The 55,697-nt window shown below is 69.6% G+C and carries 55 protein-coding genes (1 of these 55 running past the window's edge); 38 read left to right on the plus strand and 17 right to left on the minus strand.

From position 1 onward, the window contains the following. The 9 genes from GTO19_RS16425 to GTO19_RS16465 form a co-directional block, all read left to right on the plus strand. Positions 1-329 (plus strand): helix-turn-helix transcriptional regulator (locus tag GTO19_RS16425; protein ID WP_291018708.1); only part of this gene is annotated, 329 nt, incomplete at its 5' end. Between the two features lie 166 nt (positions 330-495). Next, complete coding sequence (locus GTO19_RS16430; RefSeq protein WP_291018711.1) at positions 496-960, plus strand: (2Fe-2S)-binding protein; 465 nt, start codon at positions 496-498, stop codon at positions 958-960. Between the two features lie 10 nt (positions 961-970). Beyond that, the gene (locus GTO19_RS16435; RefSeq protein WP_291018713.1) at positions 971-3,346 is read left to right on the plus strand and encodes a xanthine dehydrogenase family protein molybdopterin-binding subunit; all 2,376 of its coding nucleotides are present in this window, start codon (positions 971-973) and stop codon (positions 3,344-3,346) included. A 21-nt stretch (positions 3,347-3,367) separates the two neighbouring features. Then, positions 3,368-4,159, plus strand: coding sequence for a xanthine dehydrogenase family protein subunit M (locus GTO19_RS16440; RefSeq protein WP_291018716.1), 792 nt, complete (start codon positions 3,368-3,370; stop codon positions 4,157-4,159). Then, entirely contained in the window at positions 4,159-5,070 is a 912-nt protein-coding gene (locus GTO19_RS16445) for a MoxR family ATPase (protein ID WP_291018718.1), read from the plus strand. The genes GTO19_RS16440 and GTO19_RS16445 overlap by 1 nt, the downstream gene beginning before the upstream one ends. A gap of 8 nt (positions 5,071-5,078) precedes the next feature. Further along, positions 5,079-6,254, plus strand: coding sequence for a VWA domain-containing protein (locus GTO19_RS16450; RefSeq protein ID WP_291018721.1), 1,176 nt, complete (start codon positions 5,079-5,081; stop codon positions 6,252-6,254). 26 nt (positions 6,255-6,280) lie between these two features. Then, positions 6,281-6,886, plus strand: coding sequence for a CoxG family protein (locus GTO19_RS16455; RefSeq protein ID WP_291018724.1), 606 nt, complete (start codon positions 6,281-6,283; stop codon positions 6,884-6,886). An 8-nt stretch (positions 6,887-6,894) separates the two neighbouring features. After that, a complete protein-coding gene (locus GTO19_RS16460) occupies positions 6,895-7,932 on the plus strand; it encodes an XdhC family protein (protein ID WP_291018727.1) in 1,038 nt (345 codons plus the stop codon). Continuing rightward, on the plus strand, positions 7,929-8,570 hold the full coding sequence (locus tag GTO19_RS16465; protein ID WP_291018729.1) for an NTP transferase domain-containing protein: 642 nt from the start codon (positions 7,929-7,931) through the stop codon (positions 8,568-8,570). The genes GTO19_RS16460 and GTO19_RS16465 overlap by 4 nt, the downstream gene beginning before the upstream one ends. 118 nt (positions 8,571-8,688) lie before the next feature. Here GTO19_RS16465 and GTO19_RS16470 read toward each other — a convergent pair whose 3' ends face one another. Both GTO19_RS16470 and GTO19_RS16475 read right to left on the minus strand, forming a co-directional pair. Further along, positions 8,689-10,791: a hypothetical protein gene (locus GTO19_RS16470; RefSeq protein ID WP_291018731.1), complete on the minus strand. Its 2,103-nt coding sequence runs from the start codon at positions 10,789-10,791 to the stop codon at positions 8,689-8,691. A 41-nt stretch (positions 10,792-10,832) separates the two neighbouring features. Further along, positions 10,833-11,303, minus strand: coding sequence for a type III secretion system chaperone (locus GTO19_RS16475; RefSeq protein ID WP_291018733.1), 471 nt, complete (start codon positions 11,301-11,303; stop codon positions 10,833-10,835). 146 nt (positions 11,304-11,449) lie between these two features. Here GTO19_RS16475 and GTO19_RS16480 point away from each other — a divergent pair, with 146 nt between their 5' ends. Continuing rightward, positions 11,450-12,544 carry a helix-turn-helix domain-containing protein gene (locus tag GTO19_RS16480; RefSeq protein ID WP_291018735.1) on the plus strand — a complete coding sequence of 365 codons (1,095 nt, stop codon included), beginning with the start codon at positions 11,450-11,452 and terminating at the stop codon, positions 12,542-12,544. 22 nt (positions 12,545-12,566) lie between these two features. On the opposite strand, the gene GTO19_RS16485 is transcribed toward GTO19_RS16480, so the two are convergent. Then, the gene (locus GTO19_RS16485; RefSeq protein ID WP_291018737.1) at positions 12,567-14,996 is read right to left on the minus strand and encodes a hypothetical protein; all 2,430 of its coding nucleotides are present in this window, start codon (positions 14,994-14,996) and stop codon (positions 12,567-12,569) included. Between the two features lie 201 nt (positions 14,997-15,197). On the opposite strand from GTO19_RS16485, the gene kdpF reads away from it, so the two are divergent. Genes kdpF through kdpE form a run of 6 tightly spaced genes read left to right on the plus strand, consistent with a single transcriptional unit; the run spans position 15,198 to position 23,124 of the window. Further along, entirely contained in the window at positions 15,198-15,287 is a 90-nt protein-coding gene (gene kdpF / locus GTO19_RS16490; RefSeq protein ID WP_291018739.1) for a K(+)-transporting ATPase subunit F, read from the plus strand. Then, positions 15,284-16,996 carry a potassium-transporting ATPase subunit KdpA gene (gene kdpA, locus GTO19_RS16495; RefSeq protein WP_291018741.1) on the plus strand — a complete coding sequence of 571 codons (1,713 nt, stop codon included), beginning with the start codon at positions 15,284-15,286 and terminating at the stop codon, positions 16,994-16,996. Before kdpF ends, kdpA begins: the two co-directional genes overlap by 4 nt. An 11-nt stretch (positions 16,997-17,007) precedes the next feature. Further along, on the plus strand, positions 17,008-19,074 hold the full coding sequence (gene kdpB / locus GTO19_RS16500) for a potassium-transporting ATPase subunit KdpB (protein WP_291018744.1): 2,067 nt from the start codon (positions 17,008-17,010) through the stop codon (positions 19,072-19,074). Between the two features lie 15 nt (positions 19,075-19,089). Continuing rightward, complete coding sequence (kdpC, locus tag GTO19_RS16505; RefSeq protein ID WP_291018748.1) at positions 19,090-19,710, plus strand: potassium-transporting ATPase subunit KdpC; 621 nt, start codon at positions 19,090-19,092, stop codon at positions 19,708-19,710. 10 nt (positions 19,711-19,720) lie between these two features. Beyond that, positions 19,721-22,435 (plus strand): DUF4118 domain-containing protein, encoded by a 2,715-nt coding sequence (locus GTO19_RS16510; protein ID WP_291018751.1) that lies wholly within the window; start codon positions 19,721-19,723, stop codon positions 22,433-22,435. Next, positions 22,432-23,124, plus strand: coding sequence for a two-component system response regulator KdpE (kdpE, locus tag GTO19_RS16515; protein ID WP_291018754.1), 693 nt, complete (start codon positions 22,432-22,434; stop codon positions 23,122-23,124). Before GTO19_RS16510 ends, kdpE begins: the two co-directional genes overlap by 4 nt. Positions 23,125-23,147: 23 nt before the next feature. On the opposite strand, the gene GTO19_RS16520 is transcribed toward kdpE, so the two are convergent. Beyond that, positions 23,148-23,888, minus strand: coding sequence for an AraC family transcriptional regulator (locus tag GTO19_RS16520; protein WP_291018757.1), 741 nt, complete (start codon positions 23,886-23,888; stop codon positions 23,148-23,150). A 77-nt stretch (positions 23,889-23,965) separates the two neighbouring features. On the opposite strand from GTO19_RS16520, the gene GTO19_RS16525 reads away from it, so the two are divergent. Further along, complete coding sequence (locus GTO19_RS16525) at positions 23,966-24,922, plus strand: alpha/beta fold hydrolase (RefSeq protein ID WP_291018760.1); 957 nt, start codon at positions 23,966-23,968, stop codon at positions 24,920-24,922. Beyond that, positions 24,901-25,599 carry a hypothetical protein gene (locus GTO19_RS16530; protein ID WP_291031229.1) on the plus strand — a complete coding sequence of 233 codons (699 nt, stop codon included), beginning with the start codon at positions 24,901-24,903 and terminating at the stop codon, positions 25,597-25,599. The genes GTO19_RS16525 and GTO19_RS16530 overlap by 22 nt, the downstream gene beginning before the upstream one ends. Here the strand turns inward: GTO19_RS16530 and GTO19_RS16535 are convergent. After that, on the minus strand, positions 25,596-26,342 hold the full coding sequence (locus GTO19_RS16535; RefSeq protein ID WP_291018765.1) for a tRNA-uridine aminocarboxypropyltransferase: 747 nt from the start codon (positions 26,340-26,342) through the stop codon (positions 25,596-25,598). The genes GTO19_RS16530 and GTO19_RS16535 overlap by 4 nt on opposite strands. Positions 26,343-26,381: 39 nt before the next feature. Then, entirely contained in the window at positions 26,382-28,499 is a 2,118-nt protein-coding gene (locus tag GTO19_RS16540; protein ID WP_291018767.1) for an Ig-like domain-containing protein, read from the minus strand. A gap of 210 nt (positions 28,500-28,709) precedes the next feature. Between GTO19_RS16540 and GTO19_RS16545 the strand changes: the two genes are divergently transcribed. From GTO19_RS16545 to GTO19_RS16565, 5 genes are all read left to right on the plus strand, one after another. Then, the gene (locus tag GTO19_RS16545; RefSeq protein ID WP_291018769.1) at positions 28,710-29,198 is read left to right on the plus strand and encodes a TerB family tellurite resistance protein; all 489 of its coding nucleotides are present in this window, start codon (positions 28,710-28,712) and stop codon (positions 29,196-29,198) included. A 109-nt stretch (positions 29,199-29,307) separates the two neighbouring features. Further along, entirely contained in the window at positions 29,308-29,730 is a 423-nt protein-coding gene (locus GTO19_RS16550; RefSeq protein ID WP_291018771.1) for an RcnB family protein, read from the plus strand. A 29-nt stretch (positions 29,731-29,759) separates the two neighbouring features. Next, a complete protein-coding gene (locus tag GTO19_RS16555) occupies positions 29,760-30,347 on the plus strand; it encodes a thioredoxin fold domain-containing protein (RefSeq protein ID WP_291026782.1) in 588 nt (195 codons plus the stop codon). 233 nt (positions 30,348-30,580) lie between these two features. Then, the gene (locus tag GTO19_RS16560) at positions 30,581-31,945 is read left to right on the plus strand and encodes a hypothetical protein (RefSeq protein ID WP_291018774.1); all 1,365 of its coding nucleotides are present in this window, start codon (positions 30,581-30,583) and stop codon (positions 31,943-31,945) included. Between the two features lies 1 nt (position 31,946). Beyond that, positions 31,947-34,658, plus strand: coding sequence for an Ig-like domain-containing protein (locus GTO19_RS16565; protein WP_291018775.1), 2,712 nt, complete (start codon positions 31,947-31,949; stop codon positions 34,656-34,658). An 84-nt stretch (positions 34,659-34,742) separates the two neighbouring features. Here the strand turns inward: GTO19_RS16565 and ylqF are convergent, their stop codons facing one another. Then, positions 34,743-35,681, minus strand: a complete 939-nt coding sequence (ylqF, locus tag GTO19_RS16570; RefSeq protein ID WP_291018778.1) for a ribosome biogenesis GTPase YlqF — start codon at positions 35,679-35,681, stop codon at positions 34,743-34,745. Positions 35,682-35,814: 133 nt separating this feature from the next. Between ylqF and GTO19_RS16575 the strand changes: the two genes are divergently transcribed. Next, positions 35,815-36,297, plus strand: coding sequence for an SRPBCC family protein (locus GTO19_RS16575; protein ID WP_291018780.1), 483 nt, complete (start codon positions 35,815-35,817; stop codon positions 36,295-36,297). Between the two features lie 198 nt (positions 36,298-36,495). Further along, a complete protein-coding gene (locus GTO19_RS16580; RefSeq protein ID WP_291018782.1) occupies positions 36,496-36,717 on the plus strand; it encodes a hypothetical protein in 222 nt (73 codons plus the stop codon). 18 nt (positions 36,718-36,735) lie between these two features. Here GTO19_RS16580 and gshA read toward each other — a convergent pair whose 3' ends face one another. Further along, positions 36,736-38,307, minus strand: a complete 1,572-nt coding sequence (gene gshA, locus GTO19_RS16585) for a glutamate--cysteine ligase (protein WP_291018783.1) — start codon at positions 38,305-38,307, stop codon at positions 36,736-36,738. A 31-nt stretch (positions 38,308-38,338) separates the two neighbouring features. Further along, positions 38,339-39,325 (minus strand): tRNA-dihydrouridine synthase, encoded by a 987-nt coding sequence (locus GTO19_RS16590; protein ID WP_291018784.1) that lies wholly within the window; start codon positions 39,323-39,325, stop codon positions 38,339-38,341. Between the two features lie 56 nt (positions 39,326-39,381). Between GTO19_RS16590 and GTO19_RS16595 the strand changes: the two genes are divergently transcribed. The 5 genes from GTO19_RS16595 to GTO19_RS16615 are packed head-to-tail and all read left to right on the plus strand — an operon-like array spanning position 39,382 to position 43,885. Further along, on the plus strand, positions 39,382-40,050 hold the full coding sequence (locus GTO19_RS16595; RefSeq protein WP_291018786.1) for an RluA family pseudouridine synthase: 669 nt from the start codon (positions 39,382-39,384) through the stop codon (positions 40,048-40,050). Positions 40,051-40,082: 32 nt separating this feature from the next. Then, positions 40,083-40,859: an SDR family NAD(P)-dependent oxidoreductase gene (locus tag GTO19_RS16600; protein WP_291018787.1), complete on the plus strand. Its 777-nt coding sequence runs from the start codon at positions 40,083-40,085 to the stop codon at positions 40,857-40,859. Between the two features lie 21 nt (positions 40,860-40,880). Beyond that, positions 40,881-41,435: a histidine phosphatase family protein gene (locus GTO19_RS16605; RefSeq protein WP_291018788.1), complete on the plus strand. Its 555-nt coding sequence runs from the start codon at positions 40,881-40,883 to the stop codon at positions 41,433-41,435. 58 nt (positions 41,436-41,493) lie between these two features. After that, entirely contained in the window at positions 41,494-42,678 is a 1,185-nt protein-coding gene (gene bktB, locus GTO19_RS16610) for a beta-ketothiolase BktB (protein ID WP_291018789.1), read from the plus strand. 19 nt (positions 42,679-42,697) lie between these two features. Next, entirely contained in the window at positions 42,698-43,885 is a 1,188-nt protein-coding gene (locus GTO19_RS16615; RefSeq protein WP_291018790.1) for a serine hydrolase, read from the plus strand. Between the two features lie 21 nt (positions 43,886-43,906). Here the strand turns inward: GTO19_RS16615 and GTO19_RS16620 are convergent, their stop codons facing one another. Next, the gene (locus GTO19_RS16620; protein ID WP_291018792.1) at positions 43,907-44,809 is read right to left on the minus strand and encodes a cytochrome c; all 903 of its coding nucleotides are present in this window, start codon (positions 44,807-44,809) and stop codon (positions 43,907-43,909) included. 240 nt (positions 44,810-45,049) lie between these two features. Here GTO19_RS16620 and GTO19_RS16625 point away from each other — a divergent pair, with 240 nt between their 5' ends. Then, complete coding sequence (locus GTO19_RS16625; protein ID WP_291018793.1) at positions 45,050-46,453, plus strand: class I adenylate-forming enzyme family protein; 1,404 nt, start codon at positions 45,050-45,052, stop codon at positions 46,451-46,453. Here GTO19_RS16625 and GTO19_RS16630 read toward each other — a convergent pair. Genes GTO19_RS16630 through GTO19_RS16640 form a run of 3 tightly spaced genes read right to left on the minus strand, consistent with a single transcriptional unit; the run spans position 46,404 to position 47,705 of the window. Beyond that, on the minus strand, positions 46,404-46,910 hold the full coding sequence (locus tag GTO19_RS16630; protein WP_291018794.1) for a hypothetical protein: 507 nt from the start codon (positions 46,908-46,910) through the stop codon (positions 46,404-46,406). The two genes, GTO19_RS16625 and GTO19_RS16630, sit on opposite strands and share 50 nt — an antisense overlap. Before the next feature lie 44 nt (positions 46,911-46,954). After that, a complete protein-coding gene (locus GTO19_RS16635) occupies positions 46,955-47,116 on the minus strand; it encodes a hypothetical protein (protein ID WP_291018795.1) in 162 nt (53 codons plus the stop codon). 25 nt (positions 47,117-47,141) lie between these two features. Continuing rightward, complete coding sequence (locus GTO19_RS16640) at positions 47,142-47,705, minus strand: DUF2889 domain-containing protein (protein ID WP_291018796.1); 564 nt, start codon at positions 47,703-47,705, stop codon at positions 47,142-47,144. A 93-nt stretch (positions 47,706-47,798) separates the two neighbouring features. Here GTO19_RS16640 and GTO19_RS16645 point away from each other — a divergent pair, with 93 nt between their 5' ends. Genes GTO19_RS16645 through GTO19_RS16660 form a run of 4 tightly spaced genes read left to right on the plus strand, consistent with a single transcriptional unit; the run spans position 47,799 to position 49,477 of the window. Then, the gene (locus GTO19_RS16645; RefSeq protein ID WP_291018797.1) at positions 47,799-48,329 is read left to right on the plus strand and encodes a cupin domain-containing protein; all 531 of its coding nucleotides are present in this window, start codon (positions 47,799-47,801) and stop codon (positions 48,327-48,329) included. A gap of 4 nt (positions 48,330-48,333) precedes the next feature. After that, a complete protein-coding gene (locus GTO19_RS16650) occupies positions 48,334-48,867 on the plus strand; it encodes an MOSC domain-containing protein (RefSeq protein ID WP_291018799.1) in 534 nt (177 codons plus the stop codon). Positions 48,868-48,876: 9 nt separating this feature from the next. Next, on the plus strand, positions 48,877-49,170 hold the full coding sequence (locus GTO19_RS16655) for a hypothetical protein (protein ID WP_291018800.1): 294 nt from the start codon (positions 48,877-48,879) through the stop codon (positions 49,168-49,170). Next, complete coding sequence (locus GTO19_RS16660; protein WP_291018801.1) at positions 49,157-49,477, plus strand: hypothetical protein; 321 nt, start codon at positions 49,157-49,159, stop codon at positions 49,475-49,477. The genes GTO19_RS16655 and GTO19_RS16660 overlap by 14 nt, the downstream gene beginning before the upstream one ends. A gap of 3 nt (positions 49,478-49,480) precedes the next feature. On the opposite strand, the gene GTO19_RS16665 is transcribed toward GTO19_RS16660, so the two are convergent. Continuing rightward, the gene (locus GTO19_RS16665; RefSeq protein WP_291018802.1) at positions 49,481-50,224 is read right to left on the minus strand and encodes a 2OG-Fe dioxygenase family protein; all 744 of its coding nucleotides are present in this window, start codon (positions 50,222-50,224) and stop codon (positions 49,481-49,483) included. A gap of 74 nt (positions 50,225-50,298) precedes the next feature. Between GTO19_RS16665 and GTO19_RS16670 the strand changes: the two genes are divergently transcribed. After that, positions 50,299-51,126, plus strand: coding sequence for a DUF2189 domain-containing protein (locus GTO19_RS16670; protein WP_291018803.1), 828 nt, complete (start codon positions 50,299-50,301; stop codon positions 51,124-51,126). Here the strand turns inward: GTO19_RS16670 and GTO19_RS16675 are convergent, their stop codons facing one another. The 3 genes from GTO19_RS16675 to GTO19_RS16685 all read right to left on the minus strand — a co-directional run bounded on the left by GTO19_RS16675 (position 51,127) and on the right by GTO19_RS16685 (position 53,582). Then, on the minus strand, positions 51,127-51,489 hold the full coding sequence (locus tag GTO19_RS16675; RefSeq protein ID WP_291018805.1) for a hypothetical protein: 363 nt from the start codon (positions 51,487-51,489) through the stop codon (positions 51,127-51,129). It abuts the gene before it with no gap. A 103-nt stretch (positions 51,490-51,592) separates the two neighbouring features. Then, positions 51,593-51,829, minus strand: a complete 237-nt coding sequence (locus GTO19_RS16680) for a hypothetical protein (protein WP_291018807.1) — start codon at positions 51,827-51,829, stop codon at positions 51,593-51,595. Positions 51,830-51,833: 4 nt separating this feature from the next. Continuing rightward, complete coding sequence (locus GTO19_RS16685) at positions 51,834-53,582, minus strand: long-chain fatty acid--CoA ligase (protein WP_291018809.1); 1,749 nt, start codon at positions 53,580-53,582, stop codon at positions 51,834-51,836. A gap of 223 nt (positions 53,583-53,805) precedes the next feature. On the opposite strand from GTO19_RS16685, the gene GTO19_RS16690 reads away from it, so the two are divergent. Together GTO19_RS16690 and GTO19_RS16695 are read left to right on the plus strand one after the other, a co-directional pair. Then, positions 53,806-54,843, plus strand: coding sequence for an amino acid ABC transporter substrate-binding protein (locus GTO19_RS16690; protein ID WP_291018810.1), 1,038 nt, complete (start codon positions 53,806-53,808; stop codon positions 54,841-54,843). A gap of 174 nt (positions 54,844-55,017) precedes the next feature. After that, positions 55,018-55,697: the 5' portion of an ABC transporter permease subunit gene (locus GTO19_RS16695; RefSeq protein WP_291018811.1), read on the plus strand. 430 nt of this gene lie beyond the right edge of the window; the window shows 680 of its 1,110 coding nt (coding positions 1-680); the start codon lies at positions 55,018-55,020; its stop codon lies beyond the right edge, outside the window.

The raw sequence follows: 55,697 nt of genomic DNA on the forward strand, positions 1-55,697 counted from the left end.
CTTCTTGTTCATGGCTCAATCCTCTCAGAGAAAAGAGCCTCCTCAAATCCCGGGGCGATTCATCGCTCTTCGGCAAACGGCCCGTCCCGCGGCAAGCGCATGACGAATCCATCGAGGAAGTGCTCGCACTAAACCTCATCTCAGCGCGCCGAGAACGGGAAATGACTCAGGAGGCCTTGGGCCGCCGGTCCGGAGTCAGCATGTACGTCATCGCTCACATCGAACGCCAGGCGCGAAACCCCTCGCTTCAAACGCTGGCGAAGCTTTGCGTGCCGCTGCAATGCACGCTCGAAGAACTCTTGTCGCCGCCTCGCTTGGCGCGTGAATGACACCCCCAGGCAAGCTTCCAACGCCTCCCGAGGCGCGCGTTTGGCGCCGTGTCTCAATCTGAGAACTTGTCTTGAGCACACCCGAATCCCCGGGTTAACCCGCAGCCAGCCTTCCCGGCGCGGTGCTCCACTGTCCCCGGCTTCCCCACGAACCCAGGAGACAACCATGCCCGTAGAACTGAAGGTCAACGGCCGAAGCGTGGCCGTGGACGCGGCACCCAACACGCTGCTGGTGCACGCGCTTCGAGAACACCTGCGCCTCACCGGCACCCACGTGGGCTGCGACACCGCGCAATGCGGCGCCTGCACCGTGCACGTGGACGGCAAGGCCGTGAAATCCTGCAACGTGCTGCTGGCCCAGGTGGCCGGGCGCTCGGTCACCACCATCGAAGGCATGGCCACGGCCGACGGGACCATGCACCCCATGCAGGCCGCGTTCAAGGAGTGCCATGGCCTGCAGTGCGGCTTCTGCACGCCGGGCATGGTGATGAGCGCGGTGGACCTGTGCCAGCGCCACCCCGGCGCCAATGAGGCGCAGATCCGCGAGCAGCTGGAAGGCAACCTGTGCCGCTGCACGGGGTACCACAACATCGTCAAGGCCGTGCAGCAAGGCGCTGCCGCCATGAAGTAAGGAGCGAATCATGGGTGCCATCGATTTCGCCAAACTCCCCCACATCGGTGAGCCGCTGCGCCGCAAGGAGGACTACCGTTTCCTCACCGGCGCCGGCCAGTACACCGACGACATTCAGCTCGCGGGCATGAAGTACGCAGTGTTCGTGCGCTCGCCGCATCCGCACGCCAACATCCGCTCCGTCAACAAGACGGCCGCGCTGGCCGCGCCGGGCGTGGTGGGCATCTTCGACGGGCAGGACGTGGCCGCCGACAAGGTGGCCGGCCTGCCCTGCGGCTGGCTCATCACCAGCACCGACGGGCAGCCGATGAAGGAGCCGCCCCACCCCTTCCTGGCGCAGGGCAAGGTGCGCTACGTGGGCGACCACGTGGCCATCGTGGTGGCCGACACGCTGGAGAACGCGAAGAACGCCGCCGAGCTGGTGGAGGTGGACTACGAGCCCCTGCCCGCCGTGGTGGACGTGCGCGACGCGCCCAAGGGCACGGCGCTGCACGACATCGCGCCCGACAACCACTGCTACAAGTGGGCCATCGGCGACAAGGCGGCGGTGGACGCGACCTTTGCCGGCGCGGCGCACGTCACCAAGATCGACCTCGTGAACAACCGGCTGGCGCCCAACCCCATTGAGCCGCGCGCCGCCATTGGCGCCTACAACCGCGCCAACGACGAGTACACGCTGTACGTGGCCAACCAGAACCCGCACGTGGAGCGGCTGCTGATGACGGCCTTTGTGCTGGGCCTGCCGGAGCACAAGGTGCGCGTGATCGCACCGGACGTGGGCGGCGGCTTCGGCGCCAAGATCTTCCTGTACGCCGAGGACGTGGCCGTGACCTGGGCGGCGAAGAAGCTCAACACCGCCATCAAGTGGACCTGCGAGCGCAGCGAAGCCTTCCTGTGCGACGCGCACGGCCGCGACCACGTGACGCACGCCGAGCTGGCGATGGACAAGGACGGCAAGTTCCTGGGGTTCCGCGTGCACACGGACGCGAACCTGGGCGCTTACCTGTCCACCTTCTCCACGGCGGTGCCCACCATCCTGTACGCCACGCTGCTGGCGGGGCAGTACACCACGCCGCAGATCTACGTGGAGGTGGACGCGTGGTTCACCAACACCTCGCCGGTGGACGCGTACCGCGGCGCGGGCCGGCCCGAGGCCACCTACCTGCTGGAGCGCATCGTGAGCCGCGCGGCGTGGGACATGAAGCTGAGCCAGGACGAGATCCGCCGCCGCAACTTCATCACCCAGTTCCCGTACCAGACGCCGGTGGCGCTGCAGTACGACACGGGCGATTTCCACGCGTGCATGGACAAGGCCAATGAACTGGCCGACGTGGCGGGCTTTGCCAAGCGGCGCGAGGCGAGCAAGGCCAAGGGCCTGCTGCGCGGCATCGGCTACAGCAGCTACATCGAGGCCTGCGGGCTGGCGCCGTCGAACATCGCCGGGGCGCTGGGCGCGCGCGCGGGCCTGTTCGAATGCGGCGAGGTGCGCGTGCACCCCACGGGCAGCGTGACGGTGTTCACCGGCTCGCACAGCCACGGCCAGGGGCATGAGACGACGTTCGCGCAGGTGGTGGCCTCGCGGCTGGGCATCGACCCGGCGCAGGTGGACATCGTGCACGGCGACACGGGGCGCGTGCCGTTCGGCATGGGCACGTATGGCTCGCGCTCCATCTCGGTGGGGGGCGCGGCCATCATGCGCGCGCTGGACAAGATCGAGGCCAAGGCCAAGAAGATCGCCGCGCACCTGCTGGAGGCGAGCGACGCCGACATCGACTTCGCCAATGGCGAGTTCACGGTGAAGGGCACGGACAAGAAGATCGCTTTCGGCCAGGTGGCGCTCACGGCCTACGTGCCGCACAACTACCCGCTGGACAAGCTGGAGCCGGGCCTGAACGAAACCGCCTTCTACGACCCGACCAACTTCACCTTCCCCGGCGGCACCTACATCGCCGAGGTGGAGGTGAACCCCGAGACGGGCGAGACGCGCGTGGACCGCTTCACCGCGGTGGACGACTTCGGCACCATCATCAACCCGATGATCGTGGAGGGCCAGGTGCACGGCGGGCTGGTGCAGGGCATTGGCCAGGCGCTGCTGGAGCACTGCGTGTACGACCGCGAGACGGGCCAGCTCGTCACCGGCTCCTTCATGGACTACGCCATGCCGCGCGCCGACGACGTGCCCAGCTTCACCCTGGGCCACGTGTGCACGCCCTGCACCACCAACCCGCTGGGCACCAAGGGCTGCGGCGAGGCGGGGGCCATCGGCTCGCCGCCGGCGGTCATCAACGCCGTGCTGGACGCCCTGGCGCCGCTGGGCGTGAAGGACATCGACATGCCGGCCTCGCCCTCGCGCGTGTGGCAGGCCATTCAATCGGCCAAGCAGTGATTCATTCAAGGAGACAAGACCATGTACGCCTTCACCCTTGAACAACCCAAGACCCTGGCCGACGCGAAGCGGCTCACCGGCGGCGGCGCGCAGGCGCTGGCGGGCGGGCAGACGCTGATCGCCTCGCTGAAGCAACGCCTGGCGCAGCCCGGCGCGCTGGTGGACCTGGGCAACGTGGCCGAGCTGCGCGGCATCCGCCGCGAGGGCAACAGCCTCGTCATCGGCGCCATGACGCGCCACGACGAGGTGGCCAGCAGCGCGGACGTGAAATCGTCCATTCCCGCGCTGGCCGCGCTGGCCGGTGGCATTGGCGACAGGCAGGTGCGCGCCATGGGCACGATGGGCGGCTCGGTGGCCAACAACGACCCGGCCGCGTGTTACCCCAGCGCGGTGCTGGCGCTGGGCGCCACCATCGTCACGGACAAGCGCGAGATCAAGGCCGACGACTTCTTCCAGGGCATGTACAGCACCGCGCTGGACAGCGGCGAGCTGATCACCGCGATCCGCTTTCCCATTCCGAAGAAGGCGGCGTACGCCAAGTTCCGCCAGCCGGCCTCGCGCTTCGCGCTGGTGGGCGTGTTCGTGGCGCTCACCGACGGCGGCGCGCGCGTGGCCATCACCGGCGCGGGCAACGGCGTGTTCCGCCACCCGGGGCTGGAGGCGGCGCTGACCAAGAGCTTCACGCCCGAGGCCGTGCAGGGCGTGGCGGTGGACGCGGGCCAGCTCAACAGCGACCTGCACGCCAGCGCCGAGTACCGCGCGCAGCTCATCCGCGTGCAGACGCAGCGCGCAGTGGCCGCGGCCAACGGTTGATGCCTGAATCCACCGCCACGACGACCGAACCGCGCGACATCGACGGCTTGCTGGCCGCGCTGCGCGGCGTGGGCTACCACGCCCCGCGCGCGCTGGCCACGGCCGTGTTCCTGGCCATGCGCCTGCAGCGCCCACTGCTGCTGGAGGGCGAGCCGGGCGTGGGCAAGACGGAACTGGCCAAGGCCTTGTCGCGCGTGCTGGGGCGCCCTTTGTTGCGCTTGCAGTGCTACGACGGCATGGAGCAGCGCGAGGCGCTGTACGAGTGGAACCACACCGCGCAGTTGCTGCACATGCGCGCGGCGCAGAACACGGCCACGCCCGAGCAGATCGAGCGTGAGGTGTACCAGGAGCGTTACCTGATCCGCCGCCCGCTGCTGCAGGCGCTGCAGACGCCGCCGCCCGGCGCGGTGCTGCTGATCGACGAGGTGGACCGCGCGGACGAGCCCTTCGAGGCCTTTCTGCTGGAGTACCTGGGCGAATACCAGGTGAGCATTCCCGAGCTCGGCACCATCACCGCGATGGCCGCGCCGCTGACGATTCTGACGAGCAACCGCACGCGCGACCTGAACGACGCGGTGAAGCGCCGCTGCCTGTACCAGTGGCTGGACCACCCGGACCGCGAGCGCGAACTCGCCATCGTGCGCGGCCAGGTGCCGCAGGCCAGCGCCGCGCTCACCGAGCAGATCGCGCGCTTCGTGGAGCGGCTGCGCGCGCAGCCCTTCAGCAACGCCTTCCAGCGCGCGCCCGGCATCGCCGAGAGCGTGGAATGGGCCAAGGCCCTGGTGGCGCTGGACACGCTCACGCTGGACCCGGAGGTGATCCAGGACACGGCGGGCATTCTGTTCAAGCAGCGCGAGGACGTGGCCGCGCTGTTGCCGATGATCGATCAGTTGCTGCAACCGGAAGTCTGAGGATCGCCATGCAACTCGGCGACGCGCGCACGGGCAAGTTCCCGGACCAGATCACCGCCTTCGGCCGCGCCCTGCGCCGCGCCGGCGTGCCGGTGGACAGCGCGCGCATCGCCAGCGCCATCGCGGCCACGCAATTGGTGGGCGTGGAGCGGCGCGACGACCTGCAGGCCGCGCTGGGCGCGGTGCTGGTGAGCCGGCCGCAGGACGTGGAGGTGTTCGACGAACTCTTCGCGGCCTTCTTCCGCAACCCCGAGCTGGAAAAGCAGCTGCTGTCGCAGATGCTGCCCAAGTCGCCCACGGCCAAGCCCGCGGCACGCAGCGCGCGCGCGCAGGAGGCCTTGACCGTGGCCGGCGCCGTGGCCAAGCAACGCGCCCCGAGCGAGACCGAGCTGCGCTTCGACGCCGCCATGACGGCCAGCGACCTGCAGCGCCTGCGCCACGCGGATTTCGCGGGGCTGTCGGCCAGCGAGTTCCGCCTGGTCGAAACCCTGGCGCGCGACATCGCCCTGCCCTTGCCCGAGGTGCCCAGCCGCCGCGACCGGCCCGGGCAACGCGGCCACCGCATCCACTGGGGCCGCGCGCTGCAGCAGGCGCGCCGGCACGACGGCGAGCTGATCGCGCCGCCGCGCCGCCAGCGCCGCCGCGAGCCGCTGCCGCTGCTGGTGCTGGTGGACGTGTCCGGCTCCATGGAGCGCTACGCGCGGCTGCTGCTGGCGTTTCTGCACCAGGCCACGCGCGGGGTGCCGCGCTCGGCCTTCGCTTTCGGCACGCGCCTTACCGACCTGCGCGGAGCCTGGAAGCACAGCGACGCCGACACCATGCTGGCGCTGACCAACGCCGCCATCGCGGATTTCGCGGGGGGCACGCGCCTGGGCACGTCGCTTGCCGAATTGCGGGAGAAGCACGCGCGCTGCCTGGTGGGCCGGCGCACGGTGGTGCTGCTCATCACCGACGGGCTGGACACCGGCGACCCGGCGCAACTGGACGCCGAGTTGCTCTGGCTGCGGCGCCACAGCCGCCAGGTTCTGTGGCTCAACCCGCTGCTGCGCTATGCCGGGTACGAGCCGCTGGCGCAAGGGGCCAGCGTGCTGCACCGCCACGCGCACGGCATGCTGGCCGTGCACAACCTGGAACGGCTGGAACAGCTCGCCCAGGCCCTGGCCGACCTGCTGCGCGTGCGCTGAATCTGAAACCCAAGAAGGAGAACCCCATGGACATGGAAGGCCACCGCATCCTCCCCGTCGACCAGGTCAAGGTCTGGGACGCCCTCAACGACCCGGCCGTGCTCAAGGCCTGCGTGCCGGGCTGCGACAAGTTCGAGCCCCTGGGCGACGACGCCTACGCCGTGGGCGCGGCCATCAAGATCGGCCCGGTGTCGGCCAAGTTCACGGGGCGCGTGCAACTCAGCGAGATCACGCCGCCGCGCAGCTACGAACTGGGCTTCGAGGCCCAGGGCGGCGTGGCCGGCTTCGGCAAGGGCCATTCCAAGGTCACGCTGGAGCCCGCGCCCGGCGGCACGGAGCTGACCTACACCGTGAAGTCCACCGTGGGCGGCAAGATCGCCCAGCTGGGGCAACGCCTCATTGATGGCGCGGCCAAATCCATGGCAGATGACTTCTTCCGGCGTTTCGAGGAAGAATTGCTGCGCCGCCACCCCGAGGCGGCTGCCGCCCGGGCGGCGGTGCCGGTGCCCGCGGTGGCGGGCGGGCCTTTCGGTTCGCTGGGCCCCATGCCCGAATGGGCCTGGCCGGCGCTGGCCTTTGGCGGCACGTTCATCATTGCGCTCATCATCTTTTTCAGCCTCGCCTGGGGCTGATCGCCCACATGGAAAACCTCGATCTCTTCGTGCTGCGCACGCTGCTGGACTGGCGGCGAGCGGGCAAGGCCACGCTGCTGGCCACCGTCACCCGCACCTGGGGCAGCTCGCCGCGCCCGGTGGGATCCATCATGGCGCTGTGCGAAGGCGGCGCCGTCGTCGGCTCCGTGTCGGGCGGCTGCATCGAGGACGACCTGATCCACCGCTTCCGCGACAAGCTGGAAGACGGCCCGCCGCAGAAGACCAAGTACGGCGTGAGCGCCGACGAGGCCCACCGCTTCGGCCTGCCCTGCGGCGGCACGCTGGAGCTGCTGCTGGAGTTCAACCCCGACGCCGCCACGCTGGGCGATCTGGTGGAGCGCCTGAGCGCGGGCCGCATGGTCCAGCGCAGCACCGACATCGCCACCGGGCGCGTCACGCTCACCGACATCGACCAGCCCGAGGCCCTGCGCGAGCACGGCGGCGCGCTGCACAACGCCTTCGGGCCCGAGTACCGGCTGCTCATGATCGGCGCCGGCCAGCTCACCGAGTACCTGGCCACCATGGCGCTGTTCAGCGGGTTTTCGGTGACGGTGTGCGACCCGCGCGAGGAGTACCGCGGCGCCTGGCAGGTGCCCGGCGTGACCCTCACCACCGAGATGCCCGACGACGTGGTGCGCGGCTTTCGCGCCGACCGGCGCACGGCCATCGTGGCGCTCACGCACGACCCGAAGCTGGATGACCTGGCGCTGCTGGAAGCGCTGGAGACGGAGGCCTTCTACATCGGCGCCATCGGCTCGCGGCGCAACCAGATGGCGCGGCACGCGCGCCTCATCGAGCACTTCGACCAGACCGAGGAGAGCCTGGCCAAGCTGCGCGGGCCGATCGGCATCTACATCGGCAGCAAGACGCCGGCCGAGATCGCGGTGAGCGTGATGGCCGAGGTGCTGGCGGTGAAGAACGGCGTGCCGCTGCCGCGCGACCTGGCGGTGGGGCCGGCCAAGGACCAGTTGGACGTGACGCCGAACGATGCGGCGGCGGTCTGTTTCGTGCGCGAAGACTTGTGAAGCCCTGGAGCAACACCGTCGCGCTGGTGCTGGCGGCCGGCGCGGGCAGCCGCCTGGGCGGCGTGCCCAAGTGCCTCATCCGGGTGGACGGGCGCACGCTGCTGGAACGCCTGCTGGACGCGCTGGCCGAGGCGGACGTGCACAGCGTGCGTCTGGTGGTGGGTCACCACGCCGAGGCAGTGGCCGCGCACGTGGCCACCCTGCCGGCCGAACGCCGGCCCGTGCTGCTGCGCAACCCCGAGCCCGGCGACGAACCCGCCGACTCGCTGCGCGTGGGCCTGCGCAGCCTCACCTCCATGCCCGAACGCCTGCTGGTGCTGCTGGGCGACCTGCCCCTGCTCGGCGCGCCGCAGATCCTGGCGGCCGTGGACGCGTTCGACGCGCGCGAGCGCGGGCGCCACGTGCTGGTGCCTCAAGTGAACGGCCAGCCCGGCCACCCGGCCGTGCTCGACGGCCTGGCCTGCGCGCTGCTGCGCAACCAGAGCGGCGGCCTGCGCGCCTGGCGCCAGCGACAGCCCGAGGCTGTCGCGTTGTGGAACACATCGGACGAGGCGCACGTGCGAGACCTGGACAGGCCCGAGGACCTGCCACGCCTCGCGCGGGACATGGGTTGGCAGGTGGAGGCGCCGCCGGTTTGAGCGCCTCTCGAGCAAGCGCCTGATCAGTGGCGCTTGCCCGAAGCCCCATCGAGCCGCTCGACGCTCGCGACTCGGTGCAAAGGCAAGCTTGGCAAGGCGTTCGATGAGAGATCAAGGTTCAAGTCGCCGCCCGGCCGGGGGTGAGAGGAACTGTCGGCAGGTTCAGCATGTGGGCCAATTCCTGCGGGCTCATGCCAACTAAGCCCGCATCCGCCTTCTTGCGAATCGCTGCGTCAGCCTTCGCGTTCTCCTCCAGCTCGCGGATGAAATCGTCCGCCATCTCCATCACGTCTGCGAAGGAATGGTATTCCCGCTCATCGACATCATTGGGTGCAGGCGGCATGTTTTCCCGGAGCCGCCCAATAGCTCGCATGCGAGGCTGCGACGCCAGGTCTGCCTCCCGCCGGGATAAGGACAAGGGCGTACGCGGTGTCGAAGGCCGCGAGAGCTGGGCGCCAAGGGCCCCCCCATCCTGGACATGTTCGGCAGCTGCGATGGATTCGAACCCGTCCACATCGGCGCGCGCCGCGTCGTACATGTCTCGCGCGTACTCGATACCTTTCACCCAGCTCCCCTCCGTGTACTCCAGTCCATTCACGTATTCCGCCATCAACCGAGCCGTCGCTTTTCGCTGGAGCTCAACTTCCGACGACAAGCCCAGCTCCGGAAACGGACGTTTCAGCAATTCGCTCACGATGTCGAACTGGTCCAGGTAGGCATCGATCTGAGACTTCACTCGAAAGCTGAGTTCGCAGACAAGCCGCGCCGCGGACCAGCGGTCGGCATCGGACGCCTCTTGCCATTGCGTGACCGCCTCGCCCAGGTCCTTGAGCATGCGTTCGATTTCTTCGGGCTTGTCAGCGAACAGCGTGTCATGCAAGGAGTCGAGTTTCAGACCCTGGGTGCGCGGATCCTCCGCCAGGAGGCGAGTCAGTTCCGGATGAAGCTTCTTGCCATCCTCATGGTCAGGATCCAGGTAGGCGTCGAACGCCCTGAAGCTATCGCTGGCGAGCTCGCCCATTCGATCTATTGCGGCCAAACGCGCGCGGATGATGGTTTGGGCCCCGGCCTGCTGCGCAGCCTGTTGCTGCCCCTTCGCGGCTCGTGTGGCCTGTACTTGTTGCCGCTCCACTCTGGCGGCCTGAGCCTCCTTCTTCTGGGTCCGCGCAACCGCTGCTGTTTGCTCAGCCCATTGGTACGTCTCGACGAACTCGCTGCCCGGATGCAGCATGGCATTTGCAATGTCCACCAGAGCGTGGCCGAACCGAACGATTGGTTCACGATGGGCCGGGACGGTCTGGTAGTGAGGGGTAAGCGTCAACAATTCACCCACCGCCACCAGGGCGCGGATGTAGTCGGCACTTTTCTGCTGGAGTTCTCGGGCGTGATGCAGCACCTCGTCATGGAACTCGGGCTCGTGGCCGCGCTGGTCTCGCTGCTCCAAGAGAAGATTCAGCTGATGCCCCATCTCGATCAGCTCAGCCCACTTCTTGTTCAGCAAATCCTGGGGCAGCGACTCCATGCGCAATTCGCTCGAAACAGGCCACGCCGCAAAAATCTTATTGAAGCGGTTGCACAGCGTGTCGGCGTTTTTCGGGTTGGGCATCCCGGCCATGGCGTCAATGGCCCTGAGCAAGGGCTCGCCCGCGAAGCAGGCCTTGTCATAGCTGTCGACCAACTGCGTGTCCGCCGCCGTCTTTTCCTTGGTGGAGGCGGCCACAGCGAATCGGAGCCTCTTCTTACCGGTTTGCTGCGGCCCCGCTTCCAGTTTGCTCAAGGCCTTTCGCGTGGCCGTGGCTTTCTCCGCGGCCTCCTGTTTCAGCGGTTGGAGCGAGGTGGGGTCCGTCAACTTCAGGATGGGGGCTAGCGTTTTTGCCAACTCGACGACATCAAATTCCTTGCCGCTCTTCACCAGCAGGCCACTCAAGGCCCGGTCCACATCCGTCTCGGTGAAGCGCCCGGTCTTCCCTTGCTGGATGAGATAGGCGACGACATCTTTGTGAACCCTGCCGTTTCGAGACTTGCTGCCTTTGCCGACGCGTTCGAGATCAAGCAGCATCTGATGACCGTGCTTGCAATAGTGCGAGCCCTTGCCGGCATCGGCGTCGCCCTTGCTGCGCTCACTTTCCGCGCGCGCGGCCCCCAGGCGAATGCTTTTGGCCCAGTTCTCAAAGTCCTGGTGCGACAACGGCGGGCGTGAGAAGGGATTGCGAAGGCTCATTTGGATGTCTCTCAAGCGTGTATGCGTGGAAGAAGGTTGAATCAAACGCGGGCCGCCCACAGGCTGGCGGACACCGTGTGTTCCAGGGGTTCGTCGCCGACACGGGCCAAGGCGACACGCCACCAACGCCGCATGCCGTCGAAGTGCACGAGTGCAGCCTCAAAGGCCTTCGGCTCGGCATGGCTGGGGCCGAGCTCGCCGATCAAGGTCAGCGCGCCGGCCCCGCCATCGCGCGCCATTCGCAGGTTGCCGATCTGGCGCCACAGCGCGTTGTAGGAAAGGGCGAGGTTCAAGGCCTCGCGCTCACGGCCCTGGGCGGGCGAACCCAGATCGGCAATGAGCACCAGCCGCGTCCACTGTCTGGACCATTCGAGCTGGAAGGACTCGCCGTCCGGGAACAGGGCACACCAGTGGCCGGGCTGGGGATGAAGAAAGTGCACCACCTCACCCAGGCTGAGTTGCGCCTGCTCCAGCAGTTGGGCAGCGTCTTCTTCGGTGATCAGGCAGGGCATCGACAAAGGGCAGGTCGCAGTTGCGGAGTAGGTAGTCACATTTGCCGATTTGTTCCAGGCTTAGGCCGCCGCGATCGAACCTCAACCGAGGCTTTGCCGCACTGCGGCATGAACAAGGCTTGATCGACCCGCGGCAGGCTGATTCAATGCACCCCATGCCCATCAGCCCAGCCGCTTCGCCCACCGACCGCCTGGCCCTGATCGAGCAGGCGCGCCGCGCCGTGCTGGAGGCGCGCAACCCCGACGCCGGGCCCCGCCTGGCCCCCTGGGTGGCGCGCTCCTGGCGGCGCTGCCTGCAACTGGGCCTGGAGCCACGCCGCGAGGTCACGTTCGACCCCGTGAGCAGCGCCCAGGCGCACCGCGCGCTGGAGGCCAGCCAGCCGCTGCTGCGGGCCGCCGCGCCCGTCATCCGCTCGCTGGCGCGTGCCATGGCGCACACGCGCTACTTCGCCATCCTCACCGACGCGGAGGGCGTGGTCATCGACGTCAACGGCCCCATCGACCGGCACGACCCGAGCGTCGCGCGCATCGCGCGCGTGGGGGTGGACCTGTCGGAACGCGCCGTGGGCACCACCGCCATCGGCATGGCCCTGACCGACCTGCAGCCCGTGTGGCTGCACCGGGGCGAACATTTTTTCGACGCCACCAGCATCTACAGCTGCGCGGGCGCGCCCATCTGGGACCCGGACGGCCAGTGCGTGGGCATGCTGGACCTGACCGGCGTGAACGTGGCCGAGCAGCCCGCGCTCAAGCACCTGGTGTCGCAATCGGCGCGCAGCATCGAGAACGCGCTGGCGCTGGCGCGGCCCCACCACCTGCTGCTGCGCATGAACTGGCCCGGCCGCGTGCTGGGTGACGACAGCGACGGCCTGGTCGGCCTGGACGCGGACGGCAATATCACCGGGCTGAACCGCCCGGCCGCCGACATGCTGGGCGTGGCGCCGGGCTCACCGGCCGGCCACGCCAGCCTGCACTTCGCGGCGCCGGTCGAGTCGCTGTTCGACACGGCCGCGGCGCATGGCGGTGCGCTGGAGCTGCCACTGTGGTCGGGCCTGCGGCTGCAGGTGCTGGCCCAGCTGGACCGCAACGCCGTGTCGCAGGCCGTGCCCCTGAAAGACCTGGAAACCGCCGCCATTCGCAAGGCGGTGGACGACGCGCGCGGCAACGTGCAGGAAGCCGCGCGGGCGCTGGGGATCAGCCGGGCGACGATTTATCGGAAGCTGGGGGCCAGGAGTCGCTGACTCGCAAGCTGCGCGCTGGCACCTATTTGTTGAGCTTCGGCGGGGTGGATTTGGGCTGCTCATCGCGACCGAAAAGGCGCTCCTTCAATAGGCCGAACGTGCTCAGTTCGTTCAGCCTTTTCTGCTCGGCAAACGCCTCTTCGATTTCGTCGTCCAACATGAAATCCTCCGCATCAGGTGAGAGGAATCGCTCCTCAGCCGACAGCTGATTCCACGATCGATCACCGACCGTCGTCCCGGTGGGGGCAGCGTCGACCGGGGTCAGCACCCCCTTCAACAGCGGGCTCTCGGGGTCAGGGGATCGGGCCAGGAGCATCTGATCCACCACCGCGGGTGAGTCGGGCCGCGGCGAATTCAGCCCATCGCTGCGCCTGCGGTCCGTCTCGGAGACGTCGCCAAGCGACAGCCAGTCGCTGCGCTCCAGCGTGTGCAACTGTTCGGCGAGCGGTGGCTCAGTGGATTCCGGCGGCAGATCCAGCCGTTCGTTGATCTCCCTCGACAGCGCCTCGTCAACAGGCGGCTCTTCCAACGGCCGCCCAGGACGCGTCGCCAACGACACGTTGGCGCGATCCATTTGACTGAACATGTCCTCAAACGCGTCGATGTCGGCTTGTGTGGCGAACGAGGCGGGCGCGCGTGTGCCAATGCGCCGAGGCGAACGGATCGGCGTCGTCAGCAGCCGGCGATCCTCGGATTGCCTCACTTCAGCCCATGGCTTGCCCTTCGCGGAAGTCACCCCGTGGGCAGGGTGTGGCGCAGCAGGCGCGCCTCCGACGTCGATGCTCGCCAGAAGATCGTCCAGGCGCTGGACTGCCTCGTCCATCCTCCGTCCGACGAATGCATCCGGCACCAGGCGGCTCACGTCCTCGTCGCTCAGCGGTGCCACCACAGGCTGTCGGACCGGCTCGTTCAAGGGTGGATCGAGCAGCACATCCTGACCAGCGATCGCAGGGCTGTCATCGGTGATCCGGCTGGCGAGGGACTCCACGGCCGTCGACCTGACGGGCAGGTTCAGGCGGGGCGCCAGTTCGAGGGCGGGGTGCGGATGCACGTCGTTCTGCTCCTGAGGCCCTGCACCTTCGACCTCAGCGAAGAGATCGGCCGCCCATTGCCTGGCCTTCAAAGTGCCATTGCCGACGGTCGACGCCAGGGGCGCTTTTGGCCGGGCTTGGCGAATGGGTCGGTGAAGAAGCGCCGGCTCGAGGCCCTTCGAGGAGGAAGCAACACAGGCCGAGTCCGCGCCCTCCACGGCGTCCTCAAGCGCGTTCAACCGGAGGTCCTGCTGCTCCTGCTGTTCCTGCTTCAGCGCCGCCAGTTGCGCATCGACATCTTCTTCGCTCTGGACGCCAAACTGCGACTTGACGTGCTCTTGCACCGCGTGAATTTGGTCTTGCACAGCCGCCACGGCCAACGCCGTGGTCAGTTCGGTGACTTGTTGCTGCTTGCGCAAAGCGAAGCGAAGCGACGTGTGTGCCAAGCCATGGGGCGCCGCACAGGCTTGGGCCACCTGCAGCAGACTCTTGGCCATGTCGAGCCAGGCACCTTGCTCCGAAACTGACAGGTGGGATGGAAATCCGACGGCGAGGAGCTGGATCACCCGGGTCAACTTCGTCATCCACTCGTTGACGGAATCAATGACGTCCTGGCTCGCTTTCTGAATCTCTTGAAGCAGTTCAGGAGAAGGAGCCGGGCCATTCGCCCGCTGCACCAGATCATTCAATCCGTCGACCAAGTTATTCAGCTGCCTCCGAGGCAGTTCCACCAGCGAAGCGTGGAAAGTCTGCGGAGACAGGGGTCGGGTGACGGCGCTCGATTGCAACGCCTCGGTCAAACGTTCGATGGCCTTCGCCTCTGGAGAGTCCGCAACCGACGCACCAAAGAACCGGAGGAATGGTTTCGCTTTGTCCTCCACGTCCTTTGACACTGCGTCTTCGATCTGCTGCGCCTTCTTCAGTTGGTCATCACTGGAAGACGGGCTGTTCACCAGGGCCGCCCGCTCGGGCGATCCTGCCTGCATCCACGCGTGGACCTCACGGGCGACCATGGTGACCCCTGCTTTGACCGTCGACCGCTCGTGTGCGGGCGATACCGGGCGCAACGCCAGGGCCAACTCCGCAGGAGAAAACTCCTTGCGTCCTTTCAGCTCCTTCAGCTTCGGCAATACGCGAGCCAATTGTTCAGGCGCGTATTCGGCTCCATGGATTTCCAAGTACTTGATGGCGCGATCGAGACATCGCTTGTTTCGATGCGCGGCAGACTTGGAGAGAGCCTGGCTCGTGTGCATGTGGGACTTGCCATCGACGCGAAACAGCTTGCCCTTGACATCAAGGGAGTTCTTCGTGTGACGGGCTTGTCCTTCGACCTCCTTCGTCAGTCCAGTGAACTCTTCGCGAGACATGGGCTGGCTTTTGGAGGATTTCAAGAAATTCGGCAGCTTGGGAAGGGATGGCATGGTGTCACCTTGGGAAATGGCACCCTCTATCGGGTTGGGTGCGGGGCTTGGTGAACCCAGCTACCGGTTCGTTCCATGCCTAGGCCGCCGCCTTGCGCGGGCGCGGCCTTGATGCCTTCTTGACACCCACCCCCGAAGTCTTTCGCCCGCCTTGACGGGCCCCTGCCTACGCTCACCCAGGTCTTCACTTCGGGGGTTCCCATGGACTTCGTGACGCTCGCCGCCCTGTTGGCGGCCGGGCTGTTTGCCTACCTCGTGGCTGTGCTCGCTCGGCCGGAGGAATTCTCATGAGCGCCGGCGCCTGGAGCCTGCTCGCGCTCTTTCTCGCGGCGCTGCTCGCCCTGGCCTGGCCGCTGGGGCGCTGGATGCACACGGTCATGGACGGCGGTTTCACGCTCGGCCAACGCATCGAGGCCCCGCTGTGGCGCCTGCTGGGCACACGGCCCGAGGCCGAGACCGGCTGGTGGCCCTACGCGCGGGGCCTGCTGGTCTTCAACGCGCTGGGCGTGGTCGCTGTGTTCGCGCTGCAGTTGTTGCAGGGCGCGCTGCCGTTCAACCCGCAGGGCTTGGGCGCGGTGACAGCGGACTCGGCCTTCAACACGGCCGTCAGCTTCGTCACCAACACCAACTGGCAGGGCTATGGCGGCGAGACCACCATGGGCTACCTCACGCAGATGCTGGGCCTGACGGTGCAGAACTTCCTGTCGGCGGCCACGGGCATCGTGGTGGTGGCGGCGCTGATGCGCGGCTTCGCGCGGCATTCAGCGCGCGGGGTGGGCAACGTGTGGGTGGACCTCACGCGCATCACGCTGTGGGTGCTGCTGCCGCTGTCGGTGCTGCTGGCGCTGGCCTTCGTTGGCCTGGGCGTGGTGCAGAACCTCTCGCCCTACCTCACGCTCACGCCGCTGCAGCCGGGCGTGGGCGATCAGACGCTGGCCATGGGCCCCACGGCCTCGCAGCTGGCCATCAAGATGCTGGGCACCAACGGCGGTGGCTTCTTCAACGCCAACTCGGCGCACCCGTTCGAGAACCCGAGCGAGTGGAGCAACGCGTTGCAGATGCTCGCCATCTTTGCCATTCCCGCCGGCCTGTGCTTCACCTTCGGCCGCGTGGTGGGCGATCTGCGCCAGGGCTGGGCCGTGCTCGCCGCGATGGCGCTGATCTTCGTGGCCGCCGTGGTGGCCGCCACCAGCTTCGAGCAGCAGGGCAACCCGGCCCTGGCCGCGCTCGGCACCGACCAGGCCGCGAGCGCCCTTCAGTCGGGCGGCAACATGGAGGGCAAGGAGGTGCGCTTCGGCATCGCGGCGTCCTCGCTGTTCGCGGTGATCACCACGGCCGCCAGTTGCGGTGCGGTGAATGCCATGCACGACAGCTTCACGCCGCTGGGCGGCATGGTGCCCACGGCGCTGATGCAACTGGGCGAGGTGGTCTTCGGTGGCGTGGGCTCTGGCCTGTACGGCATGCTGGTGTTCGCGCTGCTGGCGGTGTTCGTGGCGGGCCTGATGATCGGCCGAACACCGGCCTACCTGGGCAAGAAGATCGAGCCCTTCGAGATGCAGATGGTGTCGATCGCGATTCTGGTGACGCCGCTGCTGGTGCTGCTGGGCACGGCCGTGGCGGTGATGACGGAGGCCGGCCGCGCGGGCATCCAGGACGCGGGCCCGCACGGGTTGACCGAGGTGCTGTACGCCTTCTCCTCGGCGGCCAACAACAACGGCAGCGCCTTCGCGGGCCTGTCGGCCAACACCCCCTTCTACAACGTGCTGCTGGCCATCGCCATGGCCGTGGGCCGCTTCGGCGTGATCCTGCCAGTGCTGGCCCTGGCCGGCTCGTTCGCGGCCAAGCCGCGCGCCGAGGCCAGCGCCGGCAGCCTGGCCACGCACGGGCCGCTGTTCATCGGTCTGCTGGTGGGCACGGTGCTGCTGGTGGGCCTGCTCAATTACGTGCCCGCGCTGGCCCTGGGCCCGGTCGTCGAGCACCTGATGCTGTGGGCGAAATGAGGCGCCCGACCATGACAAGACAAAGCCTTTCCCTGTTCGACCCGGCCCTGGTGCGGCCGGCCCTGGTCGGCGCGCTGCGCAAGCTCGACCCGCGCGCGCAGATCCGCAACCCCGTGATGTTCGTGGTGTACGTGGGCAGCGCCTTCACCACCGCGCTGTGGTTCGCGCGGCCCGACGGCTTCACGCTCGCCGTGGCGCTGTGGCTGTGGTTCACGGTGCTGTTTGCCAACTTTGCGGAAGCGATGGCCGAAGGGCGCAGCCAGGCGCAGGCGGCGAGTCTGCGTGGCTTGAAGCGCCAGACCTGGGCGAAGAAGCTGGACGGCGCGTTCAAGCCCGGTACCCCGCGCACGGCCATGCGCTGGCTGCCGATCGAGGCCGAGTTGCTGCGCAAGGGCGACGTGGTGCTGATCGAGGCCGGCGACACGGTACCCGCCGATGGCGAGGTGATCGGCGGCGTGGCCTCGGTGGACGAGAGTGCGATCACGGGCGAATCGGCGCCGGTGATCCGCGAGTCGGGCGGCGATTTCTCGGCCGTCACCGGTGGCACACGCGTGTTGTCGGACGCGGTGGTGGTTCGCGTGAGCGTGAACCCCGGCGAGACTTTCGTGGACCGCATGATCGCGATGGTGGAGAACGCGCGGCGCCAGAAAACGCCGAACGAGATCGCGTTGACCATCCTGCTGGTGGCGCTGACGATCGTGTTCCTGGGCGTGGTGGTGAGCTTGCTGCCGTTCTCCACCTTCAGCGCGCAGGCGGGGGGCGTGGGCGAACCGGTCGGTTTGGTGGTGCTGGTGGCGCTGCTGGTGTGCCTGATCCCCACCACCATTGCCGGGCTGCTGTCCGCCATCGGCGTGGCGGGCATGAGCCGCCTGATGCAGGCCAACGTGATCGCGACCTCGGGCCGCGCGGTGGAGGCGGCTGGCGACGTGGACGTGCTGTTGCTCGACAAGACCGGCACCATCACCCTGGGCAACCGGCAGGCGGCGGCCTTTCTGCCGGCGCCCGGTGTGAGCGAGCGCGATCTCGCCGACGCCGCACAGCTCGCCTCGCTGGCCGACGAAACGCCCGAGGGCCGCAGCATCGTGGTGCTGGCCAAGCAGCGGCACCAGTTGCGGGAACGCGAACTGCAGTCCATGGGAGCGCACTTCGTCGCGTTCACGGCGCAGACGCGCATGAGCGGCGTGGACCTTGCCGAGGGCCGCCAGATCCGCAAGGGCGCGGCCGACGCGATCCGCCGCCACGTGGAAGCCCTCAGCGGCGTGTGGCCCATGGCCGTGCAGACCCTGGTGGACGACGCCGCGCGGCGCGGCAGCACGCCGCTGGTGGTGGCCGACAACGCGCGCGTGCTGGGCGTGGTGGAGTTGAAGGACATCGTCAAGGGCGGCATCAAGGAGCGCTTCGCCGAGCTGCGGCGCATGGGCATCCAGACCGTGATGGTGACCGGCGACAACCGCCTCACGGCGGCGGCGATCGCGGCAGAGGCCGGCGTGGACGACTTCCTCGCCGAGGCCACGCCCGAGGCCAAGCTGGCGCTGATCCGCGAGCACCAGGCCCGCGGTCGCCTGGTGGCCATGACAGGCGACGGCACCAACGACGCACCCGCACTGGCCCAGGCCGACGTGGCCGTGGCCATGAACACCGGCACGCAGGCCGCCAAGGAGGCCGGCAACATGGTCGATCTCGACAGCAACCCCACCAAGCTGATCGAGATCGTGGAGACCGGCAAGCAGTTGCTGATGACGCGCGGCGCGCTGACCACGTTCAGCATCGCCAACGACGTGGCGAAGTACTTCGCCATCGTGCCGGCGGCGTTCGTCACCACCTACCCGCAGTTGCAGGCGCTCAACGTGATGCAACTGGCGAGCCCGGCCTCGGCCATCGTCTCGGCGGTGGTGTTCAACGCCTTGGTCATCGTGGCGCTGATCCCCGTGGCGCTGCGCGGCGTGCGCTACCGCGCCGTGGGCGCGGGCCCGCTGCTGCGGCGCAACCTGGCGATCTACGGCCTGGGCGGCGTGATCGTTCCCTTCATCGGCATCAAGGCCATCGATCTCGTGATCGCCGGCCTGGGCCTGGCCTGAACCCAAGGAGTTCTCATGACCAGCGACAACACCCCCACCCACCACGAAAGCCTGGGCACCACGCTGCGCGCCGCCGTGCTGCTGTTCCTGCTGCTGAGCGTGGTCACCGGCCTGCTCTACCCGCTGCTGCTCACCGGCGCGGCGCAGACGCTGTTTCCTCATCAGGCCAATGGCAGCCTCATCCAGCGCGACGGCAAGCCCGTGGGCTCCGCGCTCATCGGCCAGGCCTTCACCGAGCCGGGCCACTTCTGGGGCCGGCCCTCGGCAACCGGGCCCACGCCCTACAACGCGGCGGCCTCGGGCGGCTCCAACCTCGGCCCCACGAGCCAGCCGCTGCAGGACGCCGTGCGCGAGCGCATCGCGGCGCTGCGCGCGGCCGACCCGGGCAACAGCGCGCCCGTGCCGGTGGACCTGGTGACCGCGTCGGCCAGCGGGCTGGACCCGCACATCAGCCTGGCGGCGGCGCAGTACCAGATCAAGCGCGTGGCCCGCGCGCGCGGCCTGGCGCCGGACACCGTGCAGGCCCTGGTGGACCGCCACGCCCGGCGCCCACTGATCCCCGGCCTGGGCGAGCCGCGCGTGAACGTGCTGGCACTCAACCTCGCGATCGATGCCGCCGCGACGCCGGTGCGATGATGCGGGCGCCATGAACGACGCCACGCAGCGCCCCGACCCCGACCTCCTGCTCGCGCAGGTGCAGGCCGACGAGGACCGGGCGCGGCGCGGGCGGCTGAAGATCTTCTTCGGCGCGTCCGCCGGCGTGGGCAAGACCTACGCCATGCTCTCGGCCGCGCGCGCCGCCCAGGCGGAGGGCACGGCCGTCACCATCGGCGTGGTGGAAACCCATGGCCGGCCCGAAACGCAGGCGCTGACGCAGGGCCTGCCGCGCCTGCCCTTGCGCAGCGTGCCGCACAAGGGTCACGCGCTGCACGAGTTCGACCTCGACGCGGCCCTGGCCTTCGGCGCCACGCACCCCGGGGCCCTGGTGCTGCTCGACGAACTCGCGCACAGCAACGCGCCCGGATCGCGCCACCCCAAGCGCTGGCAGGACGCGGAGGAACTGCTGGCCAGCGGCGTCGACGTGTGGACCACGATGAACGTGCAGCACCTGGAGAGCCTGAACGACGTGGTCAGCGGCATCACCGGCATCCGTGTGTGGGAGACCGTGCCCGATCGCCTGTTCGACGGGGCCGACGAGGTGGTGGTGGTCGATCTGCCACCCGACGAATTGCTGGAGCGCCTGCACAGCGGCAAGGTCTACCTGCCCACGCGCGAGGGCGACGACCAGCGCGCCGAACGCGCCGCCGCGAACTTCTTCCGCAAGGGCAACCTGCTGGCGCTGCGCGAGCTGGCCCTGCGCCGCACCGCCGACCGGGTGGACGACCAGGTGCGCGCCTTCCGCCAGGCTGGCGCGGTGCGCCCCGTGTGGCCCAACCGCGAATCGCTGTTGGCCTGCGTGGGGCCCGGCGCCTCGGCCGACAAGGTGGTGCGCAGCGCCGCGCGCATGGCCGCGCAGCTCGACGTGCCCTGGCACGCTGTGCACGTGCAGGCGCTGTCGCGTGAGCCCGACGCCGCCACGCAGAAAGCGCTGGACCTGGCCGAATCCCTGGGCGCCAGCGTGAGCAGCTTCAGCGACCGCGACCCGGCGCGCGCGCTGGTGCGTCATGCGCGCGAGCACAACCTCACGCGCCTGGTGCTGGGCCGCTCGCGCCGCGCCTGGCCCTGGGCGCGGCCCATGGCCGAGCGCATCGCCGCGCAGGCGGGCGAGCTGGAGCTGCTGCACGTGGCCGAGCCACCCGGCGGAAGCGAGCGCGCAGTGCCCGCCCGGGCGGCCGACGAGGCACCGCCCGGACCGCGCTGGCCCGGCTATCTGGCGGCTGCCGTGGCCTGTGGGCTCACGGCCCTGCTGGCCACCCCGCTCATCCCGGTGCTGGAGCTCAGCAACATCGTGATGATCTTCCTGCTCGTGGTGGTGGGCATCGCGCTGCGTTTCGGGCGCGGCCCCGCGGTGCTGGCGGCCTTTCTGGGCGTGGCGCTGTTCGATTTCTTCTTCGTGCCGCCACGCTTCACGCTGGCCGTGAGCGACGTGGAGTACCTCGTCACCTTCGCCGTGATGCTGGTGGTGGCGCTGGCCATCGGCCAGCTCACCGCCGTGCTGCGGCAGCAGGCCGATGCCGCCACGCGGCGCGAGCGGCGCGTGCGCGCGCTGCACGACATGTCGCGCGACCTGTCGGCCGCGCTGTTGCCCGAGCAGGTGGCCGAGATCGGTGCGCGCTTCGTGCAGGCCGAGTTCGGCATGCGCAGCAGCCTGCTGGCCGCCGACGAACACGACCGCCTGCAGGCCCTGCCCGGTGGGCAGGCGCCGGTGGATATGGCGGTGGCGCAGTGGGCCTTCGAACGCGGCGAGCCCGCCGGCCGCGGCACCGACACCCTGCCCGCCAGCGCCACGCTGGTGGTGCCGCTGAAGGCGCCGATGCGCACGCGCGGCGCGCTGGTGCTCGACCCCGGCGCGGCGGGCCAGGGGCAGCGCCGGGCACTGGACACCGAGCAGCGCCGGGCGCTGCAGGCCTGCGCCTCGCTGCTCGCCATCTCGCTGGAACGCATCCACTACATCGAAGTGGCGCAGCACAGCACGGTGCAGATCGAATCGGAGCGCCTGCGCAACTCGCTGCTGGCCGCCATCTCGCACGACCTGCGCACGCCGCTGGCCTCGCTGGTGGGCCTGGGCGACGCGCTTCGCCTCACACCGCCACCGCTGTCGCCCGCGCAGGCCGAGCTGGCCGAGGCCATCGCGCAGTCGGCGCGGCGCATGGCGGCGCTGGTGACCAACCTGCTGGACATGGCGCGCCTGCAGGCCGGCGCGGTGCCCCTGCAGCGCGCCTGGCAGCCGCTGGAAGAAGTGGTGGGCAGCGCGCTGGCGGCCTGCGGCGACGCGCTGCACGGCCGCGCGATCGAGGTGCACCTGCCGGCCGATCTGCCGCTGCTGCAGTTCGACGCCGTCCTGATGGAGCGCGTGCTGGTGAACCTGCTGGAGAACGCGGCCAAGTACACGCCGGCGGGCTCGGCCATCCGCCTGTGGGCCGTTGCGGACGCCGACGTGGTGCGGCTGTGCGTGGACGACCACGGACCGGGCCTGCCGCGCGGCCAGGAGGCGCGCGTGTTCGAGAAGTTCGAGCGCGGCTCGCGTGAAAGCGCCACGCCCGGCGTGGGCCTGGGCCTGGCCATCGGCCGCGCCATCGTCGAAGCACACGGCGGACGCATCGAGGGCCGCAACCGCGAGCGCGACGGCCGCGTGGAGGGCGCGCGCATCGAGATCACCCTGCCGCGCGGCACGCCGCCGGCCGACCATTCGACGCAATGAGCACACACGCCCCGCAGATCCTGGTCGTCGAAGACGAGGCCGACATCCGCCGCTTCGTGCGGCTCACCCTGCAGGCCGAAGGCCACGAGGTGCACGAGGCCGCCACCTTGCAGCGCGGCCTGATCGAGGCCGGCACGCGCCGCCCCGACCTGGTGGTGCTGGACCTGGGCCTGCCCGACGGCGACGGCGTGGACCTGATCCGCGACCTGCGCCAGTGGTCGGCGGTGCCGGTGATCGTGCTGTCGGCGCGCAGCGCCGAGGCCAGCAAGATCGAGGCACTGGACGCGGGCGCCGACGACTACCTCGTCAAACCGTTCGGATCGGGTGAACTGATGGCACGCGTGCGCGCGCAGTTGCGCCGGCACCTCGCCCAGACGCCCGCCGGGGAATCGGTCATCCGCTTCGGAGAGGTGGCCATCGACCTGGCGCGCCACCAGGTGCAGCGCGCGGGTGAGCCGCTGCGGCTCACGCCCATCGAATACAAGCTGCTCACCCACCTGGCCAGCCAGCCCGAGCGCGTGATCACCCACGCGCAACTGCTGCAGGCCGTGTGGGGCCCCGGCCACCGCGAGGACACGCACTACGTGCGCGTGCACATGGCCAACCTGCGCAAGAAGATCGAGCTGCACCCGGCGATGCCCAGGCACCTGCTCACGGAGACCGGCATCGGCTACCGCTTCGTGCCCTGAGAACGTGCCCTGAGCCGGCGCACTCACCCGAGCAGGTTCACCGCGCGCAGCGGCCGCAGCACGCTGGACGGTGTCATGCCGAAGGTGTGGCGGAACATGCGGCTGAAGTGGGCCGAGTCGGCGAAGGCACCGTCCAGCGCGGCCTCGGTGAGGCTGCCGTCGGGCCGGTAGGCGGCCATGGCCCGCCGCACCTGGGTCCAGATGCGGTAGCTGCGAAAGCTCACCCCCAGTTCGTCGCTGAACAAGTGGTTGAAGCGGGAGGCCGACAGGTGCGCCGAACGCGCCAGCGCCTCGCGGTCGGGCACGCCCTCACCCGCTTCGCGCAGGCGCTGCAGGCTGCGCAGCACGCGCGGGTCCACCGGCTGCAGCTCGGGCAGCCCCTGGCGCCCCAGCAGCGCGGGCAGGTCGAAGCTGTGCAGGCGCTGTTCGGTGTGCCAGCGGTTCACGGCGCGGGGCACCGGCTCGCCAATCACCGGGCCCTGGCGCGCGAACACCGGCCTCAGGCGCCGCACCTCCGGCGCGTCGGGCTCCAGGTACATCAGCGCGACGCGCTCGCCCTGCGGATCGAACACATGCTCCACGCCGGCGTCGATCAAGGCGCTGTGGCAGGTCTCGACGCGCCCGCCCGGCAACAGCAGGCGAAACCGCCCCGACAGCCCCAGCAGCAGCACCGGCGCGGCGTGGCGGTGCCAGCCGGTGGCGGGGATCTCACCCAGGTACAGCGCCTTGTCGGCGCACAGGGTGAGCGCGTTGCCGCTCAACACAGCCCAAACCTCCAAGACGCTCGCGAGCCCGGCCGATACCGTGGCGGCTCCATCCACCCCCACGACAGGAGAACGAGGTGTCGATTCGTACCGCCCACCATTGGGCGCTGGGCCTGGCCCCGCAGGCCGGGTTGATCAACGCTGCAGGCAAGGGCCTGTCCCATCTGCTCAAGGCTCCACTGGTGAACATGAACCGCCGGCTGGCGGGCCTGGTCGAGCGCCAGGTCCGCGTGGCCGGGCACGCGCTGCATTATCTGGACGGCGGGCGTGGCGAGCCGGTGCTCTTGCTGCACGGCATCTTCGCGGAGAAGGACCACTGGGTCGATCTGGCGCGGCGGCTCACGCCGCACCACCGTGTGATCGTGCCCGACCTGCCCGGCTATGGCGCGAGTGAGCGGCACGACGACCAGCGCTATGGCTACGCCGAGCAGGTGGAGCGCCTGCGCGCCTTCATGGACGCGATCGGCCTGCAGCGCGCGCACGTGGCGGGCAGCTCCATGGGCGGTGCGCTGGGCGCCCTGCTGGCCGGCGAGTACCCCGGGCGCGTGGCCTCGCTGGCCTTCATCGGCGCGCCGCATGGCCTGCGCTCGCCGCAAGCCAGCGAGACGGACCGCCTGATCGACGCGGGGCAGGCGCCGCTGATCGCGCACGACCCGGCGGAATTCGACGCCCTGCTCGCGCGCCTGTTCGCGCAGCGGCCGTGGCTGCCTTGGCCCATCCTGCGCGTGGCGCGCGAGGACGCGATCCGGCGGGCGCCGTCGAATCACCGCATCTGGCAGGAGCACCTGGCCGACCGCCATCTGCTGGAGGCGCGACTTGCGCGGGTGCGCGCGCCGCTGCTGACGCTGTGGGGTCGGCGCGACCGGGTGTTCCACGTGTCGGGCGCGCGCACGCTGCGCTGGCACCGTCCCGACGCGGACATCCAGGTGCTGGACCGCCTGGGACATTTGCCGATGATGGAGGACCCGCTGGCCGTGGCGCAGCGCTACCGCCCCTTCCTGGCACGCCACCGATGGATGACCCGATGCGCATGAGCCCCTTCCTGCCTGCCCGCGCCCCAAGCTCAGCGTCCTGGCGCTTCATGGCGCTGGCCTTGTGCGCCGCCTTGGCCGCCTGCGAAACGGCGCCCCGCGCCGGGAGCGAGACGCAGGCCCAGGTACTGGACGTGGTGACGGACCGCCACGCCCTGCGCGACGGCCACCCCGAGCTGTACGCGGCCCTGCGCGCCGGGGTGGCGCGGCGCGAGCTCGACGAGGGTCGGCTGGTCGAAGGCGAGTGCGGCGTGCCCGACGGCGCGCAGCCCTCGGGCATGCGCTGGCACACGGTGACGGTGCTGCTGCCGCCCGGCGTGCGGCTGCCCAGGCGCACCGTGGCGGACGTGCACGAACTGCGCGGCCCCGTGCCGGCCTGGGCCTTCGACTTCGCCGCGGCCGGCTTGCGCCGCCTGGACGCGCTGCGCGACAGCGACCTGGCGGCCGGCCGCGTGCTGCGCCTGGGCTGCCAGCTCAAGGTGCTGGACGGTGGCGATTGGTATGCGCCGGTCTGGGTGGCGACCGCGCCGGACCGCCTGCGCCTGGCACCCGGCGACGTCGTTCGTCTGCGCGTGGGCGCCGAAGCCGGTTCGAAGGATGCGGGCCCACCGGCCGAGGTGCTGGAGCGGCGAACCGACGTGGCCGCGCCCGGCGGCAAAGCGCTGGTGCGCTGCGGCTAAGGTGCCGCGACAGGCGCAAGGGCACGCAGCCGCTGGTGCACCGGGTCCGCGTCATCCACCGGCTGGTTCTGCTTGCCCTTGAGGTAGTGCTCGGTGAACACGCCGAACCAGGCCGACAGCGCCTCGGCCGCGCGCGGCTCGCCCGCCAGCGCCAGGCACAGGGCCGCCCCCTCGGCGGTGCAGAAGTGATCATCGCGCGCGGCGCGGCGCAGGCGGTAGCTGGAGGGGTGGTCGGGGTGCAGGCTCAGCACCGGAAACGGGTCGAGGTAGCGGCTTTTGTTGAACATCTTGCGCGCCTCGGACCAGGTGCCGTCGAGCAGCACGAACAGCGGGCGGCGCGCGGGCGCATCGGCCGTGGCGGGTTCGGCCGGCGGCGGCGTGGCGATGACCCGCGAGGGCTCCACGAACTCACCCGGGAACACCACGCAAGGCTGCCATTGCGGGTCGCTCAGCAAGGCGATGAGCGCGGGATCGATGACGGTGCGCGACCAGCCGAAGGCCCAGGTATCGGCCACCACGTCGGCAATGAGCCAGCCGGTGTTGCTGGGCTTGAGCGCCTCGATGTCGCCCATGAGCAGGCACACGCCGGCGCGTGTGTCCACGCGGGGCTGCAGATCGCAGACACAGTAGGCCCGCAGGAGGCGGCAACGTTCGCACCGGATGGCCGCGCCGCCGCGGGCCACGAAGGGCTTGACACTGGCGGCCATGCGCGCGGCGCGCAGGCGGAAGACGGCGTGGGACATGAGGCGGCGACTGTACCGCCGCCCCGTGCCGCCGCACGGTCAGGGGATGAAATTCAGGCCTTCCGGCAGCTCGCCCTGGATCGGCACTTCAAACAGCGGCCCGCCGCCGTCGGGGTCGATCACCGTCGCGCCGTGGCTGGCGAAGAACACCGCGATCTGCGTCTGTGCCGCCACCGCCAGCGGCGCGGCGGCCGCAATGCCGATGTTGGTGAGGAAGGTGTGCGGGTTCTTCGGAATGCCCGGGTTGCCGGCATTGGCCAGGTCGTTGCGGAAGTAGGTGACGCGGTCCTTGAGCCCGCCGGCGCGCACGATGGCGCTGCTGGTGGGGTTGGGCACGGTCACGTCGCCCTTGGCGAACTGCACGATGACGGGCTTGGCCGCGTGGCCTTGGGGCGGGTCGCGGCGGATCAGCTCGGCGTACGACACGGGGTTGCCCGACTGCTGCACCCATTCGTTGCGGTCCAGCAGCTCGGCGATGGCCATGGCGCCGGGCACGGTGTTCACCAGCGGCGGCTGGTCGCGCAGGGGCAGGTTCTCGTTGAAGTTGAGCGGCACCGGCAGCTCCGGCGTGGGCGGCAGGTTCAGCAGCACGGGCTGGCGCGTCGCCAGGCTCAGGCCGGTGAGGATGCGAAACGCCGGGCTGAGGCGCGCGATCTCGGTGATGGAGCCGCCGGGCACGTTGGGCACGCCGGCCTTGATGTTGCGTTCCACGCCCAGCAGCATGGTGCCGTAGATGCCGCCGAAGGACTGGCCCGCGTAGTAGATGCGCGCGGGGTCGAGGTCGCGCGATCCGTCGCCGTCCACGTCGACACCCACCTCCACCTGGCGCACCAGTTGCATGAGGTCGATGACGGTCTGGCGCAGGCCGTCGCGGCTGCTGACGATGGTCTGCGGCGCGGCGGCGTTCACGCCCTCGGTGCTGTCGATGGTGCCGTTGCCGTCCTGGTCGATGCCGCGCCCGCCAGCGGGAATCTGCACCGGCGCGCCCGCTGTGGGCAGCACCGCCAGGAAGCCCTGCGCCCCGCCGCCGTGGCCCACCACGTTGATGGACAGCGTGGCGATGCCCTGCGAGGCCAGCACCGAGGCCACCGTCCAGGGTGCGCCGTACATGCTGTCGGTGAAGCCGTGGCCGAAGATGGCCACCGGCCAGCCACCGGCCGGCTTGGGGCTCGCTGGCAGGAAGAACTGGGCCGTCAGCGCCTGGCTGCCCAGCGGGCGGGGGGCGCCCGTGAGGGTGTCCGTCGGCGGGATCACCTTGGCGGTGTTCTGGTACTCGGGCGAATCGAAGCGCGCGTAGGCCACGTGGCCCACGGCGCCCGGCATCACCTGCAGCGCGGGCGTGGGCAGGAAGCTCTGGGTGAACGAAGGCGTGGTGCCGGTCTGGCGGTTGAACTGAATGCCCTGCAGGCCCGCCACGGGGAACAGCGCGCGCACGGCGCCGCCGTTGCCCACCATGAAGTTCATGGGCGCGGGCGTGCTCGCCTTGATGCGGCGCTGGATCTTGAGCAAATCGCCCGTGGCCGACTGGGTGGTGAACAGCGAGGCCGCCACCACCGCACGCCCGCCGCCGCGCGCCATGGGCAGCGCATCGCGCAGCTCGCGCTCATGCGCATCGCGCCCGCCCAGGAAGCTGGCGTTCTTCAGCTTCTTGCCGCTGGCGTCGCGCACGGCGTTGGTGATCACCAGCAGGTAGCGCGAGCGCTCCTGCAGCAACTCGTCGGATTCGAAGGCCAGTGTCTTGCTCGCCGGGTCCCACACCACCTGGTTGATGCCCACCTTCTGGCCGAAGCCGCGCAGGGTCAGCACGTCGCCCAGGTTGACGAGGTAGATGCTGTCGCTGTTCACCGACGCGGGGTCGATATCACCGGTGAAGGGCACGGTGATGCGCGGTTGCGTGGAGAAGCCGTCGAGCGTGTTGATGACGTCGATGTCGGCGCAGTCGCTGGGGCGGGCGGCGCAATCGGGCTTGGGCAGGTTCACGCGGCGCAGCGTGGCGTTGCCGAAGTCGGGCACGGTGTAGCGGTTGCTGGGGAAGGGCGAGGCGCTGGCGTCGTAGCGCACGGCCACGCCATCGGCCTGCGCGAGCATCGGCCACAGGGCGAAGGAAAAGGCCAGCGTGAACGCCAGCCGCGGGCAGCGCGGGCGAGTCGGGGTCATGGCTTGTCTCCTGGGAGGGCCGCTGAACGCGGCTCGAGTGCCTGGCAGGGGTGCTGTTCGAGCGGCGGTTATAGGCCTGCCGCGCCGCGCGCACCAGAGGGTCTGGCGTTTTCCCTGAGGCGGGCGTACCGTGGTCTGTCGCGTGCGCGACGCGCCGGGTCGACGGAACCTCGGCCGGGCGGGCGGCTCCATCCCTGTCATGGAGGTTTCATGTTCAAGACCATCAAGGACCTGATCGAGCAGCTCACCGGCGAGCTCTCTACCCCGGCGCAGACGCCCCCCAATGACCACACCCTGCACCTGTCCACCGCCGTGTTGCTGGTGGAGGTGATGCGCGCCGCCCCCGAGGTGCACGAGGACGAATACGACGCCGTGCTGCGCGCCCTGCGCCGCAAGTTCGAGCTCAGCGACGACGAGTTGCAGCGGCTGATCGAACTGGCGCACGAGACCGCGCGCACCGCCTACGACTACCAGCGCTTCACGAGCCTGCTGAACGACCGCTTCACGCATGCACAGAAGGTGGCCATGGTGGAGGCCATGTGGGAGGTGGCATACGCCGACGAGCACCTCGACGTGCACGAGAACGCGGTCATCCGCAAGGTGGCGGGGCTCTTGCACGTCACGCACGGCGAATACATCGCGGCCAAGATCCATGCCCAGCATTCGGGTCCGCCGTCTGGCCACGCCGAGCTGCCCTGAACACAAGCCCGGCAACGATCTTTGCGGTGGCGCTGCGCCGCGTTTACCGGCGCGATACATGGCTTGAGCACGATGAAGGCTCAACAACCCCTCCCGAAAGGAGACAGCCATGAAAGCCCGTTCGTTGATCTCGATCGCCGTCGCCGCCGCCACGCTGGCCGTGAGCACGGCCTCCTTCGCTGGCGACGACCACCGCCGCGGACACCGCCACGACGGCCACCGTGTCGAGCGCCACGTCGAGCGTCATGTCCACGACCGCGGTCCCCGCCACGTGCACCGCGACGTGCACCGCCACGTCCACCGCGACGTGCGCATCGTGAACCGCCACCACCACTATGACGACAACCGCGGCCCGCGCTGGCACCGCGGCCAGTACCTGCCGCGCGAGTACCGCGGCGGGCGCTACGTGGTGGTGCAGCACCACCCGCGCCTGTACCAGCCGCCGCGCGGCCACCACTGGGTGCAGGTCAACGGCGAGTTCCTGCTGATCGCCGCCGCCACCGGGCTGATCGCCCACGCCATCCTCAACTGAGGGTCATCCGGGCGTCCTATCATCGCGGCATGCAACGCCGCCACGCCCTCTCCTCCATGGCCGCCCTCGCGGCCATGACTTTCTTGTCCGCCTGCTCGCGCGAGCCCGAGGCCGCGCCGCCGGCCCCGCCCATCGACCGCTCCCAGGCCCTTCAGGTGCTCGCCGCCGAAGGCAAAGGCTTCACCGTGGGTGCCATGATGGCCGCCAACACGGTGTACGTGCTGTTCGACCCGCAGTGCCCGCACTGCGCCGCGCTGTGGGAGTCGTCCCAGCCGCTGTTGCGCCAGGCGCGCTTCGTCTGGCTGCCGGTGGCCCTGCTCAACGCCAAGAGCCTGCCGCAGGGCGCGGCCATCCTGGGCGCGGCCAACCCGGCCGAGGCCATGTCGGCACACGAGAAAAGCCTGCTGGCCAACCAGGGCGGCATCTCCGCCTCGGCCAGCGTGCCTGCCGAGGTCGAGGCCGCCATCAAGCACAACACCGCCCTGCTCAATCGCCTGGGCGCGGAGTCGGTGCCCTTCGTGGTGACGCGCGACCCGCAAGGCGGCGGCGCGCGCACCGTGGCCGGAGCCATGCCCACGGCGCAACTGGCCAGCTTCATCGGGCTGAGCGGCCAATAGGCGCGGCCGGGCGCGACCGCCGACAAAAAGTAATTAATTAGTGCAATGGAGGAATCTGAAACGTAGGTCATTCGGATGAAACTAGGTGAGTGCCCGCTGCCGCGTTCGCGCGCGCGGCCCTTCACCAACCATCCTCCGAACGACCCATGCCTCGCATTCCGTCCAGCCGCTGGGCAACGGCCGCCCTCGCGGCTCCGCTGACCCTCGCGCCCTGCCTTGCCCAGTCCCTTCCCATGCCAGTGGGCGCGCCGCAGGCCGCGCCCCAGGCCCCGGCCGACGGCAGCCCGACCATGCCGGATCGGCGCCCCGGCCAGAGCCGTCAAACCCGCCCGAACATCCAGGCCGGAGACCTGAGCCTCAACGAATCGGGCGCCCAGTACCGCAGCGAGTCGCGCGACGCGCGGGTCGGCGCCCGATTCGGGCGCGACTGGGGCGGTGGTGGCGGTTCGCGCATCGACATCGATTACGCGCGCCTGCTCGGTGACACCTGGGCCGTGGGCGCCAACGCCTCCGCGGGCACCGAGCGCCAGGAGCTCATGCTCAACGGCCTGTACTCGCCCAGCAAGGACCTGCACTTCGGCCTCTCGCTGGGTTGGCTGCGCGACACCGACACCTATCAGTTCCATTCGGGTCCCGATGACGTGGAGGTCGACCAGGCCTCCGCCCTGCTGCGGGTGATCAAGCGCTTTGACGAAGGCTCCTGGCTCACGCAGCTCAACGCCAGCGCCTACCTGGCCCGCGCGCGCAAACCCGACGTGGGCGACGCGGTGATGGTCGAGGAAACCCCCACCCTCATCCGCTTCCTCGTCGATCCCCGTGAGATCGCCCCTGGCCGCCTGCAGGGCTTCAACGTGGGCATGGGTGTCGCCCCCTGGGCCAACGCCGAACTCAAGCTCACGCTGGGCCGCGAAACCCTGCGCTACCGCTTCCAGGACGGCTCCGGCGAAAAAGACAGCCGCGCCACCACAGGCCTGGCCTACACCCATGCGCTGCCGGGCTGCTGGCAACTCGAAGGCCAAGCCAACTCGGGCGCGTCGGGCGACCGGCTGTCCTTCGGTGTGCGCCACGGCAAGTGGAACCTGGCGTTGGCGCGCGACGGCGGCGCCCCGGGCATGAAGGCGCGCACCAGCCTGATGGTGGGCCTGGAAGCCCCGCTGGATGGCCGCTCACCGCGCTGCTCCACCCTGAGCCAACGCCAGACCGCCACCGTCCGCCGCCTCGACGAGGTGTTCCAGCGCCCGCGCGAGTTGCCCACGCGCGTGCTCGCCAAGGTCGACCTGACCGCCGTGCCGGTGCTGCTGGCCAGCCTCGACAAGTCCAGCCTGGGGGGCTCCACCGTGAGCGCCACGCCCGACGCACTGATCATCAAGCTGCCCGTGCCCGCCGTGGCTGTGGCGCAGGTGGACCTCAACGGCGCACCCTCGACCAACCTGGGCAGCGACGGCAGGCCGTTGATCTGGGTGCAGGACGGCTCGCTCTACCTCGGTATCCGCCGCTTCCCCAACCCGGGCGCCGGGGCCACCACGCCCGTGTCCGTCGTCGTCGTGATGTCCGACGCCAGCCTGACCCTCGTGAACTTCAATGCGGTGGGGTACTGACATGCGCGCCCGCAACCTCTTGCCTTCCCCTTCCCTGACGCCGTTCTTCCTTCGCCTGCTCAAGCGGCCCTGGCAATGGCTGCTGCTGCTCCTGATCGGCACATCCCTGGTGTGGGCCGCGGGCGGCGTGAGCATCAACAACCTGGTGATCACCACCGTCAAACAGCTGTCCTTCGCCCAGGCAAAGGCCGAAGTCAAGGTCAACCAGCAGTTCACGCAGACCGCCACCGTGCGCCTGAGCCCCGGCGCCGTCACCTACCGCAGCAGCGACACGGCGGTGGCCACGGTCAACGCCCAGACCGGCCAGGTCAGCGGCGTGCTCGCGGGCGAGGCCACCATCACCGCCAGCCAGGCCGCCTCGCCGCCCTACCCCGTGGCCAGCGCGAGCTACACGATCCAGGTGAAAGGCCTGCCGGTCGTCTTCCAGCCCTGGCAACTGGCCAGCGTCATGTACGGCATGCCAGCCTTTCAGATCACCGCGCCGGTGTCCAACGTTCAGAACGCCAGCATCGTCTACCGCCTCAAGGACCCGGCCACGGCGGTGGCCAGCGTCACGGAAGCGGGCGTGGTGACCGTGAAAGCGGTGGGCAAAACCATCATCGTGGCCACGCAAAAACCCCTGGGCACCTACGACGGCGGCACGCTCGAGGCCGAGCTCGAGGTGACGGCGGTCCCCGGACTGAACGACCGGGAACTGCCCTACACCCCGGACCCCATCGCCCTGCCGTCCCAGCTCGGCGGGCAGAACGTCACGTACAGCAGCAGCGCCACCGGCGTCGCGACGATCATCGGCACCGGCGGCCAAGCGCAGGTCTCACTCAAGGGCCTGGGCAGCACGGTGCTGGAAGCGAAGAACGCCGCCGGCACCGTGCTGGCCAAGGCCACGTGGAAGGTGGTCGCGGGCCAGCCCACGCTGGGCGTGGACCCGGTGGCCTCGCTGCCCTCCACCACCTTCGAGACCACGCTGCGCGCGCGATCGAACAGCGGTGGCGCCATCAGCTTCAGCATTCCCGACCCGACCGAGGCCAACGAGTTTGCCGAGATCAACGCCTCCACGGGGCAACTGTGGGTCAAGGGCCCGGGCACGGTGAATGTGAAAGTGTCCCTGGCCCAGAACGGCCCCTGGGCCGCGCGCGAGGTCACGGTCCCCGTCACCATCGAGCAAGGCCCGCCGGGCATCGTCATCACCCGCTGGCCCACGGGGCCGCTCAAACAGGGCGACACCTTCAGCATCGGCTACCGCACCAACTTCGTTGGCGACGATGTCCGGGGTTGGGTCTACTCGTCTGGCGATATACCGGTGGCGGACCCGCACTTCCGCCAGGTGTCGCAAACGCCCACCGCCGCGCCGGGACAGGAAGGCTCCATCGAGTTCCGGGTCGAGGCCGGCACGGCGAACGGCCTGTACCACTTTGTGATGGGCTACGTGGCGGGGCCCTTCTTCCCGCCCATTCAAGCGAGCTACACCAACAACACGGCCCCGACCCGCGAGATCCGGGTCGACGGGCCAGCACTGCCCAAGCGCTACAACCTGGGTCAGCCACTGAGCATGGTCTACGGCGACAAGCCGGTGATGCCCAAGTCCTACGACCAGAGCGGCGCCGAGGTCACCGACAACAACCGCTGCACCGGCTTCTCCGTGGCGGGCAGCGGTGGGGTGCTGGAGGGCATCGGCCTGGGCCCTGTGTGGGACAAGGACAGCTGGAAGACCGTGGGCGTGGGCCAGACCGTGATTGCCTGCGGCTCCGCGGTCAACACGGGCGCGGTGAAGGACTACGACAGCGTGGTGGTCACCGTGACCGGCGCCGACCCGCGGCTGCAGGGCTTCCCCGCGATCACGGTCGGCATGGATTCGAGCCCCTACCCCTTGACGCCGCCGGCCTCGCTCAACGGCACGGGCACCTGGACCTATGCCATCGTGGACGCGAACGGGCAGCCCAGCCCCGTGGCAAGGATCGACACCAGCGGCCCGACCCCGATGGTCGTGCCGCTGGCGCCCAGCACCGGCCCGGTCTTCGTCCGCGCCACTCAGGCCGCCGGCAGCAACTTCCGCGAAGCCAGCATCCAGAGCAGCCTGACGGTGAATGAGGCCCAGTCCCGCACTTTCAAGACCATCTACGCCACGTACGGTGACCCGGACTTCGACATTCCGCGCCCGCAGGGGGTTGCCAGCGGCACCGTCGTCACTTACCAACTCCCCGATCCGAAGCAGGACGTGGCCGAGTTTCGCGATGGACGGCTGCGCATCCTGAACGCGGGAAGCACCAGCATCAGGGCCAACGTGGGTGCCGAAACCTTCGATGGCCAGATCATCGTGGCCAAGGCCATCCCCCGCCTGGCGTTTTCTTTTCCGCCCGGGCTCTACTTCGCCTCGACTTGTGGCGAAGAAAAGACCTGGCCCATCGCCAATGCGGGAACGAACAACTGGGTGAACGGCACGCTGAGCACCAACTCCGATGGCGCGTTGTTCTACCCCATGGGGGCCACACCATCGGCCGGCGCGCCTTACTACCAGCGATGGATGAGCCACAGCGCCTATACCCCGGAGATGGCGTTCTGGCAGGAGGCCTGGGTGGAACAAGCCGAATCCAGAAACTTCCTGGCCGCGCGCAGCCCCAGCATCCAGTACAAGGTCTGGGGCAACGACAGGGTGGCTTGGCTGCACCCGCCTTGGGCACCGGACGGCGCCTGGGTCCTGTCCTGCAACCAATAGGCCACACGATTCGATCGCATAAAAGAAGCCACCATCGCAACGATGGTGGCTTTTTTGTATGGACCCCTGCAGGCGCTGTCGGCCTCAGCGCCTTCGTGCCCTGCGCGGCGGCCGCGCGCTGTCCCGCTCCTGCCGCCGCTGCGCCTGCGCCGCCTTGCCCGCGCGCAGCCACGCCAGGAACTGCTCGGGCGTCTCCAGCGTGATGCGCCCCATGAGCGTGGCGCGAAAGTCGCCGATCACCAGCTCCGCGGATTTCTGCGCGTCCACGCGGCCGCCGCTCACCAGCGCACCGCGCTGGCGACCGACGACGGCCAGCAGTTCCTCGGCCGGCGCGTCCGCCAGCGCCTCTGGCGTGAAGCCAAAGCCGTAGCGCGCGATCAACCGGTCGGGATAGTCCAGCTTCAGCTTGTCCAGCAGCTCCAGCGCCACCTCCTCGTCGTCGTAGGCGTTGCGCCCCACCGCCCCGCTCGCCGCGAGGTTGAAGCCACTCTGCGGCACGATGATGTTGGGCCACAGCATGCCCGGCGTGTCGTAGAGATAGAAGTCATCGGCCAGCACCAGGCGCTGTTCGGTGCGCGTCACACCGGCCTCATCGCCGGTCTTCGCCGATCGCTTGCCCACCAGGGTGTTGATGAGCGTGCTCTTGCCCACGTTGGGAATGCCGCAGATCAGCACACGCATGGGCTTGACCATGCCCCCGCGGTTTGGCGCCAGCTCGCGGCAAGCCGCGATCAAGGCGCGCGCCGGCGCCGTGACGCTGGCGTCGAGCGCGATCGCGCGCGTGCCGGGCTGGGCGTTGTAGTGCGCCAGCCAGAGCGCCGTGCGCTCGGGATCGGCCAGGTCCTGTTTGTTGAGCACCTTCAGCGAAGGCCGCTTCTGCGTGAGTTCGCGCAACAGGGGGTTGGCGCTGGAGCCCGGCAGGCGCGCGTCCAGCATCTCGATCACCACGTCGATGGATTTCACGCGCTCGCCGATGGCTTGGCGCGTCAGGTGCATGTGACCGGGAAACCACTGGACGCTCATGGGGGAAACGGAAGGTGGGCAGCAGCCGCCAATGGGCCGCGAAGGCGCGCATTGTGCCTCGGTGTAAGCCCGCAGGCCCCGCCGCGCCGGTCTGCCTAGAATGCCCCGTCCTCCACCCGAGCGAAAGCAAGCCATGGCCATCACCGTCAAGATCGACCTCGGTTACGAATTCGCCGTCAAGGCCAAGGCCGCCGACGTGTTCAAGCTGCTGTCCGACGTGCCCGCGTCCGTGGCGTTTTTCCCCAAGGTCGAGAAGCTCACCGACCTCGGCGGTGGCAGCTACCAGTGGGAGATGGAGAAAGTCGGCACCGCCCAAGTCAACATCCAGACCGTGTACGCGAGCAAGTACACCAGCAAGTGGGACGAGGCCAAAGGCACCGGCACGGTGAAGTGGACGCCCGTCAAGGGTGTGGGCAACGCCCAGGTGGGCGGCCACTGGAAGATTGCCGATCAGAAAAAGTCCACCGCGATCGAACTCGCCATCGAGGGCACGGTGGACGTGCCGCTGCCCAGCCTGATGAAGATGGTGGTGGCACCAGTGGTCGAGGCCGAGTTCGAGAAACTCGTCGACAAGTACATCGCCAACCTGGTGAAGAAGTTCGGCGGCGAGGCCTGAGGGCGCGTCAGCGTTTGTTGATGGAGAGGCCGGAACGGGGCCTCGGGGCGGGGCACCCAGGGAGGGTTTGGCGCCGGCCAAACGTTCCCCCAACCATTCCGCTGCCCACCCATGCGCCTTCGCTCACTGTCCTGCCCGCCGATCCTTGGGGGCAACAATGTCCGTCCACCGTCCGGGGCGCCGCCGCTTCGCGCGCCGTTGGCCTCTTCATGCTCGTCCACCACCTCCGCCGAAGAGGAAGGGTCCTATGACAGCGGATCCGAGTTCACTGGCGAGTCCACCGACGGGGATGGGCCCGACGTCAATGACCTCATCTCTCCGCGCATCAACGCCACGGTGGCGTTGGTGCTGGAGCGCCGCTTCGAACAGGCCGTGCCACTCATGAGCCCGAGCGCCGGGCAGCTCTGGTTCCTGATCTGACCGCTGGCCGCGCGGGCCTCACGCCGCCAGCGCCTGCCCCTTGCCCACCGCCGCCACGCGCGGGTGTCCGAGGCGATCGGCCGACACGTACTCCTGTCGATACACCTCGAAGGGCATGGTGTCGGCCGCCTCGATGGCGCGCTGGTCGTCCACCGAACGCTTCGCCAGCGCCTCGAAGCGCGCCTGCTGGGCGTCGCTCCAGGGCAGGCCCAGCAGGTGCCGGTGCGTGAGCGCCGACTGGCCACGCACGAAAGCGATGAAGGAGTCGTCGTGGTGGGCCGACATGGCGCGCAGCACGCGCGCCGAGGGCAGGAGATCGGGTTGGCGCAGCGTGCTGCGCGCATGGGCCACGGCCAGTGCGTGCGCGTCGGTGCCATCCAGCTCGTCCAGTGCATCCGCGATGGGCTGCAACTGCTCGATGATTTCCTGGCCCCAGTCGCTGAGCTTCACGGGCGCGCCGCGGCGCAGCAACTCCAGGCCGGGCTCGCGGCCGCGCGCGGCCGTCAGGTGCTGGTTCTGAGCGAGTTCGCGGATTTCGCTCGGCGTGTCGGGCGGGCTGTCGGCCAGCAGACAGTGCAGCAGGAACACATCGAGGAAACGCAGCGTCATCGCATCGATGCCGATGGGCTCGAAGGGGTTGAGGTCGAGCAGGCGGACCTCGATGTACTCGACGCCACGCTCGCGCAAGGCGTGCAGCGGGCGTTCGCCGGGAAAGATCACGCGCTTGGGGCGGATGGTGCCGTAGAACTCGTTCTCGATCTGCAACAGCGTGGTGGCGAGCTGGTTGTAGTCGCCGCCCGGGTTGCGGATGCCCACGGTCTCATAGGCGGGCCAGGGCCGCGTGAGCGCGTCGTGCAGCGAGGCCGCGTAGCCTTCGAGACCGTTGTAGCTCACGGCCAGCGTGGCCTGCGCCTCGCTCTGATAACCCAGCCGGCCCATGCGCAGCGAGGTGCCGTGCGGCATGTACAGCGTGCCGCTGGCGCCGAGCTTCTGCAGCTCGTGGTTGCGGCCTTCGACGAAGCTGGAACACACGGCCGGCGAGGCGCCGAACAACGTGAGCAGCAGAAAGGCGTGACGGCGGAAGTTGCGGATCAGAGCGAAGTAGCCCTCGTTGTCCACACCCGGCAGGGACCAGTTGTAGTGGATGCCCGAGATGGTCTGCATGCGGCGGCCATAGCGGTGGCCCAGGCCCATGCGGTAGACGCTCTTGGCGCGGCCCACGTTGGACGAGCCGTAACGGCCGAGGGGAATGGTTTCGTCGGTGGGCAGGCCGCAGGGCATGCTCGACACCCAGAGCATTTCATCGCCCTGCGCCTTGAGCGTGCGCAGCACGAACTGGTGCACCTCGCCCAGCTCGGCCAGGCAGCTCTCGACGCTGGCGTGCACGCCGGTGATGAGCTCGAGCTGCGACTCGCTGTAGTCGGTGGTGATGTGGGGGTGCGTCAGCGCGCTGCCCAGCGCGGCCGGGTGCGGGGTGAGCGCCAGCTTGCCATCGGGCTGCGACCGCAGGCTCTCCTTCTCGAGGCCACGGCGCATGCCGCGCAGGCGCTCGGGGCCCAGGGCGGCCAGCCGTTGTTGCAGTGCAGACATAAGGACACTCTTGCGAAGCGGGGGCCGGAAGTTAACACGGCTGCGCGGATTCTGCAGACGCCTCGTCGGGGCATCCCCAGACGGCCTGGGCCCGGGCGATCCAGGCCTCGATCGCCTCGGGATCGTGGTGTAGGCGCAGTTCGTCGAAGGCGGTCTGGGCCTCGGGGTAGCGGTGGCGCAGGTAGTTGAGCCACTGCTTGAGCCGCCCCGCGCGGTGGCGGCGCTCGACGCGCGCGCTCACCCGGGCCCAGAACAGCGGCAGCAGCGGCACCACACGCGACCAGGGCACCTCGCCCTCGCCACGAATGGCCATCGCCATGCCCGGGTCGGTGATCTGGCCGCGGCCGATCATCAGGTGCTCGCAGCCCGTGACGGCCTGGCAGCGGCGCGCGTCGTCCGCATTCCAGATCTCGCCGTTGGCGATGAGCACCGGCCGCTGCGCGGGCAGGGCCTGCGCCACCCGCGCGATGCGTTCCCAGTGCGCGGGCGGCTTGTAGCCCTGGGCCTTGGTGCGCGCGTGGATCACGAGCTCGCTGGCGCCCGCGTCGGTGATGGCCAGCGCGTTGTCTTCGGCGCGCGCGTCGTCCATGTAGCCCAGGCGCATCTTGGCCGACACCGGCACGTGCGCGGGCACCGCGCGCCGCACCGCCGCCACGATGCGCCCCACGAGTTCGGGCTCGTCGAGCAGGATGGCGCCGCCCCGGCTGTTGTTCACGGTCTTGGCCGGGCAACCGAAGTTCAGATCGATGCCCGGTGGCTTCAGCGTGGCCAGGCGCGCGGCGTTCTCGGCCAGCAGCGTGGGGTCGGATCCCAGCAACTGCGGGCGCACGGGCACACCGGCCACCGTGCACCCGCCGTTCAGCAGCTCGGGCACCACGCGGATGAAGGCGCGCTCGGGCAACAGGGTGTTGGTGATGCGGATGAACTCGCTCGTGCAGCGGTCCACGCCGCCCAGGCGCGTGAGCACGTCGCGCAGCGTGGCGTCGAGCAAGCCTTCCATGGGAGCGAGCAGCAGCATGGGCCGTATTGTCCCGTGCGACGGGCCACCGCCCGGCGGCGGGGACAATCGCGCCCATGAACACCGCCGTGGACGACCTGCACCTGGTGCACGAGGACGACGCCCTGATCGTGCTCGACAAACCCTCGGGCCTGCTGGCCGTGCCGGGCCGCGGCCCGGACAAGCAGGACTGCCTGAGCGCGCGCGCCCAGGCGCGCTGGCCCGACGCCCTCATCGTGCACCGTCTGGACATGGCCACCTCGGGCCTGGTGGTGATGGCGCGCGGCCTGGCGATGCAGCGCGCCCTGTCCATGGCCTTCGAGAAGCGCCGCGTGCACAAGCGATACACCGCCGTGGTGGCCGGTGCGCTGGCCAACCCCGATGCCGGCAACGGCTGGCAGACCATCGACCTGCCGCTGATGATCGACTGGATGAACCGCCCGCGCAGCATCGTGCACCACGAGATGGGCAAGCCCAGCCTGACCCGCTGGCGCCTGGCGGCCGATGACCAAGGCGCGCACGGGGACATCGGCACGCGCTTAGAACTGGAGCCCGTGACCGGGCGCACCCACCAGTTGCGGGTGCACCTGCAGGCCATCGGCCACCCGATCGTGGGCGATCCGCTCTACGCCAGCGAGGCGCAGCGCGCCATGGCCGGGCGCCTGCTGCTGCACGCGGGCTGGCTTGCCTTGCCGCACCCCGTCAGCGGCGACACACTCGAACTGCACAGCCCCTGCCCTTTCTGATCCCGAACGACCGACCCGAAGAGACACTCCGCATGACCACCCCCCACCTCACCATCCTCACCGGCGCCTCGCGCGGCATGGGCCAGGCCATGGCCCGGCAACTGCTGTCGCCCAACCACGTGCTGCTGTGCCTGTCGCGCCAGATCAGCGACGAGCTGCAGGCCGAGGCCGAGCGCCTGGGCGCGCCGCTCACGCAATGGTCGCAGGACCTGGCCGACACCCGCGGGGCGCGCGATCGCCTGTCGAACTGGCTCACCGGCCTGAACCCGAAGGAGATCGCCAGCGCCACGCTGATCAACAACGCGGGCGTGCTCCCGGCCATCGTGCCGCTGCCCGATTGCCCGCCCGAGCAGCTCACCAACGCGCTGCGCGTGGGGCTGGAGGCGCCCATGCACCTCACGGCCGCGTTCCTGGGCGCCACGCGCGCCTGGGTGCAGGCGGGCTGGAAAGGTCCGCGCCGCGTGCTCAACATCTCCTCCGGCCTGGGCCGCAACGCCATGGCCTCGCAGGCGCCGTACTGCGCAGCCAAGGCCGGGCTGGACCACTTCACGCGCTGCTGCGCGCTGGAAGAGCTGCACCAGCCGCATGGCGCGAAGCTGGTCTCGCTGGCCCCGGGCGTGATCGACACCGACATGCAGATCCACCTGCGCGGCAGCGAAGCCCAGGCCTTCCCCGACCGCCAGCGCTTCGTCGACCTGCGCGAAAAGGGCATGCTCAGCAGCCCCGAGGACGCGGCCACGCGCGTGCTTGCCTGGCTCGACCGCTCGGACTTCGGCCAGAACCCCGTGGCGGACGTGCGCGACGCCTGAGGCTTCACCCGCGAGGTCGCCATGCTGCAACGACGCCGCTTCCTCGCCGCCTCCGCGCTCGCTGCGGGTGGCGTTCGCGCCCAGTCCACGGACTTCTGGGCCCGCCTGCGCGAAGGAGGCCATGTGGTGCTCATGCGCCACGCCCAGACCGAGCCAGGGGTGGGCGATCCGCCCGACTTCCGCCTGGGCGAATGCGCCACGCAGCGCAACCTGAGCGCCGACGGCCGCGAACAGGCCCGACGCATCGGCGAGGCCTTCCGTCGCGAGGCCATCCGCCTCGACGAGGTGCGCAGCAGCGCCTGGTGCCGCTGCGTGGACACCGCGCAGCTGGCCTTCGGCCGGCACGTGGTGTGGGCACCCATCAACTCGTTCTTCGGTGGGACACAGGCACGCGAGACGCAGACCCGCGAGGTGCTGGCCGCCGTGCAATCGCTGCGTGCGCCCGGCAACTGGATGCTGGTCACGCACCAGGTGAACATCACGGCGCTCACCGGCGAGTACCTGGCCATGGGCGAGGTCTTCGTGACACGCCCCGAGGGCGGGCGCCTGCGCCTGCTCGCGCGCCAGACCTTCTGACACGGGTCCGCGCTACGATGCCCCGTTTCCCCTTCCCCCTCAGATCCCTGGAGTTCACATGAGTCGAGACGTCTACGTCGTGAGCGCGGTCCGCACCGCCATCGGTACCTTCGGCGGCAGCCTGAAAGACACGCCACCCACCGCGCTGGGCGCGCTGGTCGTGCGCGAATCGCTCGCGCGCGCCCACGTGGACGGCGCCGACGTGGGCCATGTGGTGTTCGGCCACGTGGTCAACACCGAACCGCGCGACATGTACCTCTCGCGCGTGGCCGCGCTTGACGGCGGCTGCGCGCAAGGCACGCCGGCCTTCAACGTGAACCGCCTCTGCGGCTCGGGCCTGCAGGCCATCGTCTCGGCCGCGCAGGGCATCCTGCTCGGCGACACCGAGATCGCCATCGGCGCGGGCGCCGAGAACATGAGCCGCGCGCCCTACGCCAGCCTCAACACCCGCTTCGGCGCGCGCATGGGCGACGCCACGCTGGTCGACATGATGGTCGGCGCCCTGCACGACCCCTTCCACACCATCCACATGGGCGTCACGGCCGAGAACATCGCCGCCAAATGGGGCATCAGCCGCGAGGAGCAGGACAAGCTCGCCGCCGAAAGCCACCGCCGCGCACAGCACGCGGTGGAGGCGGGCTACTTCAAGGAGCAGATCGTCCCCGTGATGCTCAAGAGCCGCAAGGGCGAGGTGGCCTTCGACACCGACGAGCACTTCCGCCCCAACGCCACGGTGGAGGACATGGCCAAGCTCAAGCCCGTGTTCGTGAAGGAGAACGGCACCGTCACCGCGGGCAACGCCTCCGGCATCAACGACGCCGCGGCGGCCGTGGTGCTGATGAGCGGCGAGGAGGTCAAGGCGCGCGGCATCAATCCCATCGCGCGACTGGTGGGCTACGCGCACGCGGGCGTGGACCCGAAGTACATGGGCATCGGCCCGGTGCCGGCCACGCAGGCCGTGCTCAAGAAGACCGGCCTGAGCCTGAACGACATCGACGTCATTGAGGCCAACGAGGCCTTCGCGGCCCAGGCCTGCGCCGTCATCCGCGACCTGGGGCTTGACCCGGCCAAGGTCAACCCCAATGGCTCGGGCATCTCGCTGGGCCACCCCATCGGCGCCACCGGCGCGCTGATCACGGTAAAGGCCATTCACGAGCTCGACCGCTGCCAGGGCCGCTTCGCGCTGGTCACCATGTGCATCGGTGGTGGCCAGGGCATCGCCGCCATCTTCGAGCGTTCCTGACCCCGCACCGGAGGCCCGCATGCACGGACTGCCGACCGCCGAGCCGGCGGACCTGGGGCTGAGCCCCGAACGCACGCAGCGCATCGTCCAGGCCCTGCAGAGCGACGTGGACAGCGGCCGCCTGCCCGGCGCCTCGGTGCTGATCGCGCGGCACGGCCGCGTGGTGCTCGACGCCGCCGTCGGCCGCCTCGACCCGTCGCGCGACGCGCCCATGGGCACGGATGCGATCTTCCGCATCTACTCCATGACCAAGCCCATCGTCTCGGTGGCGGCCATGATGCTGGTGGAGCAAGGGCGGCTGCAACTGAGCGATCCGGTGGGCCGGTACATCCCCGCCTTCATGAGCCAGCGCGTGGCCGTGCCCGGCCCGCACGGCGTGGCGCTGGTGCCCGCCGCGCGGCCCGCCACCGTGCAAGACCTTCTGCGCCACACCGCCGGCCTGACCTACGAGTTCACCGGCAACGGCCACGTGAACGCGCTCTACTCGCAAGCCGGCCTGGGCAGCCGCGACCAGACCAATGCCCAACTCTGCGAGCGCCTGGCCGCGCTGCCGCTGGCGCACCAGCCCGGCACGGCCTGGGCCTACAGCCGCGCCACCGACGTGCTGGGCCGCGTGATCGAAGTCATCACCGGCCAGCCCCTGGCCGAGCACCTGCGCGAGGCCGTCCTGCAGCCGCTGGGCCTGCACGAGACGGGCTTTCATGTGCCGCCCGCGCAGCACCACCGCATCGCCGAGGCCTTCGAACACGACCCCGATGGCGGCGTGCAGATGCCCATGCACGACCCGCGCGAGGTGCCGAAGCTGGAGATGGGTGGCGGCGGCCTCATGTCCACCGCCCACGACTACGCGCGCTTCCTGCAGTGCCTGCTCAATGGCGGCGAGCTGGACGGCCAGCGCCTGCTCTCACCGCACACCCTGGCCTTCATGACGGCCGACCACCTCGGCGCCAGCGTGCCCCACGCCGACAACCCGCTGCTGCCGCCGGGCCACGGCTTCGGCCTGGGCTTCGCGGTGCGCACCGCGCTGGGCGAGGCCAGCGTCCCGGGCTCTCTGGGCACCTACCACTGGAGCGGCATCGGCGGCACGCACTTCTTCGTCGACCCGTCGCTGGGGCTGTTCGCCCTCTTCATGGCGCAGGCGCCGAACCAACGCATCCACTACCGGGGGGTGATGCGGGGGCTGGTGTACGGGGCGGTGGTGGCCTGATCTGGCAGAGAAGGCCGGCTCTCAACCCTTCCCCGGCAAGGCCTTCAGGTACAGGTGCAGCGCCCGCAGGTCCGTCTCGCTCATCTCCCGCAGCGACTCGAAGGGCATGACCTGCACCGCCGTTCCGTCCGGCCGCTTGCCGCTGCGGAACATGCCGATCAGCGCATCGGCATCGGCGTAGCGCCCCATGACGCTGCCCTCGCCCGGCGCCAGCCGCGAGGCCGGCGGCCAGTCGGGCGGGCCGCCGGGAATCTTGCCGCCCACCAGGCCCTCGCGGTGGCAGCCGATGCACATGTTCGCCACGTACTGGCCATGCGCCAGCGTCACGCCCTCGGGCACCGGCTGCTGCGGCGGCAGCGTGTGGTCGATGCGCGAAGCCGCATCAGGTACCACACCAAAGCCATAGAGCGCGCGCACCGGCAGCGGCAGTTTCACCACCGCGCCCGAGCCTGTCTGCGGCGGCAGTGAGCGGATGTGGGCCACGAGCGCAGCCAGGTCGTCGTCCGTGAAGCGGTTGTAGTCCTCGCTCGGCATCACCATCAGCGCACGGCCCTTGGGGTCCACGCCATGGCGGATGGCGCGCACCCAGTCCACCGGCTGGTAGGCGCTCACCACACCGCCGGGGCCGGTGGTGATGTTGGGGCCGGCGATGGTGAGTGCCCCGTCGTCCACGAAGGTGCGGCCGGCGCCGTTGGCACCGTGGCAGTCCACGCAGCCGCGGGACGCGTAGAGGTAGCGCCCGCGTTCCAGCGCGGCTGCGTCGCTCTTGTAGGGCACGGCCTGCACGGCCACGTCCACGCGGCGTTGCTGTTTGCGTTCGGCCAGCAGGATGCCGGTGGCCAGGGCGGCGGCGGCCAGGAGCACCAGGCTGCCCAGTCCAATGCCGAGCACGCGCAGCCAGCGCGTGCGGTTCTTGTTCGTCATTTACCCCTCCTCGTTGAGTGGAGCGATTGCACGACAGCGGGCCCAGGCGCGTCAACGCTCCGGTGGAGGAATAGCGCGTCGGTTTCGCCGGGTTAAGGGATTTTTCAGATGCGGTGACCCATGCGCGTCGCGCCGGCCAGCGGTGTCGGGCCTGGCCGGGTGGCATACATACGGTATGGGCAGAAGCGCGGGCGCGCGCTATGGTCCGGGCCTTGGCTGTCACGCTGCTGCGCCCACAACATGTCCCTCGCCCACCTGCTCGCCCGCCAGGCCCGCACCTCGCCCGACACCCTCGCCCTTTTCAACGGCACCGAGCCCTGGGCCACGCACGCGCAGTGGGCGCAGCGCAGCGCGGCGCTGGCGCAGCGGCTGAGCGCGGCCGGGCTGCAACCCGGCGATCGCGTGGTGCTCTTCATGCGCAACCACCCCCGCTACCTGGAGCTGCTGTGGGGCGCGTGGTGGGCCGGGCTGGCGGTGGTGCCGGTCAATGCCAAGCTGCACCCGGCCGAAGTGGAATGGATCATCGACAACGCGCAGGCGCGCTGGGCCTTCGTGACGAGCGACGTGGCGCCGCGGGCCCTGGCCGGGCTGGACCGGCAGATCGACATCGAATCGCCCGAGGCCGACGCACTGCTCGCGCCGCTGCCAGCGGGCGCCTTGCCCGATCCGCACGACAGCGCGCCGGGCGACATGGCCTGGCTGTTCTACACCAGCGGCACCACCGGCCGGCCCAAGGGCGTGATGCTCACGCACCGCAACCTCATGACCATGGGCCTGTGCTACTTCGTCGACGTGGACCCGGTGGACCGCGGCGACGCCATCGTCTACGCCGCGCCCTTGTCGCACGGCTGCGGGCTGTACGCCATCCCGCACCTGATGGCCGGCGCGCGCCACGTGGTACCGGCCTCGGGCGGGGTGGAGCCGGCCGAGCTGTTCGCGCTCGGCCAGGCGCTGGGGCCCTTGTCCACCTTCGCGGCACCCACCATCGTGAAACGGCTGGTGGACCACGCCGAGGCCCACGGCCTGGGACCGGCCGACGCGGCGCGCGCGTTCAAGACCATCGTCTACGGGGGTGCGCCCATGTACCTGGCCGACATCCGGCGCGCGCTGCGCGTGATGGGTCCGCGCTTCGTTCAGATCTACGGCCAGGGCGAAACGCCCATGGTGGGCACCGCGCTCTCGAGACGGCACATCGCCGACGCCGCGCACCCGGACCACGCGGCGCGCCTGGCCTCGGTGGGCGTGCGCGAAGGCTGGCTCTGGACCGGCGACCTGGGCTCGATGGACGCGCACGGCTTCCTCACGCTCAAGGACCGCAGCAAAGACCTGATCATCAGCGGCGGCTCCAACATCTACCCGCGCGAGGTGGAAGAGGTCTTGCTCACCGCGCCCGGCGTGGCCGAGGTGGCGGTGGTGGGCGCGCCCGACCCCGAGTGGGGCGAGGTCGTGGTGGCGTTCGTGGTCGCGGCACCGGGCCAGGCAGGCGATGCCGCCGCACTCGACGCCCACTGCCTCGCGCGCATCGCGCGCTTCAAGCGGCCCAAGCGCTACGTCTTCGTGGACGCCCTGCCCAAGAACAACTACGGCAAGGTGCTCAAGACCGAGCTGCGCCAACGCGCCGCTCAGTCGGAGAACCCCGCGTGACGGCAGGCCGCAAGGTGAACCACCACGCCCAGACGACCAGGATCAGTTGCAGCGGCGCGCGCACCAGCAGATAGATGGGCCCCCACGCATGGCCACCCATCGGCACCTGGTGCAGGGCCGCATGGATGTTGGCCGGGAAGAACAGAATCAGCACCGCCACGGCGCTCAGGCCAGCCAGCTGGCGCAACCGGGGGATGAAGAAGCCGATGGCAATGGCGATTTCCAGCACCCCGGTCAGGTAGACCAGCGGCGCTCTGCCCGGCACCCAGGCCGGCAGCATCTGCGCCATCGGTTCGGTCTGGATGAAATGCCCGCTGGCCGTGAACAGGAAGACCAGGCCCAGCCCGACGGCCGCAGCGGCCTTCGGGTCGGGCCCGCGCCGGCCGCTGGACGCGAGCAGCCGCGCGAAGAGGTACGGCGCGGTCAACAAGAGGAGCAAGACGATGGGTGTGATCACGGGGCGTTTCCTGCATGAATTCGGTGGTGCGCACCTTAGGCAGGTCAGGCCGTGAAGACGACGCCCTTGCGACGAATCGCCACCCGATGGGCGCCACTTGCCTGGGAGCGGCGCGAAACGCCAACGCCCTGCGCACAGGCGGCCGCCGAGAAGCCGCCGGCGTCGGCCACGCGCAGGAAGGTGATCAGGTCGTCGAGCTTGTCCATGGGCTCCCCCGGCAGGCGCCCTGGCTCAGTTGCCTTTGGCGGCAGTCGCCGGCGGGCGCCAGCCGAAGAACATGGGGTAGACCTTCTCCACCACCGGGCCGTCGAAATCCCAGGACACGCACTGGCCCAGGTGCGGCGGCGGGCGGCCGTCGTCGCGCGGCGAGAAGGCGCCGGCGCGGGTCTGCATGGCGGCCGTGGCCAGGTTGTAGAGCAGCTCACGCAGGTGGGTGCACCCGGCGGTGTTGCCCAGGTGGCGCTGGATGGTGTGGCGCCAGCCCTTGCCCAGCACCTCGCCCACCATGCGCTGCATGTTGGGCAGGATGCCCGGGCAGGGCTCGTGCGGGAAGGCATCCATGGCGACGGCGATGTCGCGGATCACCATGGCCTCGTCGTAGGTCACGCGGATCCACATGTGGTGAATGGGCTCGTGGGCGGCCCAGCGGCCCTCGCCGCGGATGTCGACGTCGAAGGGCTTGCTGTCGTGCAGCTCGCCCTCGATCTCCCACAGGCCATCGTCGCGGCGAAATCCCTGGTAGTTGACGCGGCGGGTGTGCATGGGCTGGCGCGCAGCGGGGGTGGGCAGTGGCACGTGGGGCTCCGGGGCTTCGGGAAAACCCGCGATTGTCGGATCAATCACCGCCAGGCGCTGGCACACTGGTGTCTTGCCTCCCAGGAGCGCGCCATGGCCCACGACCACGACCACGACCACGATCACCAGCACGACGAGCACGACCACGACCACCCCCACAGCGACGCGCCCTGGAAGCACAACGGCGTGCGCGTGATCCCGGGCAACCAGCTTGACGGCAACGTGCCCTCCACGCCGGGCATGGACCGCAAGGCCGCGATCAACTTCGCGCGCGTGGGCGCTCAGAAGCTGTGGGCCGGCACCGTCACCATCCACGCCAACGCCAAGACCGGTGCCCACCACCACGGGCACCTGGAAAGCGTCATCTACGTCGTCAAGGGCCGTGCGCGCATGCGCTGGGGAGACCAGCTGGAGTTCACCGCCGAGGCTGGCCCGGGCGATTTCATCTACGTGCCGCCCTACGTGCCGCACCAGGAGATCAACGCCAGCCCGACCGAGGTGCTGGAGTGCGTGCTGTGCCGCAGCGACGGCCAGGCGGTGGCGGTCAACCTGGACATCGAGCCGGTGGAAAAACCCGAGACGGTGCTGTGGGTGGACCCCACGCACCCCACCGGCGGCGTCTGACCGCGTGCCCGATCTGCGCAGCCTCACGTCCGTGGTGCCCGCCACGGGCCGGCTCGACACCCTTCTGCTGCGCCCGGCCCGGCGGCTGGACGCCGTGGCCGTGAGCGAGGCCGAGGCCGTGCACGGGCGGGGCCTGGCCGGCGACCACAGTGCCGCGCGCCACGGCGGCCTGCGGCAAGTGACCCTGATCCAGGCCGAGCACCTGCCCGTCATCGCCGCGCTCACCGGACGCGAGCTCCAGGCGGCCTGGCTGCGCCGCAACCTCGTCGTCTCGGGCGTGAACCTGCTGGCCGCGCGCAGCCTGTTCGAGGACGTGGTGATGCACATCCGCATCGGCGAGACCGTGGTGCTGGAGGCCACGGGCGACTGCGCACCCTGCTCGCGCATGGAGTATGTGCTGGGCCCCGGCGGCTACAACGCCATGCGGGGGCACGGCGGGCTGACGGCGCGGGTGCTGGTGGGCGGCGTGCTGCGTCCGGGGGATGCGGTGCGGATCGTGCGCGCCGCTGTTGTGCACACAAAAGGCACACACAGATAAAATTCGCCGGTGAAGCCGTTTCGCTGGAATCCGGACAAGAACCACGCGCTGCAGACCAGCCGCGGTGTGTCGTTCGAAGCCATCGTGGTGGCCATCGAAAACGGCGGTCTGCTGGACATCATGATTCACCCCAATGCCCGGCGGTACCCGAATCAGAAGATTTTTCTCGTGGCGCTGGATGGTTACGTTCATCTCGTGCCCTTCGTCGAAGCTGCTGACCACACCTTCCTGAAGACCATCATCCCCAGCCGCAAAGCCACGCGAGACCACTTGCCCACCGGAGGCCACGATGCCCAAGCTTGACGCCTACGAATCGGACGTTCTGGCGGCCTTCGAGAAGGGTCGACTCCAGTCGGTCGCCACCAAGGCGGAACTCGCCAAGGCGCGTGCCGCCGCGCGGGCCACCGCCATCAAGGACCGCAGGGTCAACATCCGCCTGACGTCGGGCGATCTGCAGGACATCCAGACCCGGGCGCTGGAAGAAGGCATGCCTTATCAGACGCTCATCGCGAGCGTGCTCCACAAGTACGCCACAGGCCGGCTGGTCGAGGCCGGAACGCAAGAGCCGGCCCCCGAGGGTTACGGTACGCGCCGACGCCGCAAGGCCTGAACCTCAATCCCCCTGAAAGCCCCCCGCCCGCAGCGTCACCACCAGGGTGTCGCGCCAGCCGTGGCCATCGGCCGGGTCGGGCTGGATGGGCGTGCTTTCGTGGATCACGCGCTCGTCGTCGAGCAGCAGCAGCGACCACGGATCGCGCAGCGTGAAGCGCTGGCCGCTGGGGCCGTTGGCCTCGAACACGCGGCTTTCACCCCCCTTGATGGCGTGGCGCCGCACCAGAAACACCGCCACCAGGTCCACGCCGTCGCGGTGGGCGCCCTCGGGCGTGGGACGGCCGATGCCGTCGGTGGTGTCGATGCGGAACGGGTGCGCCTCGACCGCCCAGGCTTGTTCGCCGCGCAAGGCGCTGGCCGCCGCACCCAGGCGCTGCAGCAGGCGAATCCAGGCCGGGGCCTGGGCCATGGCGGCCTCCATGGGTTCGAACCAGCGCTGCATGCCGCCGTGCAGGGCGTTGTATTCCACCGGCTGCCAGTGCGCGCGGTGCGGCACCTGCTCCACCCGCTCGCCGTCCACCACAAAGCAACTGTGTCGGCGCAGGCGGTAGCGGCCGCCGTCCTTCAGGTAGGCGTCTGGCGCCAGGCGGTCCCAGTGCGGCTCCAGGGCACGCAAGTCGTCCAGCGGCACACCGATCCAAGCGGCGGTGTCCTCGCCGCTGAGCAGGCCTGCGCCGCGCTCGCGCAGCGCGGTGTCGATGGCGTTGGGGGACAGGTAAGGGGGCGAAAACTCGGCGGCGCTCATTCCCACGAGTGTAGGGGCGCGCCTCGGGGAAAGCCCGCATCGGGGAATGCCGGCGTGAGTGGCCCAATGGCGCCATGAACGCCGCCGCCAACCCTGGGCCCCCCGAAGCGCCGCCGTCGAGCCAGGCCACCCGCGAGCCCTCGGCGCTGGAGCTGCCGATCGCCGACCTGCGCCCGGGCGACCCGCTGCGCTGGCTGCGGGCCGGTTGGGCCGACTTCCTGCGTTGCCCGGGCATCGGCCTGTTCTACGGGGCCTGCTTCTGCGCCATGGGGCATGCGCTGCTGGGCGTCTTCCGGGCGGCGCCAGCCTATGTGCTCGCGCTCTCGGCGGGCTTTCTGCTGATGGGCCCCTTCCTGTGCCTGGGCCTTTACGACGCCAGCCGGGCGCTGCAGCGCGGTGAGACGCCGTCGCTGGGGCGCTCGCTGCGTGCCTGGCTGCCCACCAAAGGCAGCATGGCCCTGTTCGCGGGCGTGCTGCTGGTGCAGGAAATGCTGTGGGGGCGCGCTTCGCTGGTGGTCTTCGCCGTCAGCTTCACGACCCTGCCGGACACGCAGCACCTGCTCGCCCAGATGCTGCGCGGCCAGCACCTGGAGTTCCTGATCACCTGGACGCTGGTGGGCGGCGTGTTCGCCGGTCTGATCTTCGTGACCAGCGTGGTGAGCATTCCCATGATCCTGGACCGCGGCGCCGACGCGATCTCGGCGGGCCTCACGAGCATTCGCGCCTGCCTGCAGAACCCGGGCGTGATGCTGTGGTGGGGCGTGTTGGTCAGCGCGCTGGTGGCGTTGTCGATGCTGCCGTGGTTCCTGGGCCTGCTGGTGAGCGGCCCGGTCATCGGGCACGCCAGTTGGCATGCCTACCGCGCCACGGTGGCGCCGGGCGGGCCAGCCGAGGCGGCGTAGTCAGGCGCCGCGCTGGGAGCGGCGGCGGTCCCGCCGCCCCGCCGCCGAGCCCAGCAGGGCCGGTTCGACCAGACCGTCGAACAAGGGCTGCAGCTTCATGATGCTGTTCATGGCCGCCCGCTCGTCGAGGTCGCGGCACAGCCAGTGCAGCAGGTCGGGCCGCATGAACCACAGCGCACGGGCCGATTCGGCCACCAGCAGCCGGTGGCGCAGTTGCTCCGCCTCGAAGCCGCCGGCTTCACCGACCAGGGCCAGCATGGCCTTGCGCACGCGCGCCAATCGGTAGGGATCGTCGTCGTGGCGGTTCTCGCCCTGCAGCCGCTGGGCAACGGTGTCGAAGAGGGTCGAGAGGAACTGCTTCATGCCTGGGTGGGCGCAACTCTTGTAGGGGCTTGTCGGAACATCCGCTGACGACGGGCGCCATTCCAGCACAAAACGCCCGTTTTGTAACGACCTTCGTGAACCTTCATGGCGCGGCGCCCGCGGGCGCACCCTCGCGCCACAGCCGAAGGGCCAGCCACCACGACAGCAAGGTGTTGGTCAGGGCCAGCAGGCCCAGGGCCAGACGCACGCCCGCCGGGGGCTCATGGATCTGGATGAACAGCACCAGGGCGCTGGAGAGCGCCTGAAAGCCGAGCACGAGCCAGAACAGGCCCTTGCGCGGCTGCCAAAGGCGGTGAACGGCGGCGGCAAGCGAAGGCATTCGCTCATTGTGCCCGGGCGGTTTCGGCCCCTTGCGCCTCCTTGGCGCGTTCGGCCTCCCGCTCCTGCAGCCAGCGCCACATCACCTTGCCGCTGCCACTCTTGGGCAGGGCGTCGACGAACTCCACCTCGCGCGGGCACTTGTAGGCCGCCATGTGCTCGCGGCACCAGGCCAGGATATCGGCCTCGCTGAGGCGGCCCTTCGCTTCGGCGCGCAGCACCACCACGGCCTTCACGCTTTCTCCGCGGTAGGCGTCGCGCGTGGCGATCACGCAGGCCTCGGCGATGCCGGGGTGCTTGAACATCAGCGCCTCCACCTCCGCCGGCCAGACCTTGAAGCCGCTGGCGTTGATCATGCGCTTGAGGCGGTCGGTGATGAAGAAGTAGCCGTCCCCGTCCACGCGCCCCAGGTCGCCCGAGCGGAAAAAGCGCTTGCCGTCGATCTCGATGAAGGCCGCGGCCGTGGCCTCGGGGCGTTTCCAGTACCCGTCGAACACCATGGGGCCGTGGATCACGATCTCGCCCGTCTCGCCCTGTGGCAGCTCGCGCAGTGTGTCGGGGTCGACCACGCGCGCGTCCGTGCTCATGAAGGGAATGCCCAGGCACTGCTGCTTGGGGTCGTCGGGCGGGTTGCTGTGCGAGGGCGCGGCCGTTTCGGTGAGGCCGTAGCCCTCGACGAAGCGCAGGCCGAACAGATCGAGCAGGCGCTGCGCCACAGCCTGCGGCATGGCCGCGCCGCCACCACCGATGTAGACCAGGCTGGACAGGTCGTACTGGTCGAAGCCGGGACTGGCCAGCAGGTCGATCACCATGGTGGGGATGTTGGTCCAGTGCGTGACGCGCCAACGCGAGATCAGGCGCCCGGCGAGTTCGCGGTCCCAGCGCGGCATCAGCACCAGGGTGGAGCCGGCGTAGATGGCCGTGTGCATGCCCGCGACCATGCCGGTGATGTGGAACAGCGGCACCACCAGCAGTGCCACCGTCTCGGGCGAGCTGTCCCCCCACAGGCTGCCCGCCACCGCGTTGTGCATCAGCGTGCGGTGCGGGTGCATGCAGCCCTTGGGCAGGCCGGTGGTGCCGCTGGTGTAGGGCAGCACGGCCAGGTCGTCGGGGCCGCGGTTGTGCTCGGGCAATGGCGCGGTGCTGGCCAGGGCCTCGGTCCAGCTGGCCACGCCACCACCCGGCAAGACAGGCCGATCGTGTCGCGCGCCCAGCCAGCCCTGCCAGGCCGGGGGCATGCCCGTCACATCGTCCATCGGGCCGATGGCGTCCGCGTAGTGCGTCACCACCAGGTGGCGCAGGCGCTGCGCCTCGGGCAACTCCGCGTTCGCTTTCAGCAACTCGCCAGCGAGATCGGCCGCGCACACGGCCACGCGCGCATCCGGGTCGGTGATGTAGTGCCCGAGCTCATCGGCCTTGTTCATGGGGTTGACCGGCACCACCACCGCATTGGCGCGCAGCACCGCGTAGCAGGCGACGATCCACTGCGGGCAGTTCTGCAGGAACAGGATCACACGGTCGCCATCGCGCACACCTTGCGCCCGCAGGTGTGCGGCCAGGCGCTCGGCCTGCCCGTGCAGCGCGGCGTACGTGGTGACGCGGTCGAAAAAAACCAGTGCGGCCTTGTCCGGGTAGCGCCGGGCGCTCACCGACAGGTTCTCCCACAGCGAGGTCTGCGGCGGGCGAAGCGCGTGCGGCAATCGCCGGGGCCAGAAGCTGTGGTGCGCGCGCACCGGCGGCTCCAGGTGGCTCATGTCGGTGGGTCTCCTTTGGGGTTCTTGTATGGCACGAATACTGCGTCTGGCGCCTGGGCCTAATTGATCGGATTGTTCAATAAAGCTTTTGCATAAGCCTCCCACGTAAACCCCGATCCCTGGCCCAAAAGGCCAGGACTACATTGCCCCGCTTGCGGGCGTCGCACCGAACAGGTGCCCGCGCGTACGTGCCCGACAACACCACCGACCTACGGAGTACCTGATGAAACTCAATGCCCTGAAGCTGACCGCCCTCACCCTGGGCACCACGGCCGCGCTCCTCGCCGCGCCGGCCCACGCGGGCAAGGACCTTGACGCCGTCAAGAAGCGGGGCGAGCTCAACTGTGGGGTCAACACCGGCCTTCCCGGCTTCTCCGCGGCCGACAGCCAGGGCAAGTGGAGCGGCATGGACGTGGACCTCTGCCGCTCGGTGGCCGCGGCCATCCTGGGCAACCCCGACAAGGTGCGCTACGTGCCCCTCACCGCGCAGCAGCGCTTCACCGCCCTGCAGTCCGGCGAGATCGACGTGCTGGCGCGCAACACCACCTGGACGCTCACCCGCGACGCCTCGCTGGGCCTCACCTTCGTCGGCGTCAACTTCTACGACGGCCAGGGCTTCATGGTGCCCAAGAAGCTCAACGTCAAGAGCGCCAAGCAACTCAAGGGCGCCACGGTCTGCGTGCAGTCGGGCACCACCACCGAACTCAACCTCACCGACTACTCGCGCGCCAACAACCTGAACATCAAGCCCGTGGTGTTCGAAAAGCTCGAAGCCGCGCTCGCCGCCTACTCCTCGGGCCGCTGCCAGGCCTACACCACCGACGCATCGGGCCTGGCGTCTTCGCGCGCCAAGGACATGGCCAAGCCCGACGACCACGTGATCCTGCCCGAGCTGATCTCCAAGGAGCCTCTTGGCCCGGCCGTGCGCCGCGGCGACGAGGACTTCGCCGCCATCGTCAAATGGGTGGGCTTTGCGCTGATCGAGGCTGAGGAATATGGCGTGACGCAAGCCAACGTCGACCAGCTCAAGGGCTCCAGCACCAACCCCTCCGTCATGCGCCTGCTGGGCATGGGGAACGAAGACACCGGCAAGCTGCTCGGCCTCGACAAGGAATGGGCGTACCGGGCCATCAAGGCCGTGGGCAACTACGGCGAACAGTTCGAGCGCCACGTGGGTCCGAAGACCGCGATCGCCCTGCCGCGCGGCGTCAACCAGCTCTGGACCAAGGGCGGCGTCCTGTACGCCCCACCGATCCGCTGATCCACGCCGGGCCGCACCGGCGGCCCGGCCTGCCCCCTGCCCGCAGCGATGCCAGTCGCTGCGGGCATTCTTCGTGTCCCCATCGCATCCGTGGCGAGGTCCCCGTTGACTACACCCGCATCTCCTCCACCCCCTTCACGACAATGGTCGCTCAACAGCCGGGCCACGCGCGGCGTGATCTACCAGGTCGTGGCGCTGGCCTTGCTGGGCCTGGGCCTCTGGTACCTGGCGCACAACACGCAGGCCAACATGCAGGCCCGCGGCATCCAGAGCGGCTTCGACTTTCTGGGCGCCAGCGCCGGATTCGACATCGGCGAAACGCTCATCGCCTATGACCCCAGCCAGAGCTACGGCCAGGCCATCTGGGTGGGCGTGCTCAACACCGTCAAGGTGGCGCTGGCGGGCATCGTGTTCACCACCATCCTGGGCGTGGCACTGGGCGTGGGGCGCTTCTCGCGCAACGCGCTGGTGCGCGGCCTGTGCTATGGCTACGTCGAGGCCTTCCGCAACGTGCCGCTGTTGCTGCAACTGCTCATGTGGTACCTGGTCTTCATCGAGCTGCTGCCCGCCTCGAACGAAGCCATGTCGGCGGGTGGCCTGCTGTTCCTCAGCAAGGGCGGCCTGTCCTTCCCCTGGCCCACGGCCGGCGTCGGCCACGTGCTCGGTGGGCTGGCCGTCGGCGTGATCGCCGGCGTGCTGTGGCGTCGTCGCGTGCAGAAGCGCTTCGAGGCCACCGGCCAGGATGGTGACCGCTTCTGGGCGCCGCTGGCCATGCTGCTGGTGTTCGCCGTCGTGGGCTGGGTGGTGGCCGGCATGCCCCGCGAATGGAGCATCCCGGAGCAACTGCCCTTCAT

This window comes from Hydrogenophaga sp., assembly GCF_011772445.1.
GTDB lineage: Bacteria > Pseudomonadota > Gammaproteobacteria > Burkholderiales > Burkholderiaceae_C > Hydrogenophaga.

Bases quoted from the DNA above. Each gene is read 5' to 3' on its own strand.
- GTO19_RS16430 (WP_291018711.1), top strand. From the start codon at position 496: ATGCCCGTAGAACTGAAGGTCAACGGCCGAAGCGTGGCCGTGGACGCG.
- GTO19_RS16435 (WP_291018713.1), top strand. From the start codon at position 971: ATGGGTGCCATCGATTTCGCCAAACTCCCCCACATCGGTGAGCCGCTG.
- GTO19_RS16440 (WP_291018716.1), top strand. From the start codon at position 3,368: ATGTACGCCTTCACCCTTGAACAACCCAAGACCCTGGCCGACGCGAAG.
- GTO19_RS16445 (WP_291018718.1), top strand. From the start codon at position 4,159: ATGCCTGAATCCACCGCCACGACGACCGAACCGCGCGACATCGACGGC.
- GTO19_RS16450 (WP_291018721.1), top strand. From the start codon at position 5,079: ATGCAACTCGGCGACGCGCGCACGGGCAAGTTCCCGGACCAGATCACC.
- GTO19_RS16455 (WP_291018724.1), top strand. From the start codon at position 6,281: ATGGACATGGAAGGCCACCGCATCCTCCCCGTCGACCAGGTCAAGGTC.
- GTO19_RS16460 (WP_291018727.1), top strand. From the start codon at position 6,895: ATGGAAAACCTCGATCTCTTCGTGCTGCGCACGCTGCTGGACTGGCGG.
- GTO19_RS16470 (WP_291018731.1), bottom strand. From the start codon at position 10,791: ATGAGCCTTCGCAATCCCTTCTCACGCCCGCCGTTGTCGCACCAGGAC.
- GTO19_RS16475 (WP_291018733.1), bottom strand. From the start codon at position 11,303: ATGCCCTGCCTGATCACCGAAGAAGACGCTGCCCAACTGCTGGAGCAG.
- GTO19_RS16480 (WP_291018735.1), top strand. From the start codon at position 11,450: ATGCACCCCATGCCCATCAGCCCAGCCGCTTCGCCCACCGACCGCCTG.
- GTO19_RS16485 (WP_291018737.1), bottom strand. From the start codon at position 14,996: ATGCCATCCCTTCCCAAGCTGCCGAATTTCTTGAAATCCTCCAAAAGC.
- kdpF (WP_291018739.1), top strand. From the start codon at position 15,198: ATGGACTTCGTGACGCTCGCCGCCCTGTTGGCGGCCGGGCTGTTTGCC.
- kdpA (WP_291018741.1), top strand. From the start codon at position 15,284: ATGAGCGCCGGCGCCTGGAGCCTGCTCGCGCTCTTTCTCGCGGCGCTG.
- kdpB (WP_291018744.1), top strand. From the start codon at position 17,008: ATGACAAGACAAAGCCTTTCCCTGTTCGACCCGGCCCTGGTGCGGCCG.
- kdpC (WP_291018748.1), top strand. From the start codon at position 19,090: ATGACCAGCGACAACACCCCCACCCACCACGAAAGCCTGGGCACCACG.
- GTO19_RS16510 (WP_291018751.1), top strand. From the start codon at position 19,721: ATGAACGACGCCACGCAGCGCCCCGACCCCGACCTCCTGCTCGCGCAG.
- kdpE (WP_291018754.1), top strand. From the start codon at position 22,432: ATGAGCACACACGCCCCGCAGATCCTGGTCGTCGAAGACGAGGCCGAC.
- GTO19_RS16530 (WP_291031229.1), top strand. From the start codon at position 24,901: ATGGATGACCCGATGCGCATGAGCCCCTTCCTGCCTGCCCGCGCCCCA.
- GTO19_RS16535 (WP_291018765.1), bottom strand. From the start codon at position 26,342: ATGTCCCACGCCGTCTTCCGCCTGCGCGCCGCGCGCATGGCCGCCAGT.
- GTO19_RS16540 (WP_291018767.1), bottom strand. From the start codon at position 28,499: ATGACCCCGACTCGCCCGCGCTGCCCGCGGCTGGCGTTCACGCTGGCC.
- GTO19_RS16545 (WP_291018769.1), top strand. From the start codon at position 28,710: ATGTTCAAGACCATCAAGGACCTGATCGAGCAGCTCACCGGCGAGCTC.
- GTO19_RS16550 (WP_291018771.1), top strand. From the start codon at position 29,308: ATGAAAGCCCGTTCGTTGATCTCGATCGCCGTCGCCGCCGCCACGCTG.
- GTO19_RS16555 (WP_291026782.1), top strand. From the start codon at position 29,760: ATGCAACGCCGCCACGCCCTCTCCTCCATGGCCGCCCTCGCGGCCATG.
- GTO19_RS16560 (WP_291018774.1), top strand. From the start codon at position 30,581: ATGCCAGTGGGCGCGCCGCAGGCCGCGCCCCAGGCCCCGGCCGACGGC.
- GTO19_RS16565 (WP_291018775.1), top strand. From the start codon at position 31,947: ATGCGCGCCCGCAACCTCTTGCCTTCCCCTTCCCTGACGCCGTTCTTC.
- ylqF (WP_291018778.1), bottom strand. From the start codon at position 35,681: ATGAGCGTCCAGTGGTTTCCCGGTCACATGCACCTGACGCGCCAAGCC.
- GTO19_RS16575 (WP_291018780.1), top strand. From the start codon at position 35,815: ATGGCCATCACCGTCAAGATCGACCTCGGTTACGAATTCGCCGTCAAG.
- gshA (WP_291018783.1), bottom strand. From the start codon at position 38,307: ATGTCTGCACTGCAACAACGGCTGGCCGCCCTGGGCCCCGAGCGCCTG.
- GTO19_RS16590 (WP_291018784.1), bottom strand. From the start codon at position 39,325: ATGCTGCTGCTCGCTCCCATGGAAGGCTTGCTCGACGCCACGCTGCGC.
- GTO19_RS16595 (WP_291018786.1), top strand. From the start codon at position 39,382: ATGAACACCGCCGTGGACGACCTGCACCTGGTGCACGAGGACGACGCC.
- GTO19_RS16600 (WP_291018787.1), top strand. From the start codon at position 40,083: ATGACCACCCCCCACCTCACCATCCTCACCGGCGCCTCGCGCGGCATG.
- GTO19_RS16605 (WP_291018788.1), top strand. From the start codon at position 40,881: ATGCTGCAACGACGCCGCTTCCTCGCCGCCTCCGCGCTCGCTGCGGGT.
- bktB (WP_291018789.1), top strand. From the start codon at position 41,494: ATGAGTCGAGACGTCTACGTCGTGAGCGCGGTCCGCACCGCCATCGGT.
- GTO19_RS16615 (WP_291018790.1), top strand. From the start codon at position 42,698: ATGCACGGACTGCCGACCGCCGAGCCGGCGGACCTGGGGCTGAGCCCC.
- GTO19_RS16620 (WP_291018792.1), bottom strand. From the start codon at position 44,809: ATGACGAACAAGAACCGCACGCGCTGGCTGCGCGTGCTCGGCATTGGA.
- GTO19_RS16625 (WP_291018793.1), top strand. From the start codon at position 45,050: ATGTCCCTCGCCCACCTGCTCGCCCGCCAGGCCCGCACCTCGCCCGAC.
- GTO19_RS16635 (WP_291018795.1), bottom strand. From the start codon at position 47,116: ATGGACAAGCTCGACGACCTGATCACCTTCCTGCGCGTGGCCGACGCC.
- GTO19_RS16645 (WP_291018797.1), top strand. From the start codon at position 47,799: ATGGCCCACGACCACGACCACGACCACGATCACCAGCACGACGAGCAC.
- GTO19_RS16660 (WP_291018801.1), top strand. From the start codon at position 49,157: ATGCCCAAGCTTGACGCCTACGAATCGGACGTTCTGGCGGCCTTCGAG.
- GTO19_RS16665 (WP_291018802.1), bottom strand. From the start codon at position 50,224: ATGAGCGCCGCCGAGTTTTCGCCCCCTTACCTGTCCCCCAACGCCATC.
- GTO19_RS16670 (WP_291018803.1), top strand. From the start codon at position 50,299: ATGAACGCCGCCGCCAACCCTGGGCCCCCCGAAGCGCCGCCGTCGAGC.
- GTO19_RS16675 (WP_291018805.1), bottom strand. From the start codon at position 51,489: ATGAAGCAGTTCCTCTCGACCCTCTTCGACACCGTTGCCCAGCGGCTG.
- GTO19_RS16680 (WP_291018807.1), bottom strand. From the start codon at position 51,829: ATGCCTTCGCTTGCCGCCGCCGTTCACCGCCTTTGGCAGCCGCGCAAG.
- GTO19_RS16685 (WP_291018809.1), bottom strand. From the start codon at position 53,582: ATGAGCCACCTGGAGCCGCCGGTGCGCGCGCACCACAGCTTCTGGCCC.
- GTO19_RS16690 (WP_291018810.1), top strand. From the start codon at position 53,806: ATGAAACTCAATGCCCTGAAGCTGACCGCCCTCACCCTGGGCACCACG.